56 protein-coding genes, 2 riboswitches and 1 other annotated feature are annotated in these 57,671 nt (G+C 38.6%); of the genes, 37 read left to right on the top strand and 19 right to left on the bottom strand.

Going from position 1 to position 57,671, the window contains the following annotated elements:
• Positions 1 to 363 precede the first annotated feature (363 nt).
• From glgB to SB717_RS05985, 5 genes are read left to right on the top strand one after another with little or no spacing between them, the layout of a single operon-like run.
• On the top strand, positions 364 to 2,325 hold the full coding sequence (glgB, locus tag SB717_RS05965; protein ID WP_410903450.1) for a 1,4-alpha-glucan branching enzyme: 1,962 nt from the start codon (positions 364 to 366) through the stop codon (positions 2,323 to 2,325).
• Positions 2,276 to 3,427 (top strand): glucose-1-phosphate adenylyltransferase, encoded by a 1,152-nt coding sequence (locus SB717_RS05970; RefSeq protein WP_016765788.1) that lies wholly within the window; start codon positions 2,276 to 2,278, stop codon positions 3,425 to 3,427. Before glgB ends, SB717_RS05970 begins: the two co-directional genes overlap by 50 nt.
• A 22-nt stretch (positions 3,428 to 3,449) precedes the next feature.
• Complete coding sequence (locus SB717_RS05975) at positions 3,450 to 4,475, top strand: glucose-1-phosphate adenylyltransferase family protein (RefSeq protein WP_074677921.1); 1,026 nt, start codon at positions 3,450 to 3,452, stop codon at positions 4,473 to 4,475.
• Entirely contained in the window at positions 4,472 to 5,902 is a 1,431-nt protein-coding gene (gene glgA, locus SB717_RS05980) for a glycogen synthase GlgA (protein ID WP_410903451.1), read from the top strand. Before SB717_RS05975 ends, glgA begins: the two co-directional genes overlap by 4 nt.
• Before the next feature lie 13 nt (positions 5,903 to 5,915).
• Positions 5,916 to 8,327 carry a glycogen/starch/alpha-glucan phosphorylase gene (locus SB717_RS05985; RefSeq protein ID WP_074677917.1) on the top strand — a complete coding sequence of 804 codons (2,412 nt, stop codon included), beginning with the start codon at positions 5,916 to 5,918 and terminating at the stop codon, positions 8,325 to 8,327.
• Between the two features lie 38 nt (positions 8,328 to 8,365).
• On the opposite strand, the gene SB717_RS05990 is transcribed toward SB717_RS05985, so the two are convergent.
• Both SB717_RS05990 and SB717_RS05995 read right to left on the bottom strand, forming a co-directional pair.
• The gene (locus tag SB717_RS05990) at positions 8,366 to 9,163 is read right to left on the bottom strand and encodes a TIGR00266 family protein (protein WP_074677914.1); all 798 of its coding nucleotides are present in this window, start codon (positions 9,161 to 9,163) and stop codon (positions 8,366 to 8,368) included.
• 94 nt (positions 9,164 to 9,257) lie between these two features.
• On the bottom strand, positions 9,258 to 10,010 hold the full coding sequence (locus tag SB717_RS05995) for a TraR/DksA C4-type zinc finger protein (protein WP_074677912.1): 753 nt from the start codon (positions 10,008 to 10,010) through the stop codon (positions 9,258 to 9,260).
• 353 nt (positions 10,011 to 10,363) lie between these two features.
• Here SB717_RS05995 and SB717_RS06000 point away from each other — a divergent pair, with 353 nt between their 5' ends.
• The 8 genes from SB717_RS06000 (at position 10,364) to SB717_RS06035 (ending at position 21,730) form a co-directional block, all read left to right on the top strand.
• On the top strand, positions 10,364 to 11,785 hold the full coding sequence (locus SB717_RS06000) for an isochorismate synthase (protein ID WP_410903452.1): 1,422 nt from the start codon (positions 10,364 to 10,366) through the stop codon (positions 11,783 to 11,785).
• A complete protein-coding gene (gene menD / locus SB717_RS06005; protein WP_098622701.1) occupies positions 11,772 to 13,526 on the top strand; it encodes a 2-succinyl-5-enolpyruvyl-6-hydroxy-3-cyclohexene-1-carboxylic-acid synthase in 1,755 nt (584 codons plus the stop codon). The genes SB717_RS06000 and menD overlap by 14 nt, the downstream gene beginning before the upstream one ends.
• Positions 13,527 to 13,529: 3 nt before the next feature.
• Positions 13,530 to 14,339, top strand: a complete 810-nt coding sequence (menH, locus tag SB717_RS06010) for a 2-succinyl-6-hydroxy-2,4-cyclohexadiene-1-carboxylate synthase (protein WP_410903453.1) — start codon at positions 13,530 to 13,532, stop codon at positions 14,337 to 14,339.
• A 16-nt stretch (positions 14,340 to 14,355) separates the two neighbouring features.
• Positions 14,356 to 15,174: a 1,4-dihydroxy-2-naphthoyl-CoA synthase gene (gene menB, locus SB717_RS06015; protein WP_013085280.1), complete on the top strand. Its 819-nt coding sequence runs from the start codon at positions 14,356 to 14,358 to the stop codon at positions 15,172 to 15,174.
• An 82-nt stretch (positions 15,175 to 15,256) separates the two neighbouring features.
• Entirely contained in the window at positions 15,257 to 16,720 is a 1,464-nt protein-coding gene (locus SB717_RS06020) for an o-succinylbenzoate--CoA ligase (RefSeq protein ID WP_098622704.1), read from the top strand.
• A gap of 3 nt (positions 16,721 to 16,723) precedes the next feature.
• Positions 16,724 to 17,827 carry an o-succinylbenzoate synthase gene (gene menC, locus SB717_RS06025; protein ID WP_410903454.1) on the top strand — a complete coding sequence of 368 codons (1,104 nt, stop codon included), beginning with the start codon at positions 16,724 to 16,726 and terminating at the stop codon, positions 17,825 to 17,827.
• 280 nt (positions 17,828 to 18,107) lie between these two features.
• A riboswitch (cobalamin riboswitch) is annotated at positions 18,108 to 18,293 on the top strand.
• 133 nt (positions 18,294 to 18,426) lie between these two features.
• Positions 18,427 to 20,670 (top strand): ribonucleoside-diphosphate reductase subunit alpha, encoded by a 2,244-nt coding sequence (locus SB717_RS06030; protein ID WP_144645969.1) that lies wholly within the window; start codon positions 18,427 to 18,429, stop codon positions 20,668 to 20,670.
• A 16-nt stretch (positions 20,671 to 20,686) separates the two neighbouring features.
• The gene (locus tag SB717_RS06035) at positions 20,687 to 21,730 is read left to right on the top strand and encodes a ribonucleotide-diphosphate reductase subunit beta (protein WP_013059560.1); all 1,044 of its coding nucleotides are present in this window, start codon (positions 20,687 to 20,689) and stop codon (positions 21,728 to 21,730) included.
• A gap of 29 nt (positions 21,731 to 21,759) precedes the next feature.
• Here the strand turns inward: SB717_RS06035 and SB717_RS06040 are convergent, their stop codons facing one another.
• Both SB717_RS06040 and SB717_RS06045 read right to left on the bottom strand, forming a co-directional pair.
• Positions 21,760 to 21,963: a hypothetical protein gene (locus SB717_RS06040; protein WP_074677897.1), complete on the bottom strand. Its 204-nt coding sequence runs from the start codon at positions 21,961 to 21,963 to the stop codon at positions 21,760 to 21,762.
• 66 nt (positions 21,964 to 22,029) lie between these two features.
• Complete coding sequence (locus SB717_RS06045; protein ID WP_013059558.1) at positions 22,030 to 22,188, bottom strand: DUF1540 domain-containing protein; 159 nt, start codon at positions 22,186 to 22,188, stop codon at positions 22,030 to 22,032.
• Positions 22,189 to 22,395: 207 nt separating this feature from the next.
• Between SB717_RS06045 and SB717_RS06050 the strand changes: the two genes are divergently transcribed.
• From SB717_RS06050 to SB717_RS06060, 3 genes are read left to right on the top strand one after another with little or no spacing between them, the layout of a single operon-like run.
• A complete protein-coding gene (locus SB717_RS06050) occupies positions 22,396 to 22,677 on the top strand; it encodes a DUF2325 domain-containing protein (protein WP_074677895.1) in 282 nt (93 codons plus the stop codon).
• A gap of 54 nt (positions 22,678 to 22,731) precedes the next feature.
• A complete protein-coding gene (locus tag SB717_RS06055; protein ID WP_312035991.1) occupies positions 22,732 to 23,487 on the top strand; it encodes a hypothetical protein in 756 nt (251 codons plus the stop codon).
• A gap of 15 nt (positions 23,488 to 23,502) precedes the next feature.
• Entirely contained in the window at positions 23,503 to 23,961 is a 459-nt protein-coding gene (locus SB717_RS06060; protein WP_410903455.1) for a flavodoxin, read from the top strand.
• 30 nt (positions 23,962 to 23,991) lie between these two features.
• Here SB717_RS06060 and SB717_RS06065 read toward each other — a convergent pair whose 3' ends face one another.
• Complete coding sequence (locus SB717_RS06065) at positions 23,992 to 25,029, bottom strand: cytochrome d ubiquinol oxidase subunit II (protein WP_074677891.1); 1,038 nt, start codon at positions 25,027 to 25,029, stop codon at positions 23,992 to 23,994.
• Between the two features lie 15 nt (positions 25,030 to 25,044).
• Positions 25,045 to 26,379 (bottom strand): cytochrome ubiquinol oxidase subunit I, encoded by a 1,335-nt coding sequence (locus SB717_RS06070; RefSeq protein WP_410903456.1) that lies wholly within the window; start codon positions 26,377 to 26,379, stop codon positions 25,045 to 25,047.
• A gap of 152 nt (positions 26,380 to 26,531) precedes the next feature.
• On the opposite strand from SB717_RS06070, the gene SB717_RS06075 reads away from it, so the two are divergent.
• Positions 26,532 to 26,777 (top strand): type B 50S ribosomal protein L31, encoded by a 246-nt coding sequence (locus tag SB717_RS06075; protein WP_410903457.1) that lies wholly within the window; start codon positions 26,532 to 26,534, stop codon positions 26,775 to 26,777.
• A gap of 28 nt (positions 26,778 to 26,805) precedes the next feature.
• Here SB717_RS06075 and SB717_RS06080 read toward each other — a convergent pair whose 3' ends face one another.
• Together SB717_RS06080 and SB717_RS06085 are read right to left on the bottom strand one after the other, a co-directional pair.
• Positions 26,806 to 27,765, bottom strand: a complete 960-nt coding sequence (locus SB717_RS06080; RefSeq protein ID WP_264134572.1) for a metal ABC transporter substrate-binding protein — start codon at positions 27,763 to 27,765, stop codon at positions 26,806 to 26,808.
• An 83-nt stretch (positions 27,766 to 27,848) separates the two neighbouring features.
• Positions 27,849 to 29,036, bottom strand: a complete 1,188-nt coding sequence (locus tag SB717_RS06085) for a GTP-binding protein (protein ID WP_410903458.1) — start codon at positions 29,034 to 29,036, stop codon at positions 27,849 to 27,851.
• Positions 29,037 to 29,154: 118 nt separating this feature from the next.
• On the opposite strand from SB717_RS06085, the gene SB717_RS06090 reads away from it, so the two are divergent.
• Positions 29,155 to 29,727, top strand: a complete 573-nt coding sequence (locus SB717_RS06090) for a beta-class carbonic anhydrase (protein ID WP_014457956.1) — start codon at positions 29,155 to 29,157, stop codon at positions 29,725 to 29,727.
• Between the two features lie 3 nt (positions 29,728 to 29,730).
• On the opposite strand, the gene yidD is transcribed toward SB717_RS06090, so the two are convergent.
• A complete protein-coding gene (gene yidD, locus SB717_RS06095; protein ID WP_074677882.1) occupies positions 29,731 to 29,958 on the bottom strand; it encodes a membrane protein insertion efficiency factor YidD in 228 nt (75 codons plus the stop codon).
• Between the two features lie 150 nt (positions 29,959 to 30,108).
• Between yidD and SB717_RS06100 the strand changes: the two genes are divergently transcribed.
• The 5 genes from SB717_RS06100 to ytkD all read left to right on the top strand — a co-directional run bounded on the left by SB717_RS06100 (position 30,109) and on the right by ytkD (position 32,663).
• The gene (locus tag SB717_RS06100; RefSeq protein ID WP_013059547.1) at positions 30,109 to 30,582 is read left to right on the top strand and encodes an S-ribosylhomocysteine lyase; all 474 of its coding nucleotides are present in this window, start codon (positions 30,109 to 30,111) and stop codon (positions 30,580 to 30,582) included.
• A 163-nt stretch (positions 30,583 to 30,745) separates the two neighbouring features.
• The gene (locus SB717_RS06105; protein ID WP_013059546.1) at positions 30,746 to 31,186 is read left to right on the top strand and encodes a Dps family protein; all 441 of its coding nucleotides are present in this window, start codon (positions 30,746 to 30,748) and stop codon (positions 31,184 to 31,186) included.
• 81 nt (positions 31,187 to 31,267) lie between these two features.
• Complete coding sequence (locus SB717_RS06110) at positions 31,268 to 31,693, top strand: phage holin family protein (protein WP_014457957.1); 426 nt, start codon at positions 31,268 to 31,270, stop codon at positions 31,691 to 31,693.
• A gap of 74 nt (positions 31,694 to 31,767) precedes the next feature.
• Entirely contained in the window at positions 31,768 to 32,088 is a 321-nt protein-coding gene (locus SB717_RS06115) for a hydrolase (RefSeq protein WP_074677880.1), read from the top strand.
• A 104-nt stretch (positions 32,089 to 32,192) separates the two neighbouring features.
• Entirely contained in the window at positions 32,193 to 32,663 is a 471-nt protein-coding gene (gene ytkD / locus SB717_RS06120; RefSeq protein ID WP_074678003.1) for an RNA deprotection pyrophosphohydrolase, read from the top strand.
• A 47-nt stretch (positions 32,664 to 32,710) separates the two neighbouring features.
• Here ytkD and SB717_RS06125 read toward each other — a convergent pair whose 3' ends face one another.
• The 3 genes from SB717_RS06125 to SB717_RS06135 are packed head-to-tail and all read right to left on the bottom strand — an operon-like array spanning position 32,711 to position 35,274.
• Entirely contained in the window at positions 32,711 to 33,517 is an 807-nt protein-coding gene (locus SB717_RS06125) for an ABC transporter permease (protein ID WP_182003725.1), read from the bottom strand.
• Positions 33,504 to 34,274 (bottom strand): ABC transporter ATP-binding protein, encoded by a 771-nt coding sequence (locus SB717_RS06130; RefSeq protein WP_410903459.1) that lies wholly within the window; start codon positions 34,272 to 34,274, stop codon positions 33,504 to 33,506. Before SB717_RS06130 ends, SB717_RS06125 begins: the two co-directional genes overlap by 14 nt.
• Before the next feature lies 1 nt (position 34,275).
• Positions 34,276 to 35,274 (bottom strand): ABC transporter substrate-binding protein, encoded by a 999-nt coding sequence (locus SB717_RS06135; protein WP_098622716.1) that lies wholly within the window; start codon positions 35,272 to 35,274, stop codon positions 34,276 to 34,278.
• Between the two features lie 172 nt (positions 35,275 to 35,446).
• Between SB717_RS06135 and SB717_RS06140 the strand changes: the two genes are divergently transcribed.
• Complete coding sequence (locus SB717_RS06140) at positions 35,447 to 36,229, top strand: alpha/beta hydrolase family protein (RefSeq protein ID WP_410903460.1); 783 nt, start codon at positions 35,447 to 35,449, stop codon at positions 36,227 to 36,229.
• 54 nt (positions 36,230 to 36,283) lie between these two features.
• A complete protein-coding gene (locus SB717_RS06145; RefSeq protein ID WP_028411849.1) occupies positions 36,284 to 36,526 on the top strand; it encodes a DUF2584 domain-containing protein in 243 nt (80 codons plus the stop codon).
• Positions 36,527 to 36,560: 34 nt separating this feature from the next.
• On the opposite strand, the gene pckA is transcribed toward SB717_RS06145, so the two are convergent.
• Positions 36,561 to 38,150: a phosphoenolpyruvate carboxykinase (ATP) gene (gene pckA, locus SB717_RS06150; RefSeq protein WP_074677870.1), complete on the bottom strand. Its 1,590-nt coding sequence runs from the start codon at positions 38,148 to 38,150 to the stop codon at positions 36,561 to 36,563.
• 374 nt (positions 38,151 to 38,524) lie between these two features.
• Positions 38,525 to 38,643: riboswitch (SAM riboswitch) on the top strand.
• Positions 38,644 to 38,775: 132 nt separating this feature from the next.
• Between pckA and metK the strand changes: the two genes are divergently transcribed.
• Positions 38,776 to 39,978 (top strand): methionine adenosyltransferase, encoded by a 1,203-nt coding sequence (gene metK, locus SB717_RS06155; protein WP_410903461.1) that lies wholly within the window; start codon positions 38,776 to 38,778, stop codon positions 39,976 to 39,978.
• 32 nt (positions 39,979 to 40,010) lie between these two features.
• Here the strand turns inward: metK and SB717_RS06160 are convergent, their stop codons facing one another.
• The 3 genes from SB717_RS06160 to SB717_RS06170 form a co-directional block, all read right to left on the bottom strand.
• Positions 40,011 to 41,156: a glycosyltransferase family 4 protein gene (locus SB717_RS06160; protein ID WP_410903462.1), complete on the bottom strand. Its 1,146-nt coding sequence runs from the start codon at positions 41,154 to 41,156 to the stop codon at positions 40,011 to 40,013.
• An 18-nt stretch (positions 41,157 to 41,174) separates the two neighbouring features.
• Entirely contained in the window at positions 41,175 to 41,699 is a 525-nt protein-coding gene (locus SB717_RS06165; protein WP_071270200.1) for a phosphatase PAP2 family protein, read from the bottom strand.
• 191 nt (positions 41,700 to 41,890) lie between these two features.
• Positions 41,891 to 42,418 (bottom strand): gamma carbonic anhydrase, encoded by a 528-nt coding sequence (locus SB717_RS06170; protein WP_014457969.1) that lies wholly within the window; start codon positions 42,416 to 42,418, stop codon positions 41,891 to 41,893.
• Between the two features lie 107 nt (positions 42,419 to 42,525).
• Here SB717_RS06170 and SB717_RS06175 point away from each other — a divergent pair, with 107 nt between their 5' ends.
• Together SB717_RS06175 and SB717_RS06180 are read left to right on the top strand one after the other, a co-directional pair.
• A complete protein-coding gene (locus SB717_RS06175) occupies positions 42,526 to 43,302 on the top strand; it encodes an alpha/beta fold hydrolase (protein ID WP_013059532.1) in 777 nt (258 codons plus the stop codon).
• Positions 43,303 to 43,333: 31 nt separating this feature from the next.
• Positions 43,334 to 44,392, top strand: coding sequence for a tetraprenyl-beta-curcumene synthase family protein (locus SB717_RS06180; protein WP_216143449.1), 1,059 nt, complete (start codon positions 43,334 to 43,336; stop codon positions 44,390 to 44,392).
• 12 nt (positions 44,393 to 44,404) lie between these two features.
• Here the strand turns inward: SB717_RS06180 and mnmM are convergent, their stop codons facing one another.
• Both mnmM and mnmL read right to left on the bottom strand, forming a co-directional pair.
• Positions 44,405 to 44,974 carry a tRNA 5-(aminomethyl)-2-thiouridylate-methyltransferase MnmM gene (mnmM, locus tag SB717_RS06185; protein WP_410903463.1) on the bottom strand — a complete coding sequence of 190 codons (570 nt, stop codon included), beginning with the start codon at positions 44,972 to 44,974 and terminating at the stop codon, positions 44,405 to 44,407.
• Positions 44,971 to 45,933, bottom strand: coding sequence for a tRNA modification radical SAM protein MnmL/YtqA (gene mnmL / locus SB717_RS06190; RefSeq protein ID WP_071270212.1), 963 nt, complete (start codon positions 45,931 to 45,933; stop codon positions 44,971 to 44,973). Before mnmL ends, mnmM begins: the two co-directional genes overlap by 4 nt.
• Positions 45,934 to 46,102: 169 nt before the next feature.
• Between mnmL and SB717_RS06195 the strand changes: the two genes are divergently transcribed.
• The 7 genes from SB717_RS06195 to SB717_RS06225 all read left to right on the top strand — a co-directional run bounded on the left by SB717_RS06195 (position 46,103) and on the right by SB717_RS06225 (position 53,697).
• Complete coding sequence (locus SB717_RS06195; RefSeq protein WP_074677858.1) at positions 46,103 to 46,366, top strand: YtzC family protein; 264 nt, start codon at positions 46,103 to 46,105, stop codon at positions 46,364 to 46,366.
• Between the two features lie 12 nt (positions 46,367 to 46,378).
• Positions 46,379 to 46,534 carry a hypothetical protein gene (locus tag SB717_RS06200; protein ID WP_013059527.1) on the top strand — a complete coding sequence of 52 codons (156 nt, stop codon included), beginning with the start codon at positions 46,379 to 46,381 and terminating at the stop codon, positions 46,532 to 46,534.
• Positions 46,535 to 46,692: 158 nt separating this feature from the next.
• The gene (locus tag SB717_RS06205; RefSeq protein WP_074677855.1) at positions 46,693 to 47,880 is read left to right on the top strand and encodes an MDR family MFS transporter; all 1,188 of its coding nucleotides are present in this window, start codon (positions 46,693 to 46,695) and stop codon (positions 47,878 to 47,880) included.
• A gap of 156 nt (positions 47,881 to 48,036) precedes the next feature.
• Positions 48,037 to 49,359, top strand: coding sequence for a GntP family permease (locus SB717_RS06210; RefSeq protein WP_098622722.1), 1,323 nt, complete (start codon positions 48,037 to 48,039; stop codon positions 49,357 to 49,359).
• 415 nt (positions 49,360 to 49,774) lie between these two features.
• Positions 49,775 to 49,993, top strand: a binding site (T-box leader).
• A 64-nt stretch (positions 49,994 to 50,057) separates the two neighbouring features.
• Positions 50,058 to 52,472 carry a leucine--tRNA ligase gene (gene leuS, locus SB717_RS06215; protein WP_071270221.1) on the top strand — a complete coding sequence of 805 codons (2,415 nt, stop codon included), beginning with the start codon at positions 50,058 to 50,060 and terminating at the stop codon, positions 52,470 to 52,472.
• A gap of 418 nt (positions 52,473 to 52,890) precedes the next feature.
• On the top strand, positions 52,891 to 53,202 hold the full coding sequence (locus SB717_RS06220) for a rhodanese-like domain-containing protein (protein ID WP_071270224.1): 312 nt from the start codon (positions 52,891 to 52,893) through the stop codon (positions 53,200 to 53,202).
• A 315-nt stretch (positions 53,203 to 53,517) separates the two neighbouring features.
• Positions 53,518 to 53,697, top strand: coding sequence for a sporulation protein Cse60 (locus tag SB717_RS06225; protein WP_013059521.1), 180 nt, complete (start codon positions 53,518 to 53,520; stop codon positions 53,695 to 53,697).
• Positions 53,698 to 53,701: 4 nt separating this feature from the next.
• On the opposite strand, the gene SB717_RS06230 is transcribed toward SB717_RS06225, so the two are convergent.
• Entirely contained in the window at positions 53,702 to 54,973 is a 1,272-nt protein-coding gene (locus tag SB717_RS06230; RefSeq protein WP_074677849.1) for a BaiN/RdsA family NAD(P)/FAD-dependent oxidoreductase, read from the bottom strand.
• 211 nt (positions 54,974 to 55,184) lie between these two features.
• Between SB717_RS06230 and SB717_RS06235 the strand changes: the two genes are divergently transcribed.
• Both SB717_RS06235 and SB717_RS06240 read left to right on the top strand, forming a co-directional pair.
• Positions 55,185 to 56,828, top strand: a complete 1,644-nt coding sequence (locus SB717_RS06235; RefSeq protein ID WP_071270230.1) for a putative polysaccharide biosynthesis protein — start codon at positions 55,185 to 55,187, stop codon at positions 56,826 to 56,828.
• Between the two features lie 51 nt (positions 56,829 to 56,879).
• Positions 56,880 to 57,596 carry a pseudouridine synthase gene (locus SB717_RS06240; protein WP_410903464.1) on the top strand — a complete coding sequence of 239 codons (717 nt, stop codon included), beginning with the start codon at positions 56,880 to 56,882 and terminating at the stop codon, positions 57,594 to 57,596.
• Positions 57,597 to 57,671 lie beyond the last annotated feature (75 nt).

Genomic DNA, 57,671 nt, shown 5'->3' on the forward strand with positions numbered 1-57,671 from the left:
CCGTTGGTCAAGCGGTTAAGACACCGCCCTTTCACGGCGGTAACACGGGTTCGAATCCCGTACGGGTCATCTTAAAAAGGTTTGCATATATGCAAACCTTTTTTTATTTGCGCTTTTTTAAAGATTAAGTAAACAGAAATAATAGTTAGGAATAATTACCATGAATTTTCAGAATAAAAAGTAAGTTTTAAGCAGGATTTTCCCTATATCATATGGAATTATTCATAAAGTAATAAAGTATGAAGAGTATGGGATAAAGAGTAATTTTAAAGAACATTTATTCTATTATATTCTTAGAAAAGGTTTATGTTTTTACTGTAAAAGGGAATGAGTGATAAGAAGCGTATATTATGTGCGTATATTATGTTTGAAGTTAAAGGGGTGGCAAAAGTGAATCTAGCGGTTCAGCCTACTGAATTTGATGTTCATTTGTATCACGAAGGAAACTTATTTCGCAGTTACTCTATTTTCGGTGCGCATCAGGTAACGGTAGAAGGAATTGAAGGCGTACGATTTTGCGTGTGGGCACCTCATGCAAAGGGTGTAAGCGTTGTAGGTGATTTTAATAAATGGAATGGTTTTCAACATTCAATGGTTAAAGTTAATGAAGAAGGTATTTGGATGACATTTATCCCTGAATTAGAACAAGGGACTATTTATAAATATGAAATCGTCACACAAAGCAATCAAAAAAAATTAAAAGCAGATCCATACGCTTTCTTTAGTGAAGTGCGTCCAAACACTGCTTCTATTGTTTACTCATTGGATGGGTACAAATGGAACGACCAATATTGGCGTAGAAAGAAAAAACAGCAAAATATATATGAAAGACCACTGTGTATTTATGAGCTGCATGCAGGGTCTTGGAGGACTCATGAAGATGGCAGCCTTTATACATACAGTGAATTAGCCCAGGAGCTTATTCCTTATATTGCTGAACAAGGTTTTACACATATTGAGTTATTACCAGTCATTGAGCATCCGCTCGACCGATCCTGGGGATATCAAGGAACTGGATACTATTCTGCTACCAGTCGATACGGTACACCTAAAGAGTTGATGAACTTTATAGATGAGTGTCATCAAAATAATATAGGCGTTCTTTTAGACTGGGTACCCGGGCATTTTTGTAAGGATGAACATGGTCTGTATATGTTCGATGGAGAACCTACTTATGAATACAATAAAGAACCCGACCGTGAAAACTATGTTTGGGGAACAGCTAATTTCGATTTAGGCAAGCCTGAAGTACAAAGTTTTCTCATTTCGAACGCTTTGTTTTGGTTGGAGTACTTCCATATAGATGGATTTCGAGTAGATGCTGTAGCTAATATGCTTTATTGGCAAAATTCTTCTGGAAAAGCAGTAAATGATGGAGCTGTCAGCTTCTTAAAAAAATTGAATGAAGCTGTTTTTAAATCTGATGAAACGATATTAATGATGGCAGAAGATTCAACGGATTGGCCACTTGTTACAGCACCTACGTATGAGGGCGGTCTAGGCTTTAATTATAAGTGGAACATGGGATGGATGAATGACGTTTTAACATACATGGAAGCTGGCGTGGAAAGACGTCCCTATCTTCACGATAAAATGACCTTTTCACTAATGTATGCGTTTAACGAAAACTTTATTTTGCCGCTTTCTCATGATGAAGTCGTGCATGGGAAAAAATCATTACTTAATAAGATGCCAGGTGATTACTGGCGCAAGTTTGCACAGCTTCGACTGCTATATGGATATTTCTTTGCACACCCTGGAAAAAAACTTTTATTTATGGGCGGAGAGTTTGGCCAATTTGATGAGTGGAAAGATTTAGAGGAATTGGATTGGATGCTTTATGACTTCGACATGCATCGCAATCTTAACGGATATATGAAGGATCTCATCAAGATTTATAAGAGAAGCAAGTCTTTATATGAATTAGACCATAATCCAGATGGATTTGAATGGATTGATGTTAACAATCATCATCAACAAATTTTCTCCTTTATTCGCAAGTCGAAAGAAGATCAGGAGATTTTTATAGTTGTTAGCAATTTTTCTGAGCATCCATATCATTCTTACAAAGTTGGAGTTCCAGTTGAGACAGAGTACATTGAAGTTATTAACAGTGATGACGAAGTGTACGGCGGTTCAGGCATTGTAAATAAAAAGGCATTAAAATCAGTGAATGAATCGTTTCACGGTCAACCTTTTTGCATTGAAATGAATATTCCGCCGTTTGGCATTAGTATACTACGAGCAAAGAGAAAACGAGGGGAGAGAAAACAACATGTTAAAAAAGAAATGCGTAGCGATGTTATTGGCAGGAGGAAAAGGTAGTCGGCTAAGTTCGCTTACAAAAAATCTAGCAAAGCCAGCTGTACCATTTGGTGGTAAGTATCGAATTATTGATTTTGCTTTAAGTAATTGTACAAATTCAGGTATTGAAACAGTAGGTGTATTAACACAATATCAGCCGCTAGTCCTCAATTCATACATTGGAATTGGAAGCGCTTGGGATTTGGACCGAAGAAATGGTGGCGTCACGGTATTGCCTCCATACGCGGAGTCAGATGGAGTAAAGTGGTATAAAGGCACGGCTAGTGCTATTTATGAAAATTTAAACTATTTGACACAATATGATCCTGAGTACGTACTGATTCTATCAGGTGATCACATTTATAAAATGAACTATGAAAATATGCTTGATTATCATATAAACAAAGAAGCAGACGTAACGATTTCTGTTATTGAAGTACCTTGGGAGGAAGCGAGCCGTTTTGGTATTTTAAATACAAATAGTGACCTAGACGTAATGGAATTCGACGAAAAGCCACAGCGTCCTAAAAATAATCTAGCTTCTATGGGAATTTATATTTTTAAATGGAGTATTTTAAAAGAATATTTAGAAATGGATGCACGCAATCCATATTCAAGTCATGATTTTGGTAAAGATGTTATTCCGCTTTTACTAGATGAAAAGAAAAAGCTAATTGCATACCCATTCCAAGGTTATTGGAAAGATGTGGGAACTGTAAAAAGCTTGTGGGAAGCGAATATGGATTTGTTATGTGATAAAGACGAGCTTAATTTATTTGACTCTTCATGGAAAGTATACTCTGTTAACCCTAATCAGCCTCCTCAATATATCGCGCCAAACGCCTGCGTGGTGGAGTCATTAGTAAATGAAGGGTGTGTTGTCGAAGGGAACGTAGAGCAGTCCGTGTTATTTCCAGGTGTACAAATCGGCTCAGGTTCTGAGGTTAAGAAAACGGTTGTCATGCCTACTGCAAAGATAGGCTCTAACGTATATATTGAAAACGCAATTGTTCCATCGGACATTGAAGTTCCAGACGGTACTATTATTCGACCGACCAAAGGAAGCGAAGAAGTAATTCTTGTTACTCAAGAATTGATTGAATCAGTTGCTAAATGCATTTAACGAACAGAGAGGATGAACGACATTGAATAATCAAATGCTTGGTATTATTGATGCTTGTACAAACACAACAGCGCTGCAGCCTTTAACCTTTTATAGATCGATTGCTGCCATTCCTTTTGCAGGGCGCTATCGACTAATCGATTTTACGCTTTCTAATATGGTGAACTCTGGAATTTCGAGCGTTGCCATTTTTCCTCGTGATCGCTATCGCGCATTGATGGATCATATAGGTTCAGGAAAAGAATGGGATTTGGATCGGAAGAGAGATGGATTGTTTATCTTCCCTCCTATGACAAGTGATTTACACTTAGAAAGTCCATCACTATTCACGCAGTTCCGTTATCATATTGATTATTTCTTAAGAAGTAAGCAGGAATACGTATTAATTGCTAATAGTTATACAATATGTACAGTTGACTTTGATCACGTGCTGCAGCGTCATATTGCTTCAAATGCAGATATTACTGAAATGAAGCAGGGTGATAAATCGCTTAATATGTATATTATTAATAAATCTATTCTTGTTGATATTTTGCAAAATGAATCCCATGACTTCTATACGATTAAAGAGCTAGTTCGATATATGGCACAGTCTCATCGTGTAGAAAAGTATGAGCACCATGGATATACAGCTGAGATTTCTAGCTTAGATGCCTATTATAAAACAAGTATGGAAATTTTATCTCCAGATGTTTGGAAGCAGTTATTTATCAACGAACGTCCTGTTTTCACTAAAGTAAAAGATGAACCGCCTACTCGTTACGCAAAAAAAGCGGTTGTGAAAAACTCAATGATCGCAAACGGGTGCGTGATTGAAGGACATGTGGAAAATAGTATTATCTTCCGAGGCGTTAAAATTGGAAAAGGTACGGTCGTTAAGAATAGCATTGTGATGCAAAAAGGCGTTATTTTAGAAAATAGTGTATTAGAAAACGTTGTTTTAGACAAAGATGTGAAAATAGGAAGTAATGAAACGTTGCTAGGTGAGTCAGGTCTACCTAGAGTCATTGCTAAAGGAACAACTCAAGGAGCGTTGATGAAGTCGTGAATGTATTATTTGCTGTATCAGAATGTGTACCTTTTATTAAAACAGGAGGATTAGCAGATGTAGCTGGTGCCCTGCCTAAAGAATTAAAAAAGTTAGGAACGAACGTATGTGTAGTCATGCCAAAGTACGGAACCATTCCTCAACATTATCAAGATGAAATGGTACTTGAAAAAGTTATTCATGTGCAGATTGGGTGGAGAAGACAGTATTGCGGAATTGAATCGTTAACGATGGATGGCGTTAAATATATTTTCATTGATAACGAATATTATTTTAAAAGAGATAGCTTATATGGGCACTACGATGATGCTGAACGATTTGCTTTCTTCAGCAGAGCTGTGCTCGAAGCTATCCCATTTTTAGAGAATGAGCCTGATATTATTCATTGTCACGACTGGCATACGGCTATGATTCCATTTTTACTTCGTGCTAATTATGATATGTATGAGCATATTCAGACGGTCTTTACGATTCATAACTTGCAATTCCAAGGAATCTTCCCTAAAAGCAATTTATATGAGTTATTAAATTTAAATGATTATTATTTTACTACAAGCCAGCTCGAGTTTTATGGGAATATTAATTTTATGAAAGCAGCTCTTGTATCAGCTGATAAAATTACCACGGTAAGTCCTACATATCGAGATGAAATTCAAATGCCATATTACGGAGAAAGTTTAGATGGATTATTGCGTCAGCGAAATCAAGATTTAATTGGGATTGTAAATGGAATCGATGAAGAAGCTTATAGCCCAGACGCAGATCAGCTTATATCTTATCCTTATTCGGTAAAAGAGATTGAAGGAAAATATAAAAATAAAAAAGAGCTCCAGCGCTATCTTGAATTAGAAGAAAATAAGGATGTTCCAATTATTTCGATGGTTACAAGGTTAACTCAGCAGAAGGGATTAGATTTAGTTAAGCACGTTTTCCATGAGACGGTTAACTTAGGAGCCCAAATTGTTATTTTAGGAACTGGTGAACACGAGTTTGAGCAGTTTTTCCGTGAGATGGAAGATACGTACCCGCAACAAGTAAAAGCCATTATTGGTTTTAATGAGGAACTTGCTCATAAAGTTTATGCCGGTACGGATTTATTTTTAATGCCTTCCCGTTTTGAGCCTTGCGGACTCGGACAATTAATAGCCTTAAAATATGGAACCATTCCAGTCGTGCGTGAAACGGGCGGCTTGAATGACACGGTCAAAGCTTATAATGAATATAGCGGAGAGGGAAATGGCTTCTCTTTTAAGAATTATAATGCTCATGACATGCTTCATACGTTAGAAAGAGCTGTTTCATTTTATCACCAGAAAGATGTATGGAAAAAATTAATGATGGATGCTATGAGTCAGGATTATAGCTGGGGGCAATCGGCATTTAAATATAATCAATTGTATTCAAATTTGACATCTACTCCATCGTGAAAGGGTGAGCAGATTGTTCTCTGATAAAAAAAGCTTTCAAGAGGCTTTTTTGAAAAAGCTGGAAATGACATATGGAAAGAGCTTTAAAGAATCTACTGTTCAAGATCACTATCATACATTAGGAAATATGGTGCGAGAGTATATTAGCAGCGATTGGATTTCCACCAATGAAATTCATAGGTCTTCACATACAAAGCAAGTGTATTATCTTTCTATCGAATTTTTATTAGGCAGACTATTGGGTCAAAATCTGTTGAACTTAGGAATTCGGGAAGTTGTAAAAGAAGGATTAAGTGATCTGAATATTTCACTTGAAAATATTGAGGAAATAGAAGTAGACGCAGGATTAGGAAACGGGGGATTAGGTAGGCTTGCTGCTTGTTTTTTAGATTCTCTTGCTTCACTTAATCTTCCTGGTCACGGTTACGGGATTCGCTATAAACACGGTTTGTTTGATCAAAAGATTGTAAACGGCTTTCAAATTGAGCTCCCAGAACAATGGTTAAGGCATGGGAATTCATGGGAGGTACGCAAATTAGATCAAGCCATAGAAGTGAACTTTTGGGGCGAAGTTGAAATGGTACAGGAAGATGGAAAATTCTCTTTTCGTCATGTAAAAGGAGAACCCGTCTCTGCTGTTCCTTATGACATCCCGGTTATCGGGTATAAAACAGATACAGTGAATACACTTCGCCTTTGGAATGCGGAGCCTTCATCATTTCCAGTACATAAAGATGTGATGGAGTATAAGCGTCAAACAGAGGCTGTATCAGAATTTTTATATCCGGATGATACACATGAAGATGGTAAAATATTAAGGTTGAAACAGCAATATTTTCTTGTGTCAGCTAGCTTACAAAGTATTATCAGAGCACATCGAAATACCTATCAAACACTTACAAACTTTCACGAAAAAGTAGCCATTCATATTAACGATACGCATCCTGTACTTGCGATTCCTGAGCTAATGAGAATTTTACTGGATGAAGAAAAAATGGAATGGGAAGATGCATGGCATATTACGTCCAATACGATATCATACACAAATCATACGACTCTTTCTGAAGCCCTTGAGAAATGGCCGATTGATTTATTTCAACCCCTGCTTCCACGCGTTTATATGATTATTGAAGAAATTAATGAACGCTTTTGTAAAGAGTTATGGGAAGCATATCCAGGAGACTGGCAGCGGATTGAAAATATGGCTATTTTAGCGCACGGGTTAGTAAAGATGGCTCATTTAGCAATTGTGGGAAGTTATAAAGTAAACGGCGTTGCAAAGATTCATACTGATATTTTAAAAGAACGAGAAATGAAAGATTTTTATCAGTTTTATCCTGCTAAATTTAACAATAAAACGAATGGAATTACCCACCGGCGCTGGTTGTTAAAAGCCAACCCGCAGCTTTCCTCTCTTATTACTGAAGTGATAGGAGATAAATGGATTAAACAGCCACATTCTCTTATAAAGCTCCAAGAGTATGTGGAAGATCCAAGCTTTTTACAAGGACTAAAAACAGTAAAACAACAGCGTAAAAAGCTGCTTGCGGATATTATTCAAGAGCAAACGGGAATTAAAATAGATTCACATTCTATTTTTGATGTACAGGTTAAAAGACTTCATGCTTATAAAAGGCAGCTTTTAAATGTGCTGCACATTATGTATTTGTACAATCGATTAAAAGAAGACCCTAATTTTCAAATCGTTCCTCGTACATTTATTTTTGGTGCGAAAGCTTCTCCCGGCTATTATTATGCAAAAAAAGTCATCAAGCTAATTAATTCTGTAGCTGACGTTGTCAATCATGATCCACAAACATCACCGTTTTTAAAAGTCGTTTTTTTAGAAAACTATCGAGTGTCACTTGCTGAGTATATTTTTCCTGCAGCAGATGTCAGTGAACAGATTTCAACCGCTAGCAAAGAGGCTTCGGGAACGGGAAATATGAAATTCATGATGAACGGAGCATTAACTCTTGGCACGATGGACGGAGCGAACGTCGAAATTAGCGAGGCAGTAGGAAAAGATAATGTCTTTATTTTTGGGTTAAAAGCCGAAGAAGTGTTGAGCTATCAGCAAAATGGAGGATACCGTGCCTATGATTATTACCATCATGATAAGCGGATTCGACAAGTGCTCGAGCAGCTTACAAACGGCTTCCTACCTGACACATATGACTTATTCGAGCCTATATATGATTCATTACTAATGCAAAATGATGAATACTATGTACTCCGTGACTTTGACTCCTACGTTACGGCACAGCAAAAAGTAAACGAAGCTTATAGAAATGAAAATAAATGGCTTCAAATGAGTGCGACGAACATTGCACATTCCGGCTTTTTTTCTAGTGATCGAACGATTGAGGAATATGCATCTGATATTTGGGGAATTCACTCCACTAAAAATTTATTAAATCAATAAATAGAAAAGGTGTAGTCAAAGACTACACCTTTTCTATTTTACCTGTTGTCACCGTTTAAGAAATCACCTAAAGAACCAAGGATACTGCCTTCACCTTTACCTCCCGTTGGTGAAACTGCACTTGATAAAACGCGATCGGCTAGTCGGCTAAAAGGAAGAGATTGAATCCAAACTGTTCCCGGTCCTGACAGAGTAGCAAAAAACATGCCTTCTCCTCCAAACAGAGCTGTTTTAATTTTTCCTACATATTCGATGTTGTAGTTTACATCACGGGTCATGGCCACTAAACATCCCGTATCCACACGAAGGCGTTCACCCGGCTGCAGCTGCCTTTTATGAATAGTGCCGCCTGCATGCAAAAATGCTAAGCCATTACCTTCTAATTTTTGCATAATAAAACCTTCACCGCCAAAGAAGCCCGTTCCTAGTTTTTTTTGAAAATCAATACCAACGGATACGCCTTTGGCAGCGCATAAAAAGGAGCTTTTTTGACAAATGATTTTATGATCGAGCTGCTCTAAATCGACAGGAATAATCTTACCTGGAAAAGGTGAAGCGAAAGATACTTTTCGTTTATGATATCCGTTATTTGTATATACCGTCATAAATAAACTTTCACCAGTTAATACGCGTTTCCCAGCTCCTTTTAGTTTATTAAAAAGCCCGTTGCTGTTGGAGGAAGAACCGTCACCAAAAATGGTTTCCATCTCAATATCATCTTCCATCATCATCATTCCTCCAGCTTCTGCTATAACACTTTCTGAAGGATCTAATTCAATTTCAACAAACTGCATGTCATCTCCATACAATTTATAGTCAATTTCATGTGCATTCATCATTTTCACCTCATTATTAATTCTAATCTCCTATTCATTCGATGTCATCTCCCATAGCTCCTACTAAAAATAGAAAAAAGAGTAGTATGAAGAACTACTCCTTTTCAGTGTATGGATCTTTCTCATGGGCTGGTAAATCTCCAAATATGGTCATCGTACCTTCTTCATCCAGTGCATTTTCATATCGCTCATGCTCTTTTGAAGGGTAAATAGGAAGAGGCTGGCCATATAAATCGGTAGCGGCAAAGTTTTCATAATCTTCAACGTACCCGATAGCTTCATCTGCTTCAATATAGGTTTCACTATAGTTAGACGTATCTTCTATAAAATCAGAAGGAGACTCAGATGTCCCGTAACGCGCAACGTCTTGCCAAGAATCTTCTGCGTCATATCCTGTCGTTTCGGTATCGTCATAGTCGTATTGACCAAATGGGTGATGGAGAACATTTTCTTCTACAGGCCTGTGCTTTGGAATATCCTGTGATGGGCTATGTTCTCTACAGTATAAAGTAGTTGGTACAGCCTGAAGTCTTTCAAACGAGATATCTGCTCCACATACTTTGCATGTTCCATACGTGCTGTGAGCGATTGCCTGAAGTGCTTCTTCTATTTCATGTAGCTCTTGTTTTGCATGTTCATTTAGTGCAAGGTCCTTTTCACGCTCGTATGTTTCCGTGGCTGTGTCACCAGGGTGGTTATCGTAGCTTGAAAGTTCTCCTACAGCATCGTGAGCGTCGCTTCGAGTTAGACCGAAATGATCATTTTGGTCAAAATGCGATTGAAGATCAGCCTGCTGCTGCTGTAAATTTTGTTTTAACTGACTGATTTCTTGTTTTGAAAGTGTCATGAAGCTCCCCCTTAAAAATTTATTGTGCTTTTGTAGTATGTGTTAAAAATTCAAAAAAACACGATTCATATTAGGAGTATTTGGGGTATTCATGAAGCTAAGAGAGGAAAGGAGTGGAAAATTAAAGAAAGTTAAAGGTTATAGAAAAGGGTATGATAAAAATAACGTTCTCGATGTGTAAGGAGTACTAAATAGATCATAAAGATTTTTGATTCATTTAATGAAAAGGCATAATTTAGACAAGCGAAATTAATTTTTTTCTCGTGAATCGCGATGCTAGATTTTTTTGAACTGAAAGTTTATAATAAATTAGTTACAGACTTAAGAAAAAAAGATGAACGGGGGGACGTAGTGTGATTGCAACGACCGAACAGTTAGTACAAGAATACATTAAAGATGCGATTGAGTGTGCAAAAAATGAAAATCAGCCAAAATTGGTCAGTTTAGTGAAAAAAGTAAGACCTATTGACCCCCTTATTTTTTATGCGAACGGACATGACCAGTTTTATAAAGAACGCTTTTTTTGGAAAGATCCCAACAGTTATTATACATTTGTTGGATTAGGATATGCGCATACTATTTGCACCAATGCGGCAAAAGAACGTTATTTCCCCATTGAAAATGAATGGAAGCGCTTTATAAAAGAAGACTTTTATAAAAACAACCAAATTTTCCCGGATGGGACAGGTCCTCTTTTATTCGGAGGATTTTCATTTGACCCAAATCAGTATCGAGAAAACTATTGGAGTGATTTCCCGAGTTCAAAATTTATGATTCCAACGGTGTTGTATACCCAAGTAGATAAAGAAGGATATTTTACCGTTAATATGATGGTTAAAGGACAAGATTCTGTAAAAGAGCACATTAATTATTTTGAAGAGTTCCAAAAACTTGTTCTTTGTGAAGAGTACGACGGGGAATCGCATATTTCACCTTTGCTGTTGGAAAAAGAGGAAATTGGGGTAGAGAAATTTAAAGGAAATATTGAAAGAGCTACTACTTTAATTAAGCAACAGGCTATAGAGAAAGTAGTTCTTGCTCGTCAATTAAAAGTAAAATTTAATGAAGATATTTCTACTGAATACGTGCTTCAGCGTCTGCTAAAGGAACAGCCAACTAGCTACACATATATTTTAGAGGGAGAGCATCAGCATTTTATCGGCGCTTCTCCAGAAAGGCTAGTGCAAAAACAAGGAGATTATGTGTTTTCCACTTGTTTAGCGGGTTCGATTCCAAGAGGAAAGACAAGGCAGGAAGATGACGAACTAGGTGAGGAATTGCTTCAAGATCCTAAAAACTTAATTGAACACGATGTTGTTGTTCATATGATTAAAGAAGCGATGAATTCTTATTGTTATGAAGTAGAAATTCCAAGTAAGCCAAGTTTATATAAAACAAAGCATATTCAACATTTGTATACACCTGTTAAAGGACGTATAAAGGAAGATGTGACGCTATTTTCATTTATTCAAAAGCTCCATCCAACACCAGCGCTAGGAGGATATCCTCAACAGGAGGCCTTGCCTATCATTCGAAAGCTAGAATCCTTTGACCGAGGGTGGTATGCAGCTCCTTTAGGATGGATGGATATCAACGGAAACGGTGAATTTATAGTAGGAATCCGCTCCGCTGTTATTCAGCAGAAAGAAGCCGTTTTATTTGCGGGCTGTGGAATTGTAGCAGATTCTACGCCTGAAAGTGAATATGAAGAAACAAGAATTAAATTCAACCCGATGCTTTCAGCTTTAGGAGGGATTATGCGTGGAACACATTAAATCATTAACAACGTATATTGCGTCATTCGTGGATGAATTAGTAGAAGCAAATGTTGAAGAAGTAGTGGTCAGTCCAGGGTCACGTTCAACGCCTATTGCGATGCTTATGGCTGAGCACCCTGATATTCATGTGCACTTAAATATTGATGAACGTTCCGCCGGCTTCTTTGCTCTAGGAATAGCAAAAGCAAAGAAAAAACCAGTGGCGCTTGTATGTACATCTGGAACAGCTGCAGCGAATTATTATCCTGCAGTAATTGAAGCTCACTACTCACGCATTCCTTTAGTAGTTATCACAGCGGATCGTCCGCATGAGTTAAGGGATATAGGTGCCCCGCAGGCCATTAATCAGAATCATCTTTTCGGTCAATATGCGAAGTGGTTTGTAGATACAGCTTTACCAGAAGAAAGTGCAGATATGAATCGTTATATTCGAACAGTAGCTTCAAGGGCTGTTCATACAGCTCAAGCTATACCGAGCGGTCCTGTACACATTAACGTACCTTTACGTGAACCGATTGTACCAGATTTATCTATTGAAGATTTATGGGGTCAAGGGAAACGCGGTAAATCATATGTGTCTGCTATTCATGGAGAAGCATCTCTATCTGAAAAAGGTTTCGAAGAAATTGCGAAGCGCTTAGAGGGAACAACAAAAGGGCTTATTATATGCGGAGATCAAATGTCTTTAAAAGCAGTAGACAGCGTATGCCATTTAGCCGAATCTTTAAGCTTTCCGGTGCTCGCAGATCCGTTATCACAATTAAGAAGTGGCAGGCATTCAAAAGAAAATGTAATAGAGACATATGATACATTTTTAAAAAGTGATAAGATTGATGAGCGTTTTTACCCGGAAGTTGTCATTCGTTTTGGCGCGATGCCGGTCTCGAAACCGCTATTGCAATTTTTGAAAGCACACGAGCCGACAGAAATGTTTGTAGTTGACCAAGGTAAAGGCTGGAGAGACCCTACTTTGCGTTCAACAGTGATGATTGAAGCCGATGAGACATTATTTTGTGAAGAACTGATCAAGCGTCTTTCAGCGAATCAAGAGGAATCTACTTCATGGCTGAGTCTGTGGAAAAAGATTAATGCTCAAACTGCACAGGCTCTGAGAACATTAACTTCTGGCCAGGAATGGTTCGAAGGACAAGTAGTTCAAGAAATTGTTGATGTAGTACCTGAAGGCACGGCTTTGTTTGCTGGAAATTCAATGCCTGTTCGAGATATTGATTCTTTCTTCTTAAATACGGAAAAAGATATTCCACTCTTTGTAAATCGAGGCGCAAATGGAATTGATGGTGTAGTTTCGTCTGCTCTAGGCGTAAGCACGGCTTACGATCACACCGTTTTATTTATTGGTGACCTATCGTTTTATCACGATTTAAATGGTCTTCTGGCAGCTAAAATGCATAATTTAAATTTAACCGTTGTGCTAGTTAACAATGACGGCGGAGGAATTTTTTCATTTTTACCGCAGTCAAAACAAGAAAAGCACTTTGAATTTTTATTCGGTACACCAACTGGATTAAACTTTGAGCATGCCACTCGTCTGTATGATGGCACATTTTCTTCAGCAAGCAGCTGGGAAGAATTTCGACATGCAATGAACCATGCTTTCGCAAAAGGCGGGTTGCATGTTGTAGAGATTCGTACAACTCGTACAGAAAATGTAGAGACTCATCGCAGTTTGTGGAAACTTGTTTCCGAGGAAATAAATTTGTCAAACGGTGAGGAATAAGCAATGAGGTATCAATTAAGTGGTGTATCTTACTATGTGCACAACGAGGGAAAAGGAGAACCGCTGCTTCTGCTTCACGGTTTTACCGGTTCTTCTCAAACCTGGCGTGCCTTTATGAAGAAATTCGCTAAAGACTATCAGGTGATTGCTGTTGATATTATTGGTCATGGCCAATCAGCAGCTCCGAAAGAAATCAAACCATATTCAATGGAAGCAGTTGTTGAAGCACTGCATGACCTGCTTCAACAGCTATCTCTATCACAGATAAATGTAATCGGATATTCGATGGGAGGAAGACTTGCTCTTTCATTTGCTCAGCGATATCCACACCTTGTGAAAAAGTTGGTATTAGAAAGCGCATCGCCTGGTTTAAAAACGCAAGAAGAACAAAAGCTAAGAAAAGAAAAAGATGAACAGCTGGCGAGCCGCATTATGGAAAATGGGATTGAAGAGTTTGTGAACTATTGGGAGGAAATCCCTCTTTTTCGTTCTCAAAAGCAATTGCCTCGTCATGTTCAAGAAGCGGTGCGTAAAGAAAGACTTTCTCATACAGAGATCGGCCTTTCCAACAGTTTGAAAGGAATGGGGACAGGAGTCCAGCCGTCCCTTTGGGAGATGCTGGGCGATCTGTTGATGCCGGTTTTGCTTATTACAGGAGAAGTAGATCAAAAGTTTTGTTTAATTTCCAAAGAAATGCAAACATTAATACCAAATGCTACTTCTAAAATTATTTTAGGGACAGGCCATGCAATTCACGTGGAACAACCCGAGATTTTTGGTAGAATAGTAAGTGAGTTCTTAGCTACTACATAATTAGGAGGAAATAAAGATGACAGTTGAATGGACATCAGTACGTCAGTATGAAGACATTTTATACGAAACATATAACGGAATCGCTAAAATTACGATTAACCGTCCGGAAGTGCACAATGCATTCCGTCCAAAAACAGTAATGGAATTGATCGATGCATTTGCTTATGCTCGTGACGATGCAAGCGTTGGAGTAATTGTATTAGCAGGTGCTGGGGATAAAGCATTTTGCTCAGGCGGAGACCAAAGAGTTCGCGGCCACGGTGGCTATGTAGGAGAAGATGAAATTCCACGTCTAAACGTTCTAGATTTACAGCGTTTAATTCGCGTAATTCCAAAGCCGGTTGTTGCGATGGTATCAGGCTATGCAATTGGTGGTGGCCACGTTCTTCACGTTGTATGTGACTTAACAATTGCAGCGGATAACGCAGTCTTTGGACAAACAGGTCCTAAAGTTGGAAGCTTCGATGCAGGATATGGCTCTGGTTATTTAGCTCGCATCGTAGGTCATAAGAAAGCGCGTGAGATCTGGTTCTTATGCCGTCAGTACAACGCTCAAGAAGCATTAGACATGGGATTAGTAAACACGGTCGTTCCATTAGAACAGCTTGAAGCTGAAACAATTCAATGGTGTGAAGAGATGTTAGAAAAAAGTCCAACCGCTCTTCGTTTCTTAAAAGCAGCATTTAATGCTGATACGGATGGCTTAGCTGGTATCCAGCAATTTGCGGGTGACGCAACGCTTCTTTATTACACAACCGATGAGGCAAAAGAAGGTCGCGATGCATTTAAGGAAAAACGCAATCCAGACTTCCAACAGTTCCCACGTTTCCCTTAAACAGCTGAAACAGCTTGGTGATTATCATCAGGCTGTTTTTTCAATTTAATTTAGTTAATCAGTATAAAAAGGAGAGAAATTCATGAGTAGCCAAACGATTCCCAATGGGCTTATGCAAAGAGCATATTTGACGCCAAATCGAGTGGCGGTAGAAACACCGCAAACGTCTCTTACGTTTCAAGAGCTTCATGAACGTGTTCAAAAAGTAGCACAGCAGCTTTCGTTTAACGGTGTAAAGCAAGGCGATACCATTGCTTTATACATGAAAAATCGCGTGGAGTTTATTGAGATTTTACATGCGGTTTCTTATATTGGCGCAAGGTTGCTGCTCGTCAACACGCGTTTGACAAACGAAGAAATTAATTATCAGCTAACAGATGCAAACGTGTCGTTGCTTATTGCGGATGAAACATTTTTAATGAGAGAATTCCAAAGTTCTATTACTCAGCTTACTTTACCTGCTTTAAAAAGTTCTTCAGAAGCAGAAACGGATTTTCAAAAAACGTGGAATCTCGAGGAGACATTTACCATTATGTATACGTCCGGAACAACAGGTCATCCAAAAGGAGTGCTGCAGACGTATGGAAATCACTGGTGGAGTTCCGTTGGCTCAGCACTTAATTTAGGATTAAACGAAAAAGACTGCTGGCTTATAGCGGTTCCTTTGTTTCATATTAGCGGCTTATCTATTTTAATGCGGAGCGTCTTTTACGGAATGAAAATCATTTTAGAAGAACGGTTTGAAGCAGGAGCAGTAAATGAAGCGATTGAAAACAAAGAGGTAACGATTATTTCGGTTGTCACTTCCATGCTGTCCAACATGCTCGATGAGTTAGGGGAACGGAAATATCCACATACGTTTCGATGCATGCTTTTAGGAGGAGGACCTGCACCGCTTACTATTTTAGAGGCCTGTGTGAATAAAGAAATTCCTGTTTATCAAACGTATGGAATGACAGAAACATCTTCACAGTTCGTTACGCTTTCACCTGAAGATAGTTTGCGAAAACTGGGATCAGCAGGTAAACCATTATTTCCATGTGCAATGAAAATTGTAGATGAAAAAGGAAATGAGACCAGCGAAGCAGGAGAAATCATTGTTAAAGGTCCGAATGTTACAAAAGGATATTTAAATAAACCTGAAGCTACTGAAAAAGCCCTTCAACAAGGCTGGTTCTATACAGGAGATATCGGGAAAGTGGATGAAGAAGGCTTTCTATATGTGTTAGACAGACGTTCAGACCTTATTATTTCAGGTGGAGAAAATGTATATCCAGCTGAAATTGAAAATGTTTTGTTGAAGCATCCCGCTGTTAAAGAGGCCGGTGTAACGGGAGTAGCTGATGAAAAATGGGGACAAGTGCCAGCTGCATGTATTGTTGTAAACGAAGACGTTTCAGATGAAGAATTATCTTTACACATTCAACAATTTTTAGCAAAGTACAAACTTCCAAAGTATTTCGTTCGAGTAGAGGAGCTGCCGCGAACGGCTTCTAACAAAATCATACGCCGGAAGCTATCATCTTTCATACAGAAAAGGAGCTAATCGATGATTATAAAAAAAGTACATCTTTATAAAATTGACATGAAGCTTCTTTCTCCTTTTTCAACAAGCTATGGTACAGTGCAGGATCGAGAATTGATTTTACTTGAAGTAGAAGATGAACAAGGATTTACAGGGTGGGGAGAAGTAGTTGCTTTTTCATCTCCTTGGTACACGGAAGAAACGATTCAGACATGTTTTCATATGTTAGACGATTTTTTAATTCCCTCGCTTCTTCATCAGCAGCTTCAAAAACCAGAGGATATTCAAAAGTTATTCAAACCTCTAAAGCGAAATAACATGGCTAAAGCAGCTTTAGACTGTGCTATATGGGATTTGTATGCAAAGCGGCAAAACAAACCGTTATCTGAAGTAATTGGAGGAGTAAGGTCTGCTGTAGAAGCTGGAGTGGTAGTTGGCTTAAATGATATTTCCATAATGAAAGAACAAATAAAGACTTACATGAAAGATGGTTATAAGCGCTTTAAAGTGAAAATTAAGCCGGGTGCTGACTATGAGCTACTGAAACAAATTCGAGATGAATTTCCAAACATTCCTCTTATGGCTGATGCCAATTCAGCCTATACGTTAAGCGACAGTAATTCATTGAAGAAACTAGATGAATTGAATTTAATGATGATCGAACAGCCGTTAAGTTCTGATGATATCCTTGATCATCGATTGTTACAAAAGCAAATGAAGACGCCAATTTGCTTAGATGAAAGTATTGTGAGCTATGAAGATGCACGTCATGCAATTGAACAAAAAAGCTGTAAGATTATCAATGTGAAAATCGGTCGAGTTGGCGGAATGTCCGTAGCAAAGCAAATTCATGATTTGTGCGCCCAGCATGGTGTAAGACTTTGGGTTGGAGGAATGTTAGAAGCCGGGATTTCACGAGCTCATAACATCGCCCTTGCTACATTGCCTTCTTTCACGATACCAGGTGATATTTCTGCGTCGTCTCGCTATTGGGAAAAAGATATTATTAAGCCCGAAGTAGAAGTAGAAGCCGGAGTAATAAAGGTGAAGGGAAAACCGGGGATAGGATACGAGATTGATAAAAAGTTTATCAAAACAATCACAGCATTTGAAAAAGAATACAAATAATTAAAAACCGTTTTTTTATGAAAAACGGTTTTTTTTATTGAGGTTGTCAATGTTTAGTAGAAAAATAGGACAAATTTTTTAAAAAGAGCACATTGTTCCATCAAGCGTGTCAAAACATGTTATGATGGAATAGTTTGATGAAAAAAGTCGAAGGATTTTATCGTAAAAAACAAAATTATTTTTGAAAATAGGTTGATAGTTTTCTAAGTTGTCCTATATAATGTGTTTATAACATAACACAATATGTTGTTTTGGAATCGGTAATAAAATACTATATTTTGTGTTTTCCAGTGAAAAAGGTGTCTGATAAAAAGACTTAAAAGGGAATTTGGTGAAAATCCAAAGCTGTCCCCGCAACTGTGAATGCTGATGAAATAAGGAAATCCACTGTGAGTAAACATCATGGGAAGGCCTTAAAGTAAAAAGAAGCATAAGTCAGGAGACCTGCCTTTTTTATGTCGTTTTATCTTCTTCGGGAGGTGAGAGGGTAGAGCGAGGATTGAGAAAAGACTTAGTGTCTTCTTCTATCTTCGTTCTATTCGCTCACCGAGGTACGGTGAGCGATTTTTTATTTTGAAGTGAAGAGAGGAGCCATATTTATGGTGAATACATTAAAGCCTACAATTCTACATGAATTAACTGCATATATTGAACGATTAAAAAAAGAATTTACGCAGCTTGATTTTTCTTTGTATGAGGAAAAGGTTATTCAAACTGTTACAGTAAAGGAAAATATGACGGACGAAAAGGTTGCAAACGTACTAATTTTGGCAGCCCTAGAGCGTATTTCAATGGAAGAACCAGATTGGACGTACGTGGCGGCAGACGTCTACTTAAACGAACTATATCGAAAAGCAGCAGACAGCCGAGGTTATGATAAAAAAGAGAAGTACGGTTCTTTTTATCAGCTTATTCAAGAACTAACAAAAATCGGTATTTATAATAAACAACTATTAAAAACATATACAGAAGAAGAAATTAATGAAATTGCTTCAGTCATTATTCCTGAACGCGATCGTTTATTTACATACATTGGATTGTTGACATTAGCAGATCGCTATTTAGCGACATCACATGATAAGCGCGTATACGAATTACCGCAAGAACGTTTTCTTATCATTGCTATGACGCTGATGTCTCAAGAAAAGAAAGAAAATCGAACAGCATTAGTAAAAGAAGCGTACTGGGCGCTTTCTAGTCTATATATGACGGTTGCCACTCCAACACTTTCAAACGCAGGAAAGAGCTACGGACAGCTATCTAGCTGCTTTATTGACACGATTGATGACAGCTTACGCGGTATTTATGATAGCAATACAGATTTGGCCACGCTTAGTAAAAATGGAGGCGGAATTGGTGTCTACCTTGGTCATATTAGAAGCCGAGGAAGTGATATAAAAGGTTTTAAAGGCGTATCATCAGGAACAATTCCATGGATGAAACAGCTAAATAATACGGCTGTAAGTGTCGATCAGCTAGGTCAGCGACAAGGAGCTATTGCCGTATATTTAGACGTATGGCATAAAGATATCTTTTCATTCTTAGACGCGCGTCTGAACAATGGTGACGAACGCCAGCGCACGCATGATTTATTCACTGGCGTATGTCTGCCAGATTTGTTTATGGAAAAAGTAGAAGCACGTGAAGACTGGCACTTATTCGATCCGCACGAAGTTCGTACGCTGATGGGCTACTCGTTAGAAGATTTTTATGATGAAGAAGAAGGCAGCGGTTCGTTCCGCACTCGTTACGCTGAGTGTGTAAACAATGAACAGCTTTCAAGAGAAACAGTTCCTGCTATTGAAATCTTCAAGCGTATTATGCTTTCCCAGCTTGAAACTGGAACGCCTTATATGTTCTATCGTGATACGGTTAACCGAGCTAATCAAAACCGCCACGCGGGTATGATTTACTGCAGTAACTTATGTACAGAAATCACGCAAAACCAGAGTACAACGGTAGTAACAGAGGAAATTACGGAAGATGGAAAAATTATTATTACAAAGAATCCGGGCGATTTTGTCGTATGTAATCTTTCTTCTATTAACTTAGCGAGAGCCGTAACTGAAGATGTGCTTGAACGTTTAATTCCAATTCAAGTACGCATGCTTGATAATGTTATTGAGCTAAATGATTTGCCGGTACTTCAAGCAAAGCTAACGAATCAAAAATACCGCGCGGTGGGGCTGGGCACATTTGGCTGGAACCATTTGCTTGCCTTGAAGAAAATAGCATGGGAGACAGATGAAGCGGTAGCATACTGCGATGAATTGTATGAACAAATTTCTTACTTAACCGTGCAGGCAAGCATGAACTTAGCTAAAGAAAAAGGCGCATATCCATTATTTAAAGGCTCAGATTTTGAGTCAGGCGCTTATTTTGAAACACGTGAATACACAAGCGAAGCATGGAATGAACTGCGTAACGAAGTTCAAAGCAATGGGATAAGAAATGGATACTTAATGGCTGTAGCACCTAATTCATCAACATCTATTATCGCGGGTTCTACGGCAAGTATTGATCCGATTTTCCGTAAGTTTTATTCAGAGGAAAAGAAAAACTATAAAATCCCAGTGACGGCACCAGATTTATCGCCAGCAACAAACTGGTATTATAAGTCCGTTTATTTAATTGATCAGCACTGGAGCATTAAGCAAAACGCAAAGCGCCAGCGCCATATTGATCAATCTATTTCATTCAATTTATATGTACAAAACGATATCCGAGCAAAAGAGTTACTGGATCTTCATATGACGGCATGGAAAGAAAAATTAAAAACGACCTATTACGTACGTTCAACATCAAGTGAAGTCATTGAAGAATGTGAAAGCTGTCATAGTTAAAAGGAGTGAATAATTCATGACAAGCATGTTAAAACGAGAATTAATGAACGAAACAGCTCCGAACCGTTCGACAGGAATCATCAACGGCAAGAGCTCCAATATTCTAAACTGGGATGACGTCCGATTTTCATGGGCGTTCCCTAAATACAAGCGTATGCTAGCTAATTTCTGGACGCCGTTTGAAATTAATATGGGTCAAGATATTAAGCAGTTCCCTCAGTTAACCGCTGACGAACAAGAGAGCTTTCTAAAAATTATTGGCCTGCTGGCGCTGCTGGACAGTATTCAATCAGATTATGCTAGCAAAGTAGCTGATTATGTAACCGATTCTTCGATTAATGCTCTAATGATTATTTTAGCGCAGCAAGAAGTGGTTCATAATCATTCGTATTCATATGTTTTATCAAGTCTTGTACCAAAAGGAAAACAAGATGAAGTATTTGAATACTGGCGCACAGACGAAAAGCTTCGCGCTAGAAATGACTTTATTACAAACGGATATAAAGCATTTAGCGAAGAAGCAACGGTTGAAAACTTTTTGAAGTCTATGGTATATGATGTTATTTTAGAAGGACTTTTCTTCTATAGCGGATTTGCGTTCTTCTATAATCTTGCGAGAAATCAAAAGATGGTGGCGACATCTACGATGATTAACTATATCAATCGTGATGAACAGCTTCACGTTGGGTTATTTGAAAAGATTTTCAAGGAAGTACTAAATGAAAATCCAGCTTATCGTACGGAGGAGCTAGAAACGTTTGTAGTTGAAACGTTCCAAGAGGCAGCTCGTCTTGAAATTGAATGGGCGGAATCTGTTATTGGAGAAAAATTCGATGGCATTACGATGAAAGAACTGCAGCAGTACATTGAATATATGGCTAACAAACGCTGTAATCAGTTAGGCTTCGGTCGAGCTGCTTTCCCAGAAGCACCGATTGAAAACCCTCTTCGTTGGATTATTGCTTATCAAGAGGTAGATTTAGGGAAAACGGATTTCTTTGAACAGAAATCACGACAATATACAAAAGCATCAGATGCAAATGGATTTGATGATCTATAAACACAAAAGCTGACTAATTTCTTTATTGATTAGTCAGCTTTTTTTAATTGAATAAGTCCAAGTTCTAACGCACGTGTGGTAATTAAGTCATCAATTTCTTCTGGAATGTTTTCAAGTGTTCCCCATTTGTATGTCCATAAATGAGTAAACGATTGTACATAGATTGGAAAGGTTTGTTCATTTGCTTTTATGGCTTCTTCTTTAAAAAAATGAATCAGTTGTTCAGTCTTCATATTAGTCTCCTTTTTTATGATCTTGAAGAGAGAAAAAAGACAACCCAGAGGCTGTCCTTTTGCGGGTTACGCTTCAGTTGGCTTGAACGTTTTACAGTCTGTTTCATAGCTGCTTGCTGCATGTTTTCCGCTATGGCTTACTACGTAAATTTCTTCTGCACTGCAGTGATTTCCATTTTTCCAAAAGTGACAGTTATTTACTTCACAAAGAATGTTTTGTTCCAACGTTAACCCTCCTTTGTATGTGATAGCTATAGTATGGTCAAAATTCAACTAACTTATAAGAAAGGTGGTAGACTTTCATTTTAATTGAGAATTTTTATCAATTAAACATTGACAAAGAGAATCATTCTCAATTAAACTGTGTATATAGTAAAGAATACAGGTTGTTGTCAAATCATTAAATGAATAATTAATTGGGAGGGAACAAACATGTCATCAGTCATGGTTGTAGGAGGAGACAGGTTAAAGCATATTACAGATCGTCTAGCGGTAGAAGGATTTAATGAAGTAATTCATTTAGATGGCCGTAAAAGCAATATGGTGAAGCGAGAAATTCCCGAACATATTGGGTTTGTATTAGTTATTACCGATTTTATTAATCACAATATGGCAAAAGTCATTAAAGAGAAAGCAAAAAAACAGCAAAAACCAATTTATTTCGTCAAACATTCATGGAGTGCTATTCGTAAAGTGATTGAGCAAATTTCATGATTTAATTTTTAGCCATTATTGAGAATGAATTTCAAGTAGGGTGGTGAGACATAGATGGAACCGATGAAAGTGCATATAAAGACACTCTCCAATAACCACATCGAACAATTTATTCGATGTCCGTACAAATTTTATCAGCAGCAGCTTCTTTTGAAAAAGACATCTATAGATTGGAAACAGCATGTTCAAGTAACTGTCCATCAAATCATTAAAACATACTATAGCAAGCCAGTTGAGTATCGCTCAAACCTCTATGTTTTACAGCTTATTGAAAAATATTGGCGCCTAAAGCCAAATATGTTTTCATCACCCATTCACTATTACGATGTGTTAGCTAAAGTAAGTGATTATTTACTGCGGTTTTTAGGTGAGAAAACACATGCGGAGCTACCGCTTTTTGTGTTTGAGAAATACAGCGTTTATGTAGAAGAAATTCAAAGCAACCTTTCTCTAACTATTGATTTTGCTGCATGGACAAAGAAGTCTTATACGGTAACAAAATTCATTCTAGATGACCATGAAGAAGTGAAGAACGCAATGAAAGACTTTATTATCGTTTTTTCGAAACAAGCTTTTAAAAAGGTTCCTGAACAAATTCGTTTTTATTCATTATTAACCGGAGAAACAACAACTTATCATATTGCACCAGACGATTATGAAAAAGCCATACTTCAGCTACATATTGTCAAAAGTGTGTTGATGGAACCAAAACATTTTCAAAAGAATTATGCATCCAGTGAGTGTGAAAATTGTCCTCTTAAGCAAGAATGTGATGAAGAAGGGGATGTGCGGCCAACACTGCTGGTGTAAAGGAGCGTCATTTACATGAAGGAAATCTTACTAGCTTATGCGAGTATGTCAGGCAACACAGAAGCGATAGCCGATTTGATCGAAGAAGAATTAGTCAAGCATGGATTGCATGTGAAACGAGCAGAGGTATATGACATTGATGCTTCTGACCTTGTATCCGCAGAATCTATTATCTTTGGAGCTTATACGTGGGGAGATGGAGAGCTGCCAGATGATTTTTTAGATCTTTATGATGAAATGGATGATATAGATTTCAGTCAAAAGAAGATGGCTGTATTTGGTTCAGGTGATTCATCATATGATGTTTTTTGCGGAGCAGTTGATTTAATTGAAGAAAAAATAAAGGGGCGTAACGGAAATATAGCCGTTCCCGGTTTGAAAATCGAGCTCTTTCCCTTTGGAGAAGATGTAGAAAAATGTAAGATATTTGCTAAAGACTTTGCTGAAGTAGTGGCAAAATCTGCTGCTTCATAAGAAAACCCGGTCAGTTCTTGACCGGGTTTTTTAATATGGCTTCTTTTTGCTGTATTCTTTATTATCTTTCATAAATAGACGCCAGAAATAAAAGAATCCAGGAAATAAAATCGCAAAGCCAACAATATACACAATAAATAACGAATGGAACGCATCGGGATGTGTAAATCCATTCTCAATCGTTACGTTTGGATACACGACATACGGTAAGTGACTTCGTCCGTATACGTAACTTGCTAAGAAATATTGAAGGACGATTGATACCACAGCTAAACGAGGCATTCCTTTTCCTTTTTGAGAAGGCAGCAGTAGAGCAATACCAGCTACTACAAATAGACCTACAGATCCGTAAAGAAGAGGCTTAAACTGCATCATTTTATCATATAACCAGCTGGCTTCTGATTGCATTGTAATCATAATAAAGATAGCCATTAGCAGTGAAAGCGGTCCTGTAATGAGCGCATCGCGCCGATAGACCGCATAAGCTTCCATTTCGTCAGATGACTTCGAGTAATCTGCTAATAAAAGAGACGAAAGAAACAGGGAAGAGGTAATGGCAAAACCAATAAATGAATAGACGTGCGGACTTGAAAACACTCTTGCTAAATTTAATCGCTGCGTCCCGTCAATTACATCAATAAATCCACCTTGACTTACTGGCAGTACGGCGATTAAAAAAGCAGGAATTAACACGCCGGATATACCGGATACATAGACCAGTGCTCTCCGATATTTGAAGCTGCTGGCATAGTGTGAAAACACTAAAAATCCGCTTCGAATAGATAAGAGAAGTAAAATGATACTGCCCGGTACTAGTAGCACTGTTCCAAGCGTAAATGTAGCTCGAGGAAAAAAGCTAAACAGCGCAACAACAATCGCAACGATAAATACATTGGTTACTTCCCAAGTAGGCGATAGATATCTGTTTGCTACATCTGTAGCATTTATTTTCGTACGGTTAATATATACCATCGACCAAAAACCAGCTCCAAAGTCCATCGTTCCCATTACGGCATAGATAAAAATGAAGCCCCATATTACAGTAATTGCTAGTAATGAATCACCCATATTCTCACATCCTTTTTAATCTGCTTGCGCAGCAAGCTCTTTAGAAAGCGGATTTCTTCTGAAATAAAACACCAGTACAAGGGCGACTGCGGCCACAAGTACGATATAAACAAGCAAAAATAAAAAAAATAAAATATGCAAATTAGCAGAAGTGGTAACTGCTTCTGATGTACGCATGATGCGGTAAATGACCCAGGGTTGTCTGCCTGTACATGCAAAAATCCATCCGAATTCAATGCCCATGATCGCGAGAGGGCCCGTCGCGACAAATGCCCACATGAAAACTTTAGGGAAGCTTTTCTTCTTTAAAAACTTGTACCAAACAACGCCAACTAGCGCCACTAAAATTAAAATTGATCCGATAATGACCATACCGTTAAACAAGGTATGCACAAAAAGCGGAGGCCAATAATCTCTAGGGAAGTCATTGAGTCCAGTAATCACTGTATTAAAGCTATTACCCGACAAGAAGCTGAGCATCCATGGAAACTCAATTCCATACTTGACTCGCTGTTCTTTTTCATCTGTAAATCCGCCTAAAGCTAATGGCGCATGATCTTGCGTTTCAAATAGACCTTCAGCTGCTGCAAGTTTTTCAGGTTGATATTCGTATACTTTTTGCATAGATTCATGTCCATTCAAAGCCGTTACAAAAGAGAAAATCCCGCCGATTACTAATCCCATCATCAACGCTTTATGATGAAACTTATATTCTCTTGGATTATGTTTTCGCGCACGAAGCATTTTAAAGGCAGCTACTGAAGCAATGACAAAGCCTCCGGTCGTATAAGCAGAAACAGCTACGTGACCGGACGTTACAAAGAAGCTCGGATTAAAGAAAGCTGCCCAAGGATCTACGCTTACAATGTCTCCATTTAAAATTCGAAAGCCAGCAGGTGTTCCTTCAAATGCGTGCACGTTGGTAATTAAAACGGCAGAGGCAAGTGCGCCTATTGCTACTAGAACCAGACTAATAATCCGCATCTTTCGAGAAATACGGTCCGCTGCGTATACATAAATGGAGAGAAAAAGAGCCTCAATAAAGAAAGCATAAATTTCAATTTGAAAGGGAAGAGCCATCACTTTTCCTACGATTTCCATAAAACCTGGCCAAAGCAACGCTAATTGCACACCAGCAATCGTTCCTGTGGGAATGGCGACCCCAAGCAAGACAGCAGCTCCTTTTGTCCATCGTTGTGCCATAAGTTCATAATCTTTATCTTTTGTTTTGTAGTAAAGAGTTTCAGCCAATAAAATCATGAGAGGAATGCCGACGCCAAGAGTGGCAAAAATGATATGTACCCCCATGTTCAGACCAAACATTGAACGTGCAGTAACTAAATGATCCATTCATTTTTCAACCTTTCCAGTAAAGTATTGATAAACCTTATTGTCCACTTTTTACCACAATTTATGCATCGGAATTGGTAAAACATATCACTTGAAAATAGTAATCATTACGATTATAATAAGTGTATATTGTTTTAAAGGAGAGATATTTAATGAAAACAAATATTCATCCAGACTATCGTAAAGTTGTATTTATGGATACAAATAGCGAAACATCATTTTTATCAGGATCTACAAAACAATCAAATGAGACCGTTCAGTGGGAAGATGGCAACACGTATCCGCTTTTAAAAGTTGAAATCAGTTCGGATACACATCCCTTTTATACAGGAAAACAAAAATTTGCTGATAAAGGCGGCCGTGTAGAACGCTTTAAGCAAAAATATAAATTACAATAAAAAACTAGCCGAGAGGCTAGTTTTTTTATTAATATAATGCTTTTTTCAACGTATCAATGTTGTGCTGCATAATCGAAAAATAATCTTCTTTATTTTTAACATCGTTTTTTGTTAATGACTCTAAGTTATGAAGTGTTAAAGGTTGAGCTCCCACTTCATTTTTAACAAGCGTAGACACTTTAGGCTTTAAATTTTGGTCAAAGATAAAGTATTTGATATGATCTTTTTTTGCTTGTTTTACGATGTTTTCTAATTGTTTTTGAGACGGCTCATTTGTAGGAGATAAACCAGCTACGCTAATTTGCTTTAAGCCGTATCGTTTTTCCCAGTAGCCGTAGGCTGCATGTGATACTAAAATTTCTTTATGAGGTGCGTCGCCAATGGTTGTTTTTAGCTCTTGGTCTACATCTTCAAGCTGGGTCTTCAACGTTTGGAAGTTCTTTTCAAATTCTGCTTTTTTATCCGGTTTTAATTCAACAAGTTCATTTTTAATATTTTCTGCTAATTGAATGGCCAAAACAGGATCAAGCCAAACGTGAGGGTCTGTATCTCCGTGGTTATGTTCTTCTTCATGTGCATGTTCGTCCTCGTGGGCATGCTCATCTTCAGAACTCTTTGCTAGTTCAATTCCTTTTGCAGCTTCTACTAAGGCGACATCTTCATTCTTTAGCGTAGACTGTGCTTTATCTGCAAAGCCTTCAAGCCCAATTCCTGAGTAAACGAATGCGTCCGCGTTTGCGATTTTGACCATTGTTTTTGTGGTAGGTTCAAATGAGTGAGCATCTACACCGGTTGGTAAAATGCTTTTAGCTTCTACATATTTTCCGCCGATTTTTTGAGTGAAATCCTGTAAAGGGTAAATTGTTGTGTAAACTTCTAATTTTTTGTTTTTATTATCAGATGCGTTATTTGCACTGCTTGAACTGCACCCTGCAAGGGTTGTTCCAATTCCTAATGCCAGCACCATTAAAAGTGGTTTGAATTTCATTATGTTGCTCCTTCCGTTCGTATCGTAACCATTTATGGCCTCTGTTATTATATCGTAATTATTACGATTTGAAAACTAAAAATTTACGCACTTACCGTAAACTTCGGAAGAGGATCTTTGAAAGCAGCCCAATCCTGATTCATTTCCTCAGTTGTCAGCAAACAGCGGTCTAATGTTTTAATAATTTCGTCTTCGTTCATATCAATACCAATGAACACAAGTTCGTTAATACGGTCTCCAAATTGCTCATTCCATTTTGCTCGTAATTCAGGTTCTTCTTTTAAGGTTTGTTCTCTTTCCTCTGCTGTGTACGTCGCCACCCATTCACCCGCTCCTTGAATCATAATGGACGTACCCGCTTGAGAAAGAAGTCCTGCCATATTATTACGCGAAGCAAGCCAGAAAAATCCCTTTGCACGTACAATATCAACCGGCCAGTTCTCTAACCATTTCATAAAGCGTTCAGGATGAAGGGGACGATTCCTTCTGTATACAAAAGAAGAAATACCGAACTCTTCCGTTTCTGGCGTATGGTGTTCTTCATTTAATTCTTTAATCCATCCGGCTCCTTGACTAGCTTTTTCAAAGTCGAATAAGTCGGTATGAAGTATGGATTCAAGGCTTACCTCACTATTAGTGGTTTGGATAACAGTGGCTTCTGGATTTAATTTGTGAAGAACAGCCTCCAGCTCATCTGCATCATCTTTTGTTAACAAATCAACTTTGTTTAATAAAATGACGTTTGCAAATTCAATTTGATCGATTAATAAATCAATCACTTCTCTTGTATCGTTTTCATCAGTTCCTTCTTTGCGGTCTAATAAGCTTTCGCCGGATGAAAAGTCTTCCCAAAAGCGATTAGCATCTACTACAGTGACCATCGTATCTAACGAACATTTCTGAGTTAAATCAATGCCAAGCTCTTCATCAATATAAGTAAATGTTTGAGCAACAGGGATCGGTTCGCTGATTCCGGAGGATTCAATGACAATATAATTAATATCACCATTGTCAGCTAGGCGTTCTACCTCTTTCATTAGATCGTCTCGGAGCGTACAGCAAATACAGCCATTTTGCATTTCAACAAGTTTTTCTTCTGTTCGAGAAAATTCCCCTTGTTTAACTAAGTCTGCATCAATATTTACTTCGCTCATGTCATTGACAATGACCGCGACCTTTAACTCTTCTTTATCTTTTAAAATATGGTTCAAAAGCGTTGTTTTACCTGAACCAAGGTATCCGCTTAAAACGGTAACGGGAATTTTTTTCACTGTTTTAACCTACTTTCTTGTCTTTAAATAATAACGATTACGATTTAACACTTTTCATCTTATAGGAAAAAGTATTATAATACAAGAAAGAATTTTTTTATGAAGGAGAAGACAGCAAATGAGCTTATTACAAGATGTTTTAGAATTCAACAAAAAATTTGTAGAAGAAAAGAAGTATGAACTTTACGAAACAAGCAAATTCCCTGATAAAAAAATGGTTATTTTATCGTGTATGGACACAAGATTGGTAGAATTGCTTCCGCACGCTTTAAATCTGCGTAACGGAGACGTGAAAATTGTTAAAAACGCAGGAGCACTTGTTTCACATCCATTTGGAAGTATTATGCGAAGCATTTTAGTAGCTGTGTACGAGCTTCAAGCCGATGAGGTATGTGTAATTGGTCACCATGACTGCGGAGCAGGTAAACTTCAGGCGGAACCTTTTTTAGAGAAAGTAAGAGCAAAAGGCATCTCAGATGAAGTTATTAATACCATTGAATATTCTATGGACTTGAAACAATGGTTAACGGGTTTTGATTCAGTGGAAGAGACTGTTCAGCATAGTGTAGAGACAATCCGTAATCATCCTCTATTTTCAAAAGATACTCCTGTACATGGACTAGTTATTGATCCAAATACAGGAAAGCTAGATGTTGTTGTAAATGGGTATGAAGCAATCGAAAACAACTAAAGCCTAGTGTAATTTTTTCTCAGGTACTTCATCGATGCCACCCGGATGGAACGGGTGGCATTTTAAAATACGTTTTACAGTCAAATAAGAACCCTTTACGGCGCCAAAGCGTTTAATGGATTCAACTCCGTACTGGGAGCAGGTAGGGTAAAAGCGGCATCTTGCCGGAAGAAAAGGTGAAATTCCTTTTTGATACCCTTTTATAAGTAAAAGCAAAAGCTTTGCAATCATTTATTATCACGTTCTTTCTTTCGTGTTTGCTCATACTATAAGGGATAGAAGGAATAAAAAGCAACTAAAAGAAATAAAGGTTATTAAATGGATGAAATATATCGGAATTGCATGTTATGATAGGTGAAAGAAGAAAAAAGGAGTGGTATTATGCCATCAGTAGAAAGTTTTGAGCTAGATCATAATGCGGTTAAAGCACCTTACGTAAGACATTGCGGTGTTCACAAAGTGGGAAGCGACGGCGTTGTAAATAAATTCGATATTCGTTTTTGCCAACCAAACAAACAAGCAATGAAGCCGGACGTTATTCATACGTTAGAGCATTTATTAGCTTTTAACATTCGTACTCATGTAGAAAAATACGATCACTTTGATATTATTGATATTTCCCCTATGGGATGTCAAACGGGATACTACTTAGTAGTGAGCGGGGAGCCCACTGTACGTGAAATTATTGATTTGTTGGACGATACGTTAAAAGATGCAATTAACATTACTGAAATTCCAGCAGCAAATGAAAAACAGTGCGGTCAAGCAAAACTTCACGACTTAGAAGGAGCAAAACGCTTGATGAAGTTCTGGTTAGAACAAGACAAAGAAGATTTAGAAAAAGTATTTGGCTAAAAATAAGCAGTCCGCTGGGCTGCTTATTTTATTTGGAAAAAGATGAAGAAGTTTCTCCGAGTCTAAAGAAAGGGAAATGTCTCTTTTTATGAAAAAAATGTTTTAATCAACTAAAAAAGGGTACAACTATACTATATAAAGAGTTCATAAAGGAGCGAACAACATGGCAGCAAATGTAAATGAAATTGTTAATAAACAAGTGGCAAACTTTAGTGTAATGTACATAAAACTTCATAATTTTCATTGGTACGTGAAAGGTGAACAATTCTTCACTCTTCATGAAAAGTTTGAAGAGCTGTATACGGAAACAGCTACAATTATTGATGACCTTGCAGAACGCCTCTTAGCATTAGAAGGAAAACCTGTGGCAACAATGAAAGAATCGTTAGAACTTTCTTCTATTAAAGAAGCGGATGGAAGCGAAACGGCTAAAGACATGGTTGCTTCTTTAGTAAGCGATTTTGATACGCTAACTGCTGAATTAAAAGAAGGAATGGACGCAGCCGGTGAAGCGGGCGACGAAACAACAGGAGACATGCTGTTAGCCATCCATCAAAGCTTAGAAAAGCATACGTGGATGTTAAAATCATTCCTAGGAAAATAATTAAAACCTGCGAGTAATCGCAGGTTTTTTTATGATAAGATGGACGAACACTTTTTTTTCACCGGCATATACTGTAGGGATATGACTGCTGAAAGGGTGAAAAAAGTGGATATGCAGAAGCTTTCTGTCTTGATAATTTCAAGTTTAGGTTCACTGGCTTTTTTTTTATTTGGAGAGTGGGACTATTTGCTAATGGCTTTAGTAGCATTAGTGGCAATGGATTACTTGACAGGCACGATTGCAGCTTTTATAAATAAACGTTTATCTAGCAAAGTAGGTTTTAAAGGAATTGCCAAAAAGATTTTTATTTTTGCCATGATTGCTGTAGCAAACTTTATCGATTCTGTATTTTGGGAAAACGGTCATATTATTCGAGATGGAGCTATTTTGTTCTATATTTTAAACGAAATGATTTCAATTACAGAAAACGCAAGAATTGTAGGGGTTCCGATTCCAGAGCCGTTAAAAAAAGCAATAGCGATATTAAAAGACCGATTTAAATCGTAGAGTGTATAAAAAAAGAATAAGATACAAATAAGAAAGATAAGTTGGCACTAGAAAGAAGGAGCTGAATATCTTTCATGACAAAAAAATATTATGTATCTCTGAGTTCAGGAGAAATCAATCAGTCAAACACTGCTTCAGATTGGAATTATGCGATTGAAGCAACAGATGAAGAAGTGGAGAAGCTGAGAACGTATTTAGATCAGCGTGCTTCAAGCGATTGGTCAAGCTTTTGGCGATCACATATTCCGTATCTGGAATATCACCATGATTCTCAAAATGATATGTACGATAAAACGACAGTTGACATATATGCCATGCTTTATCAGCTGGGAGACGATGAAACAAAATCACATATCAAACAGATGAATATTTTATCTTCAGATAAAACGGAATAAGGGGTAAAAAGCAAAGAAAAAAAGTACGAGCATACTTTTCTTATCAGGTATGGCCATAATGTATGATAAAATAAGGGAAAAATCAAATGGAGTTTGAGTCGACCATGTACACATTTAAGGATGCATATCATAATCAAGTATTTTTATCATTTGAAAAAAATCCATTCTCGAAAACTCCACGTCATGTTTGGGTCGTATGCAGGTATGAAAATCAATGGTTGCTAACGAATCACTCAAAACGAGGTTTAGAATTTCCCGGAGGAAAACTAGAAGGCAATGAAGTACCAGAAGAAGCAGCGGTTCGAGAAGTATTTGAAGAAACAGGCGGAGAAGTCTCTTCTTTAACTTATATTGGTCAATATAAAGTAGTAAGTAAAGGAAAGACCATTATTAAAAATATTTATTTTGCTACTATTGAAAATGTAATTAAAAAAGAAGACTACATGGAAACGGATGGTCCCGTAATGATTGATGAACTACCTTCGGGCATTCAACAAGATGATGCGTACAGCTTCATCATGAAAGATAATGTTTTGCAGTATGTAATGAAATATGTAAAGCGAACATTTTTGTAAAAGCATCATATCAATGAAAATACCCCCGTTTGTACGGGGGTATTTTTTTATGAGCGTCGGATCAATTTCTTTTCTAAATAAGCCACGCCCTGGTACATAATCGTAGCGAAAATCGCAATTAATAACAAGCTGAGAAGAACAAGAGTGAAGTTGAAGACTTGGAACCCATAAATAATCATATATCCAAGCCCTTTTGAAGAAACTAAAAATTCTCCTACGATGACCCCTACCCAAGATAAGCCGACATTTACTTTAAATGTAGAAATAATGGCAGGCATGGAAGCTGGCAAAATTGCTTCTTTAAAACAGCGGCTTTTCGTTGCCCCAAAGCTTTTTAGTAATTTAATATAGTTTGGATCCACTTCTTTAAATGCTGTGTAAACGACGATGGATGTAATAATAACGGATATAATCGCCCCCATCGTTAAGATTGAGAAAAATCCTGGACCGATAGCTACAATTAAAATAGGGCCCAGCGCTACTTTTGGCATGGCGTTTAAAATAACGAGGTAAGGGTCTAATATATGTGCAAGCCTAGTTGAATACCAAAGAGCCGTTGCAAGTAAAATACCTAGCACTGTGCCTAAAATGAAGCCAAGAACTGTTTCAAATAACGTAAAACCAATATGTTCTGCTAGCGAGCCGTCGGCAAGTTTAATTAAAAATAAATGCCATACTTTAGTAGGAGAACTGAAGATTAAAGGGTCAATCCACTTTAAACGAGAAGCCAGTTCCCATAAGCTAAAAAAGGCTAAGAAAATTATCAGCTGCACGCTCAGTACTAATCGTTTTTCGATTCGAACCTTGCGAAGATAGCTTTCATGAAGAGTATCTAGGGAGCTAGTGGGTTTCAAGTTGATCAAGCTCCTTCCATATGTTCATAAATAAGTCGTTATAGACAGGGTGCTGTCGAGCTTCAAACGGAGAGAGGGTTCGTAAAATAGAAGGAACCGTAAATGTTTTTGCGATTTTTCCGGGCTTTGCTGAGAATAAAAAGATTCGGCTGCTCATGGCAATAGCTTCGCCGATATCGTGTGTGACCAAAACGGCCGTTTTTTGATAGGTCATCAGCGTTTTGGAGACAAGTTCTTCAAGCTTGAGTTTTGTTTGAAAATCAAGTGCTGAAAAAGGTTCATCCAAGAGTAAAATAGCGGGGTCAATGGCAAGTGTTCGGACTAAAGCGACGCGTTGCCTCATGCCTCCGGATAACTGGTGTGGATATAGGTCATCTACACCCTGTAAACCAATTTCTTTTAGGAGCAGCAGTGCTTTACTCTCTGTTTTATCTGTTAACCGTCCGCGAATTTCAAGCCCAAGTAAAATATTTTCTTTAATGGTTTTCCACGGAAACAAATAATCTTGTTGAAGCATATAACCGATGTTTGGGATTGATGTTCCGATATTTTCACCATCTATTGTGACAGAGCCGGATGTTGGTTCAATCAAGCCTGCAATAATCGACAGAAGCGTCGTTTTTCCACATCCGCTTGGGCCGAGAAAGGAAACAAATTCTCCTTCTTCAATAGACAAATTAATATGTTCAAGTGCAGTGGTAGCAGACTTTGTCGTAAGATACATATGCTGAACATCTTGAATGTGAAGTTTTGTCATATTACTCACTCATTGCATCTTTCGCGAATTTTGTGTTGACTAGCTTGCTGTGATCGATGTGTCTTGGAAGTTCTCCAGATTCATCCATGATTTTTTGTAAATGATCCCACTCTTTTTGATCTAATAAAGGGTTAGTTGCAAAAGATTTTTGGGATTTATAGCGGTCAATAACAGTTTTTAGCGTGTCTTTAGGTGTATCTTCAAAATACGGTGCAACCACTTCAGCAATTTCATCTGTGCTATGTGTATTCACCCATTTTTGTGCTTTGTAAATAGCTCGAGTAAATTTAGCTGCTGCTTCAGGGTTATCTTTTAAATAGCTTTCTTTGGCCATAAATGTTGTATAAGGAACTGTTCCTGATTCTTTTCCGAAGGAAGCAACGATATGTCCTTTTCCTTGTTTCTCTAAAATACTAGCCGTTGGCTCAAATAATTGAACGTAATCTCCAGTACCAGAAGCAAAAGCATTCGCAACGTTAGCAAAATCAATGTTTTGAACGAGTTTTACATCTTTTTTAGGATCGATATTATGCTGTTTCAACACATATTCCCCTACCATTTGCGGCATGCCGCCTTTGCGTTGACCAAGAAACGTTTTGCCTTTAAGCTGATCCCATGAAAATTGATCGCCCTTTTTACGCGCTACTAGAAATGTACCGTCGGTTTGGGTTAGCTGTGCAAAGTTGATGACGGGATCACTAGACCCCTGTGCATATACGTAGATTGAAGTTTCCGAGCCGACTAAGGCGACGTCGATTCCATCAGATAAAAGTGACGTCATTGTCTTATCTCCGCCCCACGTTGTTTTTAAATCTACCTTTAGTCCTTCTTCTTCAAAAAAGCCTTTTGAAATAGCAACGTACTGGGGAGCATAAAAGATAGAGCGAGTTACTTCTCCGACACGAACCGTTTGTACAGATGTTGTTTTGCTGCAGCTAATTAGTGGAATGAGTAAAATCATAATAGCAAGCAAAGAAAAAAGCCATTTAATTGGTTTCATAAAGCAAACCTCCTTAAAATAATAAAATATTTTATGATAATGTATGTAAAGAAGTGGAAGAAGGTGAGTGCCTATATAACTATGTAGAAAATCAAAGAAGTATGTGTCAACGACTGAAAGTAAACCTTATTGGAAGAAAGAGGGCTAGTTATATAAAGAATGGAGGAAAAAAATGAAAGATGGAACAATTCTTCATAAACAGCGTTTCCCATCATCAAACCCTCGCGTGGCACTGTGGGTGATTACATATGCATGTCGAGGGCTTAAGATTAAAGGAATGCTCGCAGAGCCAAAAGAAAAAGGAATGTATGACGGCTTTTTATACTTAAGAGGAGGTATTAAGAACGTAGGAACGGTTCGTCCTGCTCGACTCATTCAATTTGCTTCTCAAGGTTTTATTGTGATGGCTCCGTTCTATAGGGGAAATCAAGGAGGCGAAGGAAACGAAGATTTTGCAGGAGACGATCGTTACGATGCTTTTGCTGCTTACGATTTACTGAAACAGCTCCCTAACGTCCACCATGACCGCATCCATATTTTTGGGTTTTCAAGAGGGGGAGTGATGGCGTTACTCACAGCCATTGAAAAAAAAGACAGCCGTTCTCTTGTGCTATGGGGAGGCGTCACGGATATGGTATTGACATATGAAGAAAGAGAAGATTTAAGAAGAATGATGAAGCGGGTGATTGGAGGAACTCCTTCTAAATATCCTGAAAGATACGAATGGAGGACACCTTTGCATCGTGCTCATCTAGTCGAGCCGCCGGTCTTGCTTATTCATGGTTTAGAAGATAAAAACGTGTCGATTGATCATTCCTATCAGCTCGAATCTAAACTAAAGAAGTCCAATAAAAAAGTTACCAGCTGGTATTTTGAAAACTTTCCACATGCTTTTCCACCAAAAGAAAACCGAGAAACGGTAAAGAAGTTAACGAAGTGGATGAAAGCGCAATAAAAGATATGCTACGATAGAAAAAACAAGTAGAATAACAGTGAGGAGTGAGAAAAAATGGGGATGCCGCTAGAATTAAATACAATGATTGTGACAAAAGGCAACGAAAAGCGTGTAACAGATAACATTTTTCAAGTTGAGAAAAAAGGATATCGCTTGTATCCTTTAGATATTCCATTAAACATTCACAAAACGAAAAATGGAGAATGTATTGGAACTGCTGTTGTGCGTAAGGTAGAAATGGAGCAGGAAAAAACCATTGTCACATATGAACTGACAAAATTACATTCGACTAACTAAAAAACCGATCGTCTATAAGACGATCGGTTTTTTATTAGACTCTAGGTCCGCCTAATGTTGAAATGTCAGATGCTACATCATTAAAACGCTTGAAGTTTGCTTTGAATTTAGCGGCAAGCTCAGTTGCTTTTTGGTTATAAGCTGTTGCATCGTTCCACGCTTTAGAAGGCTGAAGCACTTCATCAGGAACTCCCGGAACATGAGTTGGAATTGATAAACCAAAAATAGCATCTGTTACTGTTTCAGTATTAGCTAGTTCTCCTTCAAGAGCTGCTTGAACCATAGCTCGAGTGTAACTTAACTTCATTCGTTCACCCACGCCGTATTCACCGCCGGTCCATCCAGTGTTTACAAGGTAGACATTTACGTTATGTTCATCGATTTTCTTTCCTAGCATTTCTGCATAAGTTGTTGGAGCAAGAGGTAAGAAAGGCTCACCAAAGCATGTAGAGAAAGTGGCCTGTGGCGATGTTACGCCGCGTTCTGTTCCAGCTAATTTACTAGTGTATCCGCTCAGAAAATGGTACATCGCTTGTTCTTTTGTAAGCTTGCTGATTGGAGGCAAGACGCCGAAGGCATCAGCAGTTAAAAAGACAATAGCTGTAGGGTGCCCAGCAACGCTTGGCAATACCGTATTATCAATAGAGTCAATTGAATAAGCAGCACGAGTATTTTCTGTTAAACTATTATCATTGTAATCTGCTACTTTCGTATTTTGATTTAACACTACATTTTCCAGTACGGCTCCGAAGCGAATTGCATTAAAAATTTGCGGTTCTTTTTCTTCGGAAAGCTGAATGCACTTCGCGTAGCAGCCTCCTTCAATATTAAATACACCAGAGCTTGACCAACCGTGCTCATCATCTCCTATTAAACGACGGTTTGCATCAGCAGAAAGCGTTGTTTTACCCGTTCCAGATAAGCCAAAGAATAATGCAACGTCACCTTCTTCTCCTACGTTAGCAGAACAGTGCATGGATAGAATATTGTTTTGAGGAAGCAAGAAGTTCATCACTGAGAAAATAGATTTTTTCATTTCACCAGCGTATTCAGTTCCTCCAATTAGCACAATGCGTCGCTCTAATGAAAGAATAATGAAGGTTTCAGAATTTGTCCCGTCTGTTTCAGGATCAGCTTTGAACGTTGGAGCTGCTACAATTGTAAACGGCTTCACATCATCATTTATTTTTTGTTCAGCTGAAGGGCGAATGAATAACTGCTGAGCGAATAGGTTGTGCCATGCAAATTCATTAACTACTTGAATTGGTAACTGATACTTTTTATCAGCTCCAGCATATCCATTAAAAACAAAAAGTTCATCCTGCTTCTTTAAGTGGGTTAAGACTTTTTTGTATAGCGCATCGAATCGCTGAGCAGAAATTGGCTGATTGACGGGTCCCCATTCAACCGTTTTTGAAGATACAGCATCGCTTACAATAAATTTATCCAAAGGAGAGCGACCTGTATATTTTCCGGTTTCGACTGACACAGCACCTGTAGAAGTCAGCGTTCCTTCACGTCGAGCTAGAATTTTTTCAACAAGTTGTGGAACAGATAATTGGTGTTTTGTTGTTTTTAATTGAAGCAAACCATTTAATTCGATAGACATATCAACAGTACTCATGTGCACTACCTTCCTTTTTTAGCTATTATTTATTCATTAATGTTTGAAATTTATAATTAGTATAACACATTTATTTAATTATTCTATACTATTTAACTAAAAATGTTTGTGTATTATAAAAAAATGTACGTTATACCTATTTTAGACACATGTATATGTGCTAGGAGCGAAAAAAGTGAAGCTATTTCAAGTGAAAGCCTTTTTTTAATCTGTCTTGTTAACCAAACTTCGTGATCATTCTTAATAAGGTATACTATTTTTAAATTTGAGTATGTTACATTAAAACCGATTCAAACATAAAGAGATGATTTCCATTTGAATGTTGTTGACAGTGAAGCGCTTTTTCATGTATTATATGTCCTTGAACGGATACTCTCTTATCCCGAGCTGGTGGAGGGACAGGCCCTGTGAAACCCAGCAACCATCGTCATTTTTTTTGTGTAGGCGATAAGGTGCTAACCTGATGCAAGGGCACAACCTTGATCGATAAGAGTGAAAGGCTTATGTAGAATTTGATACCTTTCCTCGATACAAGGAAAGGTTTTTTTATATTTTTTAACGTGTAATGAAAATAAGGGAATGAGTACCGTATCACAATGTATCGTATTTATAAGGAGGAAAACTGATGTCAACACAACGTCGTCTGTTCACGTCAGAATCTGTTACAGAGGGACATCCCGATAAAATTTGTGACCAAATTTCTGACTCAATTCTTGATGCTATCCTAGCAAAGGATCCAAATGCTCGTGTTGCTTGTGAAACAAGCGTAACAACTGGTTTAGTTTTAGTAAGTGGTGAAATTACAACTTCTACTTACGTGGATATTCCTAAAACAGTTCGTGAAACAATTAAAGGAATTGGCTATACTCGTGCAAAATACGGATTTGATGCTGAAACTTGTGCAGTATTAACATCTATCGACGAGCAGTCAGCTGATATCGCTGCTGGTGTAGACCAAGCGTTAGAAGCACGTGAAGGTCAAATGTCCGATGAAGAAATCGAAGCAATCGGAGCTGGAGACCAAGGGTTAATGTTTGGTTATGCATGTAACGAAACAAAAGAATTAATGCCTCTTCCAATTTCATTAGCTCATAAACTTGCTCGCCGTCTAACAGAAGTACGTAAAGAAGAGATTCTTCCTTACCTTCGCCCAGATGGTAAAACACAAGTAACAGTTGAATATGATGAAAACAACAAACCTGTTCGCATCGATACAATTGTTATTTCAACTCAGCATCACCCAGAAGTAACGTTAGAGCAAATTCAACGTAACTTAAAAGAATATGTTATTAATCCAGTTGTTCCAAATGAGTTAATTGATGAAAATACAAAGTATTTCATTAACCCAACAGGACGTTTCGTAATCGGCGGCCCTCAAGGAGATGCTGGTTTAACTGGTCGTAAAATTATCGTTGATACTTACGGCGGATATGCTCGTCACGGCGGCGGTGCATTCTCTGGTAAGGACGCAACAAAAGTAGACCGTTCAGCAGCTTATGCAGCTCGTTATGTTGCGAAAAACATTGTAGCGGCTGATCTTGCTGATAAATGTGAAGTACAGCTAGCATATGCAATTGGTGTTGCACAGCCAGTATCTATTTCAGTTGATACATTCGGTACAGGAAAAGTTTCTGAAGAAGTACTAGTAGATGTAGTACGCAAAAACTTTGACCTACGTCCAGCAGGCATCATTAAAATGCTTGATTTACGTCGCCCAATTTATAAGCAAACAGCAGCTTACGGTCACTTTGGCCGTACAGATGTGGAGCTTCCTTGGGAGTTCACAGACAAAGCTGAAGCATTAAAAACTCAAGCTTTAGCTAAATAATAAAAAAATCTCCGTGAAAACGGAGATTTTTTTTATGCCCATTGAATGCCTTCAGCAGATTTTTCTACGACATCTTCATATTCTGAAAGCAAATGCTGAAAAATGGCGTCCCATGATTGAGTAAGAGCATAGTGTCTCGCTGCATGGCCAAAGTGAAGCCGCTGGTGCAAATCATCGAGTAAACTTGTAATAGCCGAACTGAATTCTTCTAAGGAGTGAGGTTTGCAAAGGTAGCCGTTTCGCCCGTGCTGAACCATCTGTTTAACTCCTCCTGCATTTGCTGCCACCACAGGAGTTCCAGAAGCAAGAGATTCCAGTACGACATTTCCGAAGGTTTCTGTTTCTGAAGGAAAAACAAACAAATCAGATGACGAGTAGATATGAGCAAGTTGCTTACCTTCAAGAAAGCCTGTAAATGTCATATGCTCAGATGCTTGCTGCTGCATTTGTTCTTTTAAAGGGCCGTCTCCCACAATAACCCAGTGAATTTGATGGCGGATATGATCAGGTAAAGCTCGTGCGATTTTTATTAAAAAATCAGCGTTCTTTTCTTTAGCTAATCTTCCTACATACGTTAAGATGTAGGGTTTTTTAATATTATATTTAATACGAATATCAAAGCGGTCATAGTGGGGATGAAATAATTTATGATTTACTCCCCGCGACCAAATAGCTACGTTGTGAAATCCTTGTTCTTCTAGCTGCTGTTTGGTCACTTCGGAGGGGACAAATATTTTTTGTGCAGGTTTATAAAACCATTTCATATATTTTTGCAGTGGTACACGCATTTTTTCAAGTTCATAGTGAGATAAATAATCATCAAAATTGGTATGATAAGAGCCGACAAGAGGAACACCTAATCTTTTCCCGTAATAGGAGCCGCAAAGCCCCATTGTAAAAGGAGTGGCCAAATGAATGAGAGAAGGGTTGAATTCCTGCAGCTGCTTTTTAATTTTTAGAACGTTTGGCAATGAAAAGCGGCTGTTTGGATAAAGGAAAAACGGCATGCTGGGCGAGCGGTGAACATACGTTGAAAATGACTGATCATGAGCAAATTCAGGAGCAAATACCTGGATGGGAATTTGCTTTGATTTGACATACTGAGTAAATTGATAAAGTGTTTTAGCAGCTCCGTTAACTTCCGGAGCAAATGTATCTGTAAATAAAGCAATTCTCATTAGTACTCCTCCTATCAATTAGACTAAAAATATGTTCAGTGAAACAGCACCTGAAAAGATGCCGAGTATCAGGCCTACCATGACATCCGTCGGATAGTGCAGACCGAGATAAATTCTTGAAACTCCTACCGTGACTGCAAGAGGCAAAAGAATGGCAGCGAAGGCTGGATAAGTAATCATCAGAGGGGTAACTAACGAAAAAATAGCTGTTGTATGCCCCGATGGAAATGAATGATCTTTTAATGGATTTTCTAATACTTTTGTATGCTTTAGTTGAATATAAGGCCGTTGTCTAGGATATAGCTTTTTAGCAATGGCAACAGGAATATGGCTAACAGCTAGAGAAAACGCACAAGCGTAAGCGACGGATGAAGGGTGCAGAAATAGCAGCAAGCATGCTATCACAATGGTAAACGTAGCTCCGCCGGCGTGAGTTAGTAAACGTAAAAACCTATTTAAGTGCTTTCGATCAAAGTGTTGATTTACACTTTTGAATAATCGGCATTCGGCATCGTATACATACTGAATTAACTTGGCTTTCATAGAGTCGCTCCCTTTTCAATAAATACGTCTTTATTATTCAGTTTAATCTTTAATTGTGGAGGCAGTACTAAAACGATGTAAATTAATATGGAAATTTCTTTACAATTGTGGGGAGAATAGAACATGATTAGAGAGTTTGTGGAGATACTAAAAAAATTCCCTCAGTATGACTTTCTGAGGGAACGTTTCCTTTATAATGAAGAATCAGATTTCTTAATAGACTTATAATACTGCCCTTTTTCTACATATTCTGTACGGATGCGCTGCATATCTTTTAAATCCTCCTCAGTCAGAGTGCGGATCACTTTAGCAGGTCGACCGAGTGCGAGAGTATTAGGTGGTATTTTTTTACCGGGAGGCACTAAACTTCCAGCACCGATAAAAGCACCTTCACCAATTTCCGCACCGTCTAAAATAATAGAGCCCATGCCAATGAGCGCGCGTTTGCGGATGATGGAGCTGTGTAAAATAACTTGATGTCCTACTGTCACATCATCCTCAATAAGCAAAGGAGCATTTGGGCTTTGATGGAGTGTTGATTGATCTTGTATATTTACTCGTTTACCGATAATAGTAGGCGAAACATCTCCTCTAATAACAGTGTTAAACCAAATGCTGCTTTCTTCACCAATGGTGACATCTCCAGTAATCGTGACATAGTCTGCGATGAAGCAGCTGGGTGCAATGGTAGGCATTTTTTCTTTATACGGATAAATCATCAAATCATCTCCCTTTATTAGTTGAAAAAAAGTAGTAAATCTTCTAATGTAAGTGTACAAAGGTTTTTAAAGCAGGTAAACAAAAAAAGGAAGAAGGAGTAACTCAAATGCATAAATGGGAAGCAGTAAATCCAAAAGGCGTTATTGTCATGGTCCATGGAGCGGCGGAGCATCACGGGCGCTATCGCTGGCTGATTGAGATGTGGCGTTCCGTTGGAATGCACGTAATCATGGGAGACCTTCCTGGCCAAGGCTTAACAACGAGAAGAAGAGGACATATCCTATCCTTTGATGAATATGTATATGAAGTGGAAGAATGGGTACGTGAAGCGCAGAAATATGATTTGCCTATTTTCCTGTTAGGACACAGTATGGGAGGATTGGCGGTTATTCGTACGCTTCAGACAAAGAATCTCCCTATATGGGGTGCGATTCTTTCCTCACCTTGTTTAGGATTAAAAGAGCAAGTACCAGCTTACTTAGATATGTTATCTAAAGGATTAAATAAAGTCATGCCGAACAAACTTTTTGATTTGGGTCTCACTGTTGAAAAAGCAACAAGAAACCAAGAAGTTCGAGATGAAGATGAAAACGACTCACTGTACGTTACAAAAGTTTCCGTAAGATGGTACCGAGAATTGATTCAAGCTGTTAACTTAGCTTTTAAAGATATCGATCGTTTGCCGGATGTTCCGCTTCTTGTGATGCAGGCAGGAGAAGATAAAATTATTGAAAAGCTGATTGTTAGACAGTGGTTTGATGAAATAGAGCTAAGTGAAAAAATCTACAAAGAATGGTCTCAGCTGTATCACGAAATCTTTAATGAGCCTGAAAGAGAATACGTTTTTACATACGCGAAAAGCTTTGTTGATCTTCACATTTAATGAGTGCTGTCAGAAATTGAGGTGAAAATAAATGAAGATTCCGTCTCGTCCTATTTCATTAATGAGAAAAATTTATCGAGAAGTTTTTCCCGTCGTTCATCATGAGCTTGACCATTGGCGGGAACGGGCAAAAGAGATTCCTAATAAAGAATTACGCACTCAAGCATTGGCAAGCATCGATACAAAAACTTTTCATTGTGAAGGAGGCGGTATCCTATCGATTTTAGCGAAAGAAAACATGATTGAATGCGTAAAATTTATCGTTGCCTACCAAACAATCAGCGATTACTTAGATAACTTATGTGACCGCAGCAATTCGCTCGATCCTAAAGATTTTGCAGCCTTACATGAATCGATGCCAGATGCGTTGACTCCTCATGCACCTCTTGGAGATTACTATCGTTTTCGAACGGATAAAGACGACGGGGGATACTTAGCGGAACTTGTCCAGACTTGTCAGCAGTCCTTGCGAAAAGCCTGTAATTACCATATCGTCTCTTCACATTTACTAGAACTAGCTACTTATTATTGTGATTTGCAAATACATAAGCATGTTGAAATAAAAGAAAGAGTTCCGCGATTAGAGAATTGGTTCGATGCTCACCGGCACAGTGTTCCTGAAATGGAGTGGTATGAATTTTCAGCGTGCTCTGGTTCAACGTTAGGCATTTTTTGTTTGGTCGCTTACAGTTTTCAAGAAGAGATGACCGAAGAAATGACGGAGAAAATAAAAGCGGGATATTTTCCTTATATTCAAGGTTTACATATTTTACTCGATTATTTAATTGACCAAGAAGAAGATAAAGCAGGAGGAGATTTGAACTTTTGTTTTTATTATCCTCACTATCAGCAAATGATGGATCGCTTTTTGCATTTTGTTGTAAAAGCGGACGAATATGCTAAAAAACTGCCGGATTATCACTTTCACTGCTTTATCTATAAGGGACTCTTGGGCGTTTATTTGTCCGATCAAAAAGTGCGGGCACAAAAACATGTTCATGTGAATGCACGTAGATTAATAAAAGCGGGGGGAGCACTCAGCTACTTTTTCTATATCAACGGACGCTTGTACCGAATGCTAAAAAGATAAGCCATATGCGGCTTATCTTTTTTCAATAGCAATGATGAACGGAGGATTGTTTTGCTGATTCATGAAGCGGTATTGTAGAACATGGACGTTTTTTTGATCAAGGTTTTGGACATAGGTTAGTAAATCGTCTCTTTCTTGTTTCCCTTGTTCGTGTCCATGATAAATAACGAGCACAATCACTCCTTCAGGTGCTAGCAAATCAAGTAACTGCTCAATTGCAGAGATTGTTGTTTCAGAAGTGGTGACGATGTCTTTATCTCCACCTGGTAAATAACCTAAATTAAAGACAGCGCCCGTAACTCGTCCATTAATAGAAGTAGGAAGCATGCTTATATTGCTGTGGCTTTCTTGGATAAGCGTGACTCGGTTTTCTACGTTATGTTCCGTCAGTCGCTGCTGAGTTGCTTGAATTGCTTGGGGCTGAATATCAAATCCATATACATGACCTGCATCTCCGACTAAGTTAGCTAAGAACAATGTATCATGTCCATTTCCTGCTGTGGCATCAATCGCGACATCTCCTTGGGCCACAGCATTAGTGAGCAATGTGCGGGCAAAAGGCAGGATACGTTCTATTTTCATCTTTCCATCAACTCTTTTTCGTAATATTTTCCTTGATAGCTTTGACGACGTTCGAGCTCTTGATCAATGGCATTTAACACGCTCCACTTATTCACGCTCCACATCGGTCCGATCATAAGGTCTATCGGTCCATCACCAGTAATACGATGAACAATCATCTCAGAAGGGATCACTTCGAGCTGATCGCATACAAGTTTTACGTATTCTTCAAATGAAAGAAATTCAACAAGGCCCTTTTCATACTGTTTGACCATAGGAGTTCCTTTTAGCAAATGAAGCAGGTGAATCTTAATTCCTTGAACGTCTAATTTCGCTACTTCTCGTACCGTTTCCATCATCATATCAGGTGTTTCTAAAGGCAGGCCATTAATGATGTGAGAACAAACGCGGATACCGTGTTTTCGAAGTTTTGCTACACCATCTACATAGCATTGATGATCATGTGCCCGGTTGATAAGCAGTGAAGTTCGTTCGTGCACAGTCTGCAGTCCAAGCTCTACCCATAGATAAGTTCGTTCATTTAATTCAGCCAAGTATTCCACCACATCGTCGGGGAGACAGTCAGGTCGTGTGGCGATAGAAAGTCCAACAACTCCGGGAAGCTTTAAGACCGCTTCATATTTTTCACGAAGTTCCTCAACAGGAGCATGAGTGTTAGTGAATGCTTGAAAGTAAGCAACGTATTTTCCGTCTTTCCATTTATGATGCATTTTTTCACGGATTTCGTTAAATTGTGTCACAAGATCATCCGCTCTGTTTCCAGCAAAATCTCCTGAACCGGCAGCGCTGCAAAACGTACAGCCGCCGTGAGCTACCGTGCCGTCTCTGTTTGGGCAATCAAATCCTCCATCTAAGGCTACTTTAAATACCTTATGGCCAAAGTGGTTACGTAAGTGGTAATTCCAGGTATGATAACGTTTGTTTTCAGATTTATACGGAAATGGGTTTGTCTGATTCAAATCAGCAACCTCCTTTTTACATGCAATATACATCAACAAATTGTATCAAAAACGTGAAAAAGTGCCAAACAAATTTAAGGATGCTTATATTTAACAGGTTCTTCTTGTCGTAAAGGAGAGTAAAGTTGCGCAAAATAAGACAGAAATGAACGAATAGGAGGAATAGAGAATGACAACTCGTCAAGCAGTGGATCAACTTATGCAGCAGTGTGAAGATGCTATTCGCTTTGGACAAGGTCAGTTGCAGGAAGGCATGAAGCAAGAACATTACAATGGCACTGAATATACAAAAGCACAGGAAAAATTAGAAAATGCTTATAAAGAAATTGAAGAGTTTTCTCACAGTGCAAATGCACAGCAAAGAGAACAGCTATATCGCATGCGCCTGCAAGTTCAGCAGCTGCAAAATAAATTAATCACAACTCAGCATTAAGGAGAGGATTTTATGGCAACTCGTTCAAATCAAAATAATCCGGAACAAAAAACAAAAAACGGGATCAACAGCAATGACATTGAGCTAGGAAAAGATTTTGATCCGGTAAAAGAATTAAAAGCACGAAACAGCAAGCGTGCACAGCCGGTTCGTTCGAAGCAAAAATAAGCGGTGAAAAGGTGATTTTGCATGATATAGTCATGTGAAATCACCTTTTTAAATAGTCAGCGAATTTCAAATAAATTGTCTATATGTAAAAGCATTGCGAACCCTTTAAGAAAAGACTAGAATGTACGTTGGCATTCGAATAGATAGGGGGGAGATCAATGCCCAAATCACTTTGGTTTTTGATTATTGGTATGCTTGTAAACGTAACGGGAGCTTCATTTTTATGGCCTCTCAATACAATTTATATAAATGAACATTTAGGAAAGTCGTTATCCGTTGCAGGAGTGGTTCTTATGCTGAATTCTGCTGCAAGCGTAGTGGGTAATTTGCTAGGGGGAACACTTTTTGACAAAATCGGAGGATATAAATCCATCTTATCAGGAATTATTATTACTCTTATTGCATTAGTGGGACTCGTGTTTTTCCATGGTTGGCCTACATACGTTGTTCTCTTGGTTGTTGTAGGGTTTGGATCTGGTATTGTGTTTCCATCTATGTATGCAATGGCAGGGTCCGTTTGGCCACAAGGCGGAAGAAAAGCATTTAATGCGATGTACGTTGCTCAAAATGCAGGAGTAGCTATCGGCGCAGCGGTAGGGGGCGTTGTAGCATCTTATTCATTTACGTATATTTTCTTAGCTAATACAATTTTATACGTTATTTTTCTGCTTATTGCTATTTTTTCATATCGTCATATTTCGGTTACCGTTGGGCAAACGAATGTCCTTAATGAAGCTGGGAGCATTGGACATAAAACGAAGCTGACTGCTCTTCTTATTTTATGTACGGGGTATGTCTTATGCTGGGTAGCGTATGTTCAGTGGCAAACAACGATTGCTACGCATACGCGTGAGCTGAATATACCTCTTTCTAGCTACAGTTTACTTTGGACGATTAACGGGATTTTAATTGTAGTCGGTCAACCTTTGATTGTACCCATCATTCAAAAAGTAGCAAAAACATTAAAAGTACAGGTTCTAATTGGAACGGTGATTTTTGTGGCTTCATTCATCATCGTGGTGAATGCAACAACATTTTCACAGTTCTTAACAGCAATGGTTGTGTTAACAATTGGAGAAATGTTCGTTTGGCCAGCCATTCCAGCTGTTGCAAGTCAGTTGGCTCCATCTGGAAAAGAAGGATTTTATCAAGGTGTAGTTAACAGCATGGCTACTGCAGGTAAAATGATTGGCCCTCTCTTTGGAGGCGTTATTTTCGATGCGTTTAATATGTCTACACTGTGCTATTTATTAATTGCGCTATTGCTATTCAGCATGTGTACAACATGGATATACGATTATAAATTAAAAGAAAAACGTCAGCGTTCATTAACCATCTCTAAATAAATAGAGATGGTTTTATTTTTGACTGTTTAATAAACGTAGGAATGTCTTCAGTATTCCTTTAATAATATAGTAAGGGTTGTGACAAGCAAAGAAAGGAGTATATACCTGTAAAATTGTAAACGTTTTCTAATTATATGACTTCATGGGGGGCTAAACATGCTTAGTATGATTGGATTAATTGGAGGATTATTGCTGCTCATTGTATTAACGATGAGAGGCATGAATTTATTTATAGCAGGTCCGCTCAGTGCTTTAGTTGTTGCGGTAACAAGCGGAATGCCTTTATTTCCACAGCTGGTGAAAGAAGGAGAAGCAAATTTTGTTGGCAATTACATGTCTGGTTTCACAGGATTTATTGCCTCTTGGTATTTAATGTTTCTATTAGGCGCCGTCTTTGGAAAAGTAATGGAAGACAGCGGGGCCGCTGATAGTGTTTCTCGCTGGATTGTCAGTAAACTAGGAATGAAAAGAGCAGTGTTGGCAATTGTACTTGCCTGTGCGGTCTTAACATACGGAGGAGTCAGTCTGTTTGTAGTAGCATTTTCTGTCTATCCAATGGCTTTAAGTTTATTCAAACAAGCTGATTTGCCGAGGCGGTTTATCCCTGCTGCTTTAGCATTCGGTTCCGTTACGTTTACGATGACCTCGGCTGGATCACCTGAAATCCAAAACTGGATTCCAATTGAATATTTGAAGACTAGTCCGTATGCAGGATGGGAAGTTAGTTTAGTTGTAGCAGTAGTGATGGCTGTATTCGGCTACTGGTGGTTAAAGCGCTTGATTTCAAAAGCAGTTAAAAATGGAGAGCGTTTTATATCACGCGAGAAAGATCCAGCAGTAACGGAAAATCAGTCTCTTCCTAATCCGTTATTAAGTTTGCTTCCGCTTGTGGTCGTGCTCATTATTTCTTTTGCACTTCATAAGCCACTTCAGCAATCTGCGTTGATTGTTGCACTTTTAAGCGGGATCATTGTCACTTATATTGTGAACCGAAAGCATTTTAAAGGATTTTGGAATGCAGCTTCAGAAGGAACGCTGGGGGCGTTAATTGCGATTGGGAATACAGCTGCTGTCGTAGGTTTTGGAGGGGTTGCTAAGGCTGTTCCCGCGTTTGGAGTGGCTGTAGATGCCATGACGCATATTCCAGGAAGTCCGCTGATTGGGGGAGCTATTGCGGTGAGTGTTATCGCGGGGATGACAGGTTCGGCTTCAGGAGGTCAGGCGATTGCTTTACCAATCTTAGCCCCTCACTATCTAGATGCTGGTGTAAATCCAGAAGCTCTCCATCGCGTAGTAGCTATTTCTTCTGGAGTATTAGATTCTTTGCCTCATAATGGTTATGTCGTCACCACAATTAATTCTATTTGCGGAGAAACTCACAAAGATGCGTATGGATCAGTTGCAGCGATGACGGTAATTGTTCCGCTTGTTGGTCTTGCACTTGCGATTATCCTGTTTTCTTTTGGATTTGGCATTTAATAATAGCCGCTAAAGAAAGTAGAGGCTGAGACAAAAGGACTTTAGCCGAAGGAAGATCCGAACGATAAATCGTTCGGATTTTTTCATTATTATGGTAAACGTGAATCTTACGTATTTAGTTGCTTCAAGCTGCTGATTGGAGGGCAAGATGAAGCCTTGCATGGAAATCAACAGTTTTGTAGCAAAGAGTCCAGATATCCTATTTGTTCACCTTTAGATAGGATTGATTTAGTTATGTCTCAATCTCTTTTTTTGTTTTGCGCTGCATGTATGTTTTTGGGAGAAGTTGTTCATATATAAGAATGAAAGAGAGGATTCAGCAGCAAAGCAGTGCTGCAGAGCAGAAACTTTTACAAAATCCCTTGAACAACTTGCAGTTTACGAACATATTATTTACAATACAAGGTAGTATGATGTAAAAACTATGATAAGGAATAGTAGTGAACGAAGCGAGCTAAGAGAGCTGACGGGTGGTGCGAGTCAGCAAACGGGCGTTCATGAACTCACCTTGGAGTTGTAAATGTGAAGTAAAGTAACATTTACCGTCTATCCGCGTTAAGGAAAATGAGTGAGTACATAATTGTGCTAATTTGGGTGGTACCGCGGGAAGTTTATTCAACCTCTCGTCCCTTTGTTTGAGGGATGAGGGGTTTTTTAGTTTAATTAAATACAGCTGGAGCGTACAAGGAGGATTATGTATGGCTTTTAATCATGAAAAGATCGAACAAAAATGGCAAAAAGTTTGGGAAGAAAATAAAACATTTAGAACAACAGAAGATGAAGGAAAGCGTAAATTTTACGCATTAGATATGTTCCCTTATCCATCTGGCGCTGGTTTACACGTTGGGCATCCAGAAGGTTATACAGCAACGGATATTTTATCTCGTATGAAGCGTATGCAAGGATACAATGTACTTCATCCAATGGGATGGGATGCATTCGGACTACCTGCTGAGCAGTATGCATTAGATACAGGAAACGATCCGGCTGAGTTCACTGAACTTAACATTAATAATTTCCGCCGTCAAATCAAATCGTTAGGTTTCTCTTACGATTGGGAGCGTGAAATTAATACAACTGATCCTAACTACTATAAATGGACGCAGTGGATTTTCTTACAGTTATATAAAAAAGGCTTGGCTTATGTGGATGAAGTGGCGGTTAACTGGTGTCCTGCTTTAGGAACAGTGCTTGCAAACGAAGAAGTTATCGACGGTAAAAGTGAGCGTGGAGGACATCCGGTTGAGCGTCGTCCAATGAAGCAGTGGATGCTTAAAATCACAGCTTATGCAGATCGTTTACTAGAAGATTTAGATGATCTTGATTGGCCAGAAAGTATCAAAGAAATGCAGCGAAACTGGATTGGCCGCTCTGAAGGAGCTCACGTTCACTTCACAATTGATGGATATGACGAAACATTTACTGTGTTTACAACGCGTCCTGATACGCTATTTGGGGCAACGTATGCCGTTTTAGCACCTGAACATCCGTTTGTGGAAAAAATTACAACAGCCGAACAAAAAGAAGCGGTAGAAGCTTATTTAGATCAAATTAAAAGCAAAAGCGATTTAGAGCGTACAGACTTAGCTAAAGACAAAACGGGCGTATTCACAGGTGCTTATGCAATTAATCCTGTAAACGGCGAGAGAATGCCGATTTGGATTGCTGACTATGTTCTAATGAGCTATGGCACAGGTGCAATTATGGCTGTTCCTGCTCATGATGAGCGCGATTATGAGTTTGCTGTTAAATTTGAACTGCCGATTAAAGAAGTGGTAGCGGGCGGAGACGTTTCAAAAGAAGCTTATACAGGCGACGGCGAGCACGTTAATTCAGACTTCTTAAATGGTCTAGATAAAGAAGAAGCAATTTCAAATATGATTCAGTGGCTTCAAGCAAATGAAAAAGGTGAAAAACAAGTAACATACCGTCTTCGTGACTGGTTATTCAGCCGTCAGCGCTACTGGGGTGAACCGATTCCTGTTATTCACTGGGAAGATGGCACAACAACTGCAGTTCCTGAAGATCAGCTTCCCCTTGTGTTACCAAAAACGACTGAAATCAAACCGTCAGGTACAGGTGAATCTCCGTTAGCAAACATTGATGACTGGGTGAACGTTGTGGATCCGGAAACGGGCAAAAAAGGGCGCCGCGAAACAAATACAATGCCTCAATGGGCAGGCAGCTGCTGGTATTACCTACGCTACATTGATCCAACAAACAGCGAAGCGTTAGCAGATGCAGATAAATTAAAAGAGTGGTTGCCGGTTGATATTTATATCGGTGGAGCTGAACACGCCGTTCTTCACTTATTATATGCTCGTTTCTGGCATAAGTTTTTATATGATATCGGCGTAGTTCCAACAAAAGAGCCGTTCCAAAAGCTGTTTAACCAAGGTATGATTCTTGGAGAAAACAATGAAAAAATGAGTAAGTCAAAAGGTAACGTTGTAAACCCAGACGAAATCGTAGAAAGCCACGGTGCAGATACGCTTCGCCTTTACGAAATGTTTATGGGTCCTTTAGATGCATCAATCGCTTGGTCAACAAAAGGACTTGATGGTGCACGTCGTTTCTTAGATCGCGTATGGCGTTTACTTATTGAAGATAATGGTGAATTAAGCAGCAAGGTTCAAGAAAGCAATGACACTACACTTGAACGTGTGTACCACCAAACGGTGAAAAAAGTAACGGAAGACTACGAAGGTCTTCGTTTTAATACGGGTATCTCTCAGCTCATGGTATTTATCAACGACGCATATAAAGTTGACGTGCTGCCAAAGCAATACGTAGAAGGATTTGTGAAGCTATTAGCACCAATTTGTCCTCATACGACTGAGGAATTATGGAGCAAACTAGGTCACGAAGATACAATTTCGTATGAAGCTTGGCCTGCGTTTGACGAAGCAAAACTTGTAGATGACGAAGTGGAAATTGTCGTTCAAATTAACGGTAAAGTACGTGCGAAAGTAAACGTACCTGCTGAGGCATCTCGTGAAGAGCTTCAAGATATTGCAATGGCTAATGAAGACGTTCAAGAGTTCATTGAAGGTAAGACAGTGCGCAAAGTAATTGCTGTGCCTGGTAAATTAGTAAACATCGTAGCTAATTAAGTATTGATGTAGAACAGACCCCCCTGACTAAAGAGCAGTCAGGGGGTCTGTTCTAGACCTAAGGGCCTGATGTCCCCCTTTCGGGGTTGACATCAGGCCCTTAGTCAAAATCTTTGAAAGCAAGAACGAAGTAGTCTGATTAGCCAATGATAGAGTCACTTGGTCGAGTGGTCTTCTTTGTTTCTTTTTTTAGATACACTCTAGAGTGAAAGAGCTAGAGTAGCTTGTGTTCTAGACTTAAGTAGATGTACCTTGCTTTCGGGTTTGATCTTAAGAGCTTAGTCAAACCTTTAACTACAATTGGAAAAGCTTAGGCAGGGTGCTGTTTAAGCTTTTCTTATTTAGTGGCATAAAGGTATTTGAATTTGCTACAATAGCGATAGCAAGCTGAATGAAAGAATAGAGAGGAATGACGAAGATGGAAGAAGTAAAAGTAATTACGCCTGAAGAACTTCAAAAACGCGTTGAAAATGGAGAAGAACTTCATTTAGTTGATGTGCGCGAAGATGAAGAAGTAGCAGAAGGGATGATTCCAACTGCTAAACACATTCGTATGAATGATATTCCAGCTAACGTGGATTATTTTGATAAAGACAAAGAATATATTTTCATTTGCCGTTCGGGGCGCCGCAGTGAAAACGTATGTTACTACCTTCAAGAACAAGGATATAAAGTAACAAATATGGTTGGCGGCATGTTAGAGTGGGAAGGAAAAACGGTTAATAAATAAAAAAGAGGCTGGGACAAAAGTATCTCAGTTAAAGTGAAAAATGAACTATTGATCAACATGTTTGATTAGTGGTTCTTTTTTTGTTTTATTCGTCTTTAGATTGGATTCAGTTCGTTATGTCTCAACCTCTTTTTTTGAATGAAACTTCTACCATCCGACTAAAATGATAGTAGCAAAACAAATGATGACTAAATCTATAAAAGTCTTCATAAAAATAAAGGTAGGAAGAAGTTGAAAATCAGTACAAAAGCCATCATTGAGAGAAGCAGTCCATTCTGATTGAAACAAATTTGATAGGACAAGGTGGTAGAAGCTGTGATACAAGTGAAAATGTTTGATAAAGAGCATGAAAAAGATTTAGAGTTTGCGGTGAACCGATTTTTACGAAAATTAGAAGATGAAGACGTCGTGGATATTAAATATCAAGTCACAGTGGATGTTGATCGTGATGAGCAGGTGTACTGTTTTTCAGCCATGGTTATGTATAAAGCCTAGCATATTATGCTAGGCTTGTTGCAAATTCTCCTGCATTACTCCCCGCCAAACGGCCTGTTACAAGAGCAGAAGTAATATTGTATCCTCCAGTATATCCGTGGATATCAAGAATTTCCCCGCAGAAGTAAAGGCCTTGCATAAATTTCGAAGACATTTCTTTTGGGTGAATTTCTTTAACGGATACGCCGCCTCCTGTGACGAATGCTTTCTCTAAAGAAAGCGTGCCGTTTACAGCAAATTCAAATCGTTTGCACATTCTCGAGAACTCTCTCAGTTTTTCATGCTGAAGCTGTCCCGCTAGTGCTTGGCTATCAATGTCTGCTTGCTCGAGTAAAAATAATAGATAACGTTCAGATACAAAACCTTTTAAAACATTTTTAATCGCTTTTTTCGGCTCTTCTTTTGTCATTTTAGCTAATTGTTGAAAAATCTCTTCTTCATTTTGGCTAGGAAATAAATCAATAGACATTTGAACAGTGTTGCTTTTTTGTTTCTTTAACTCTTTAACGACATATTGGCTGCAGCGAAGAGCGGCTGGACCAGAAATGCCAAAGTGAGTGAAAATCATATCCATCTGATGAGTAATGACAGGCTTGCCTTTTTTATTAAGAACGCTTAATCCTACACTACGAAGCGATAGACCCTGAAGCGTTTTGGTTTTAATAAAGTGTTCGCTAGATGTAATAGGAACTTCTGTTGGGTAAAGTTCAGTAATTTTATGCCCCGCATCTTTTGCCCATTGATAACCGTCTCCCGTCGAACCTGTATGAGGCACTGATTTTCCACCTACTGCAATCACAACGCTTTTCGTTTGGATTGCTTCTCCGTTTTGAAGCACAACTTCTTTCACGGTGTTGTTTTCATAGGTTACGCGTTTAACGGCTGTATTTGTACGAATTGTCACACGAAGACGGTGAAGTTCGCTAATTAATGCATCAACAACAGATTGAGCTTTATTGCTGACCGGAAACATACGCCCGTGATCTTCTTCTTTTAATTTAATTCCAAGGCCTTCAAAATAGGAGATGATATCTTCGTTATTAAAAACAGAAAACGCACTGTATAAAAATCTTCCGTTTCCTGGAATGTGTTTAATAAGTTCATCAATCGGAAGGCGGTTTGTTACATTACAGCGTCCGCCTCCAGAAATGGCAAGCTTTCGTCCGAGTTTATTGCCTTTATCAATTAATAATACGTTTGCACCTGACTCTCCAGCTGCAATCGATGCCATCAAACCAGAAGGTCCTCCTCCGATTACGACTACATCATATATCATACTTTCACCAACCTGTCTATTCTTAAAAAATTTTAGTTTGTTCACTGACAAATCTCTCAACATTGGATAAAATGGGCTATAGTCTTTGTTTTTTTAGTTTGTTGACGAGTGCGAGTGAGTATAAGACCTTTCTTAGTGTATACTGTCACTTGCTTCTTTTCAATTCTATCATTATTATCAGTATGTAACATTAAGTATCGGAGGCAAACGTATGTCTGATTCAAAATTGTTAAGAGGGACCTTTGTGCTAACGCTTGGCACGTATGTATCCCGAATTCTGGGAATGATTTATTTATTTCCATTTGCGATTCTTGTTGGAACCGTAGGAGGAGCACTGTTTGGTTACGGATATAACCAATATGCTATTTATTTAAGCATTGCTACAGCCGGTATGCCAATGGCCGTATCGAAATTTGTGTCAAAATATAATGCACTCGGCGATTATTATACGAGTAGAAGAATGTATCGGGCCGGCATGAAATTAATGCTTGTCACAGGAATACTTGCATTTTTACTTTTATATTCGTTAGCTCCTGTTATGTCTAGAATTACACTGGGAGGTTCTGATTTAAATAACTCCTTAGAAGATGTAGTAATGGTTATGCGAATGGTTAGTATTGCGTTAATTGTAGTACCGATGATGAGTTTAATGCGAGGATTTTTCCAGGGGCACCAGTCTATGGGACCCACAGCTGTTTCACAAGTAGTTGAACAGCTTGTGCGCGTTGTCTTTTTATTAGCATCCACCTATATTGTCATCAAAGTTGTACATGGGAGTCTTGCATTAGCGGTTGGATTTGCTACAATGGGGGCTTTTGTAGGAGCTCTTGCTGGACTGGCCGTATTAATTTGGTACTGGAAAAAACGAAAGCCTCATCTCGATAAAATGGTGAACGAGCAGACGGTAACGCCTACGCGTATTTCTACCGTATCCATTTTTAAAGAGCTGCTTACGTATTCATTGCCATATGTGTTTGTCAGCTTAGCTATTCCGCTGTATCAGTATGTGGATCAATTCACATTTAACCGTGCGATGGTAGCGGCTGGACAAAAAGAAATAGCGGAGTCCATGAACGGAATTGTTCAGTCTTATGTTCCAAAGCTTGTGATGATTCCTGTTTCATTAGCTACTGCGTTTGGTTTGACTCTTGTACCAACGATTACACGTTCATTTGTGAATAAAGATTATAATGTATTGCAAAAGCAAATTGATCAAACATATCAAACGATTATGTTTCTTGTGCTGCCAGCATCTGTAGGGTTAATGGCTTTAGCTGGCCCAGCATATACGTTTTTCTTTGGAACAGATGCATCGGATGCGGGTGGTAATGTCTTGCTTTATTATGCACCGGTAGCTTTATTATTCTCATTTTTTACGGTTAATGGAGCTATTTTACAAGGAATCAACAAACAAAAATATGCTGTTTTAAGTCTATTATTTGGATTGATTGTGAAAATTGTGGTGAACGTTCCATTTATTCTTATGTTCCACGAGATTGGTTCAGTTTTAGCGACAGCACTAGGCTATATCGTATCTCTTGTTTATATGTTTGCGCTTATTCAAAAACACGCAAAATATAACTACAGTGAGTTTATAAAACGCTCCGTGCTCATTCTCATTTTTGTTGCGATCATGGGAATCAGTGTAAAAATTGTCGCAGCGGTGATTGGTCTGTTTACAGAGCCAGGACGATTCTCTGCCACTGTTATTACGATTATAGGAGCAGCAGTAGGCGGCCTTATTTACTTTATCATTACCTATCGTTCAAGCCTGCTTGAAAAAGTAATGGGAGCGAGGGTAACAGGTGCAATTGAACGAAAGATACTGCGCCGAAATAAACAGCGCAGTGCATAAGAAGATGACTCGTCAGAGTCATCTTCTTTTCAAAAAAGAGGAGGATATTACATGCGTTTGGATAAATTGCTTTCTACCGTTGGGTACGGAAGCCGAAAAGAAGTGAAAGGTCTTTTAAAGACTGGAGCTGTTAAGGTAGATGGTACAGCGGTTAAAGATGCCAAGGTACACGTTAATCCAGATGAACAAGAAATAACTGTACATGGCGAAGCCGTTTCTTACCGAGAATTTGTTTACTTTATGCTGCATAAGCCGCAAGGTGTCATATCAGCGACCGAAGATTCTCTTCATGAAACAGTGTTGGACTTACTGGAAATTGACGATGCTGTGTACGATCCATTTCCGGTAGGGCGTTTAGACAAAGATACAGAAGGGCTCTTGCTGCTGACAAATGACGGTCAGCTTGCACATCAGCTGCTATCTCCTAAAAAGCATGTTCCTAAAACGTATTTTGCAAAAATTAATGCACCGGTGACTGAAGAAGATGCTGAAGCATTTAGACAGGGTGTCACTCTTGATGATGGATACGTAACAAAATCAGCAGAATTAAAGATACTAACAAGCAGTGTGGAATCAGAAATTGAATTAACGATCGTTGAAGGGAAATTCCATCAAGTGAAGCGTATGTTTGAAGCAAGAGGAAAAAAAGTAACGTATTTAAAACGTTTATCTATGGGAGCTTTGCTGTTAGACGAGTCGTTAGATTTAGGAGAGTACAGGGAGTTAACCGAAGAAGAACTAGCTTTATTGCAAAAATCAAATGCCTAAGAAGAGGCGAAAGAAAAAGGAACCTAAGTCTAAAATGGTTCCTTTTTTTGTCCACTTTATTAGACAAGTGAAACA

Origin of the sequence: Priestia sp. SIMBA_032 (assembly GCF_046535215.1) — a bacterium.
Lineage (GTDB): Bacteria > Bacillota > Bacilli > Bacillales > Bacillaceae_H > Priestia > Priestia aryabhattai.

What these genes read in the sequence shown, in the direction of transcription:
- SB717_RS06140 (WP_410903460.1), top strand. Translation starts at nt 35,447, where the DNA reads ATGAAAGATGGAACAATTCTTCATAAACAGCGTTTCCCATCATCAAAC.
- SB717_RS06090 (WP_014457956.1), top strand. Translation starts at nt 29,155, where the DNA reads ATGAGCTTATTACAAGATGTTTTAGAATTCAACAAAAAATTTGTAGAA.
- SB717_RS06175 (WP_013059532.1), top strand. Translation starts at nt 42,526, where the DNA reads ATGCATAAATGGGAAGCAGTAAATCCAAAAGGCGTTATTGTCATGGTC.
- SB717_RS06050 (WP_074677895.1), top strand. Translation starts at nt 22,396, where the DNA reads ATGTCATCAGTCATGGTTGTAGGAGGAGACAGGTTAAAGCATATTACA.
- pckA (WP_074677870.1), bottom strand. Translation starts at nt 38,150, where the DNA reads ATGAGTACTGTTGATATGTCTATCGAATTAAATGGTTTGCTTCAATTA.
- SB717_RS06145 (WP_028411849.1), top strand. Translation starts at nt 36,284, where the DNA reads ATGGGGATGCCGCTAGAATTAAATACAATGATTGTGACAAAAGGCAAC.
- SB717_RS06210 (WP_098622722.1), top strand. Translation starts at nt 48,037, where the DNA reads ATGCTTAGTATGATTGGATTAATTGGAGGATTATTGCTGCTCATTGTA.
- SB717_RS06200 (WP_013059527.1), top strand. Translation starts at nt 46,379, where the DNA reads ATGGCAACTCGTTCAAATCAAAATAATCCGGAACAAAAAACAAAAAAC.
- menH (WP_410903453.1), top strand. Translation starts at nt 13,530, where the DNA reads ATGAGGTATCAATTAAGTGGTGTATCTTACTATGTGCACAACGAGGGA.
- SB717_RS06135 (WP_098622716.1), bottom strand. Translation starts at nt 35,274, where the DNA reads ATGAAACCAATTAAATGGCTTTTTTCTTTGCTTGCTATTATGATTTTA.
- SB717_RS06220 (WP_071270224.1), top strand. Translation starts at nt 52,891, where the DNA reads ATGGAAGAAGTAAAAGTAATTACGCCTGAAGAACTTCAAAAACGCGTT.
- SB717_RS06180 (WP_216143449.1), top strand. Translation starts at nt 43,334, where the DNA reads ATGAAGATTCCGTCTCGTCCTATTTCATTAATGAGAAAAATTTATCGA.
- leuS (WP_071270221.1), top strand. Translation starts at nt 50,058, where the DNA reads ATGGCTTTTAATCATGAAAAGATCGAACAAAAATGGCAAAAAGTTTGG.
- SB717_RS06035 (WP_013059560.1), top strand. Translation starts at nt 20,687, where the DNA reads ATGACAAGCATGTTAAAACGAGAATTAATGAACGAAACAGCTCCGAAC.
- menB (WP_013085280.1), top strand. Translation starts at nt 14,356, where the DNA reads ATGACAGTTGAATGGACATCAGTACGTCAGTATGAAGACATTTTATAC.
- SB717_RS05990 (WP_074677914.1), bottom strand. Translation starts at nt 9,163, where the DNA reads ATGAATGCACATGAAATTGACTATAAATTGTATGGAGATGACATGCAG.
- SB717_RS06100 (WP_013059547.1), top strand. Translation starts at nt 30,109, where the DNA reads ATGCCATCAGTAGAAAGTTTTGAGCTAGATCATAATGCGGTTAAAGCA.
- SB717_RS06055 (WP_312035991.1), top strand. Translation starts at nt 22,732, where the DNA reads ATGGAACCGATGAAAGTGCATATAAAGACACTCTCCAATAACCACATC.
- metK (WP_410903461.1), top strand. Translation starts at nt 38,776, where the DNA reads ATGTCAACACAACGTCGTCTGTTCACGTCAGAATCTGTTACAGAGGGA.
- SB717_RS06170 (WP_014457969.1), bottom strand. Translation starts at nt 42,418, where the DNA reads ATGATTTATCCGTATAAAGAAAAAATGCCTACCATTGCACCCAGCTGC.
- SB717_RS06235 (WP_071270230.1), top strand. Translation starts at nt 55,185, where the DNA reads ATGTCTGATTCAAAATTGTTAAGAGGGACCTTTGTGCTAACGCTTGGC.
- SB717_RS06020 (WP_098622704.1), top strand. Translation starts at nt 15,257, where the DNA reads ATGAGTAGCCAAACGATTCCCAATGGGCTTATGCAAAGAGCATATTTG.
- SB717_RS06165 (WP_071270200.1), bottom strand. Translation starts at nt 41,699, where the DNA reads ATGAAAGCCAAGTTAATTCAGTATGTATACGATGCCGAATGCCGATTA.
- SB717_RS06065 (WP_074677891.1), bottom strand. Translation starts at nt 25,029, where the DNA reads ATGGGTGATTCATTACTAGCAATTACTGTAATATGGGGCTTCATTTTT.
- SB717_RS06075 (WP_410903457.1), top strand. Translation starts at nt 26,532, where the DNA reads ATGAAAACAAATATTCATCCAGACTATCGTAAAGTTGTATTTATGGAT.
- SB717_RS06230 (WP_074677849.1), bottom strand. Translation starts at nt 54,973, where the DNA reads ATGATATATGATGTAGTCGTAATCGGAGGAGGACCTTCTGGTTTGATG.
- SB717_RS06110 (WP_014457957.1), top strand. Translation starts at nt 31,268, where the DNA reads ATGACTGCTGAAAGGGTGAAAAAAGTGGATATGCAGAAGCTTTCTGTC.
- yidD (WP_074677882.1), bottom strand. Translation starts at nt 29,958, where the DNA reads ATGATTGCAAAGCTTTTGCTTTTACTTATAAAAGGGTATCAAAAAGGA.
- SB717_RS06160 (WP_410903462.1), bottom strand. Translation starts at nt 41,156, where the DNA reads ATGAGAATTGCTTTATTTACAGATACATTTGCTCCGGAAGTTAACGGA.
- SB717_RS06070 (WP_410903456.1), bottom strand. Translation starts at nt 26,379, where the DNA reads ATGGATCATTTAGTTACTGCACGTTCAATGTTTGGTCTGAACATGGGG.
- mnmM (WP_410903463.1), bottom strand. Translation starts at nt 44,974, where the DNA reads ATGAAAATAGAACGTATCCTGCCTTTTGCCCGCACATTGCTCACTAAT.
- SB717_RS06130 (WP_410903459.1), bottom strand. Translation starts at nt 34,274, where the DNA reads ATGACAAAACTTCACATTCAAGATGTTCAGCATATGTATCTTACGACA.
- SB717_RS06115 (WP_074677880.1), top strand. Translation starts at nt 31,768, where the DNA reads ATGACAAAAAAATATTATGTATCTCTGAGTTCAGGAGAAATCAATCAG.
- SB717_RS06060 (WP_410903455.1), top strand. Translation starts at nt 23,503, where the DNA reads ATGAAGGAAATCTTACTAGCTTATGCGAGTATGTCAGGCAACACAGAA.
- SB717_RS06040 (WP_074677897.1), bottom strand. Translation starts at nt 21,963, where the DNA reads ATGAAGACTGAACAACTGATTCATTTTTTTAAAGAAGAAGCCATAAAA.
- SB717_RS06105 (WP_013059546.1), top strand. Translation starts at nt 30,746, where the DNA reads ATGGCAGCAAATGTAAATGAAATTGTTAATAAACAAGTGGCAAACTTT.
- SB717_RS06205 (WP_074677855.1), top strand. Translation starts at nt 46,693, where the DNA reads ATGCCCAAATCACTTTGGTTTTTGATTATTGGTATGCTTGTAAACGTA.
- ytkD (WP_074678003.1), top strand. Translation starts at nt 32,193, where the DNA reads ATGTACACATTTAAGGATGCATATCATAATCAAGTATTTTTATCATTT.
- SB717_RS05970 (WP_016765788.1), top strand. Translation starts at nt 2,276, where the DNA reads ATGTTAAAAAAGAAATGCGTAGCGATGTTATTGGCAGGAGGAAAAGGT.
- SB717_RS06240 (WP_410903464.1), top strand. Translation starts at nt 56,880, where the DNA reads ATGCGTTTGGATAAATTGCTTTCTACCGTTGGGTACGGAAGCCGAAAA.
- SB717_RS05995 (WP_074677912.1), bottom strand. Translation starts at nt 10,010, where the DNA reads ATGACACTTTCAAAACAAGAAATCAGTCAGTTAAAACAAAATTTACAG.
- SB717_RS06195 (WP_074677858.1), top strand. Translation starts at nt 46,103, where the DNA reads ATGACAACTCGTCAAGCAGTGGATCAACTTATGCAGCAGTGTGAAGAT.
- SB717_RS06080 (WP_264134572.1), bottom strand. Translation starts at nt 27,765, where the DNA reads ATGAAATTCAAACCACTTTTAATGGTGCTGGCATTAGGAATTGGAACA.
- SB717_RS06030 (WP_144645969.1), top strand. Translation starts at nt 18,427, where the DNA reads ATGGTGAATACATTAAAGCCTACAATTCTACATGAATTAACTGCATAT.
- menC (WP_410903454.1), top strand. Translation starts at nt 16,724, where the DNA reads ATGATTATAAAAAAAGTACATCTTTATAAAATTGACATGAAGCTTCTT.
- glgB (WP_410903450.1), top strand. Translation starts at nt 364, where the DNA reads ATGTTTGAAGTTAAAGGGGTGGCAAAAGTGAATCTAGCGGTTCAGCCT.